We start from the raw sequence: 44,517 nt of genomic DNA on the forward strand, positions 1-44,517 counted from the left end.
CACCAAATGGCGACTTTACGGTTGGCCTCGCAGAAACCACACGCCATCTCTCAGCAGCCGGCTCATACACTTCAACGGGGGCAGGACGCCTATCACCCGCTTGCAAATCGGTCCCTCCAATGAGATAGATTTTATCCGCAACAACGACACTCGAAAATACCCATCTCAGATTTGGCATGTCAGGTTTCTGCCGCCATCGGTTCGTTTTGGGATGATACACTTCAATGGTAGTAAGCGCGGGGCCCCCTTGACCATCAGGCGGCCACCCAGACCCACCGATGGCGTAAAGGGTGTCCCGAATAACCGCTGCCTTAACGCCATCGCGTCGTGTCGGCACCATGTATCGGTCGCAGGATCATAGACTTCCACAAGATCGACGCGTCCTGGCTCCTCAGGCTTCTTGTCCCTTGGATGAACAGTCCCACCAATGGCATAGATTTTGCCAGCAACCACCCCGATGCCGAATGCCATACGGCGACGGGACATGTCCTGTTTTCTGACCCACGTGTCGGTTTCCGGGTCGTACATCTCAACAACATTCAGATTTTTTAAATTCACTCCCTTGTTGTCTTTCCCGACATATCCTGCCAAAACATAGATTTTGCCAGCAACAACAACTGTCAGCGGTTCAGATCGGGCAGTAGGGATATCAACAACTCTCTGCCACGTGTTGGTTTCTGGGTCATAGACTTCGACCAATGACATTCCAAAAGGACCCCGCCAAATACCAGGCTCATTTTCACGTTCAACACCCCGCAGATTTTCAAAGGGGGTACCACCGATGAGATAAATTTTACCCTCTACTACAGCGGTCGCGAATCCAACTCGTTGCGTTCGGAGTTCAGAGATCACCCGCCACTCGTCCGCAGCAGCATCTCCTATTGCAAAATGAGACAGCACCACAACGGTTCCCCATCCAACCATAACCGCTTGTAAAGACCGAAGTGTTTTGAACATTATTGATGCCTCCTTCTGAATGCAAACCGAATGTCAAGGATGTGCGGAAAAACTGAAGTGCTGTAGTGCCACAAGCCAGAAAACTGTTGATACCTTTGACCCTACGTTAACAGGTCTGTGTTTTTTTAACAAGGAAAAACGAAAAGTCCTCTATCCTCAAGAATCAACACCACCTAAATATTAATCTTTTGTAGCGTATCCTATTAGGTTGCACACTCTTATGCCCAAACTAACGGTTTATGCTACATAGTGGTAACTCGCGTTAAATATTATATTTTTTCAATTTCCTTTGCAACGTGCGTCTGCCGATCCCTAACACTTTCGCAGTTTCCGTCCGATTCTCATCAAGCCATGCTAACGTTTCACGGATGAACGCTTCTTCCATCTCTTCAAGCGTCGCCCCGAGCGGAACACCTACGATTTGCTCGTTTTCAGGCGTAGAAATACATTCGGAAACATCTGTATATTGCTTTCGGTAGGTCCGGATATTTTTTCGTAGATGCATTGGTAAAAGAACTTCATCTCTCGCCAGAGAAGCCCCTATCTCAATGGCGTTCTTCAATTCCCGGACATTTCCAGGCCAGGGATAGGCTTTGAGGAGAGTCAGTGTACTGGATGCTACTTGCAGAACCTTCGATTTAACGATCTCACGATGTTTTTCAAGAAAGTGGGCTACCAACATCTCAATATCCTCCCGTCGTTCTGACAACGGAGGTAGCGAGATAGAGGCAACATCTAACCGATAATAGAGGTCTTCACGAAACGTCCCATCTCTAACGGCTTGTGTGAGATCTCTGTTAGTCGCCGTTACAATCCGGACATCCATCGAAATTGACCTTTCGCCGCCAATTCGCTCAATTTTGTTATCCTCAATCGCTCTTAATAACTTCGGTTGCAGGGAAAGCGGCATCTCGCCGATTTCATCAAGGAAGAGTGTTCCCTTGTCCGCCCTTTCAAACTGACCGATACGCTGTGCCTCGGCACTCGTAAATGCCCCTTTCTCATGTCCAAACAACATACTCTCCAATAAACCCTCCGGCATCGCTGCACAGTTGACAGAAACCATCTCTCCCGATCTACCGCTGTTTTTATGAAGCGCACGGGAGACCAACTCTTTACCCGTCCCGGTTTCGCCAGAAATGAGGACTTTCATCGATGTCGCTGCGAAGTGCTCAATTTGTTTCAGGACTTCAAAAATCTGAGGACTATCGCCAATGATTTCACTGTAATCGCCACGTAATGTATTTCTTGACACTATAATTTGGGGCCTCCATATCAAGGGGTTACTGATTCAAGAAGACAGCACAATTGCTGTGTATCGAGTTGACATTCTTAAAGACCTGTTTTTTGATCGCATTTCGTGCATAAATGTCATAAAAACGAAAAAAATTGCGTTTTTATGGAGAAATGCTTGAGAGATATCCTGTTTCCTGTCTATGTGACACTGATCGTGCTTGAGCATCTACGCGATAAAAGCGATGTGGTATTGGAACGTATCTGTCCAAAGATACCCCATTGTCCAAACCTTAGTATAATAACCAATCACACTTTTTCAGGGACAAATTCAGTCCGATTTGGTATAATAATCCAAGTTGCTATCCATGTAAGTCGTGCAAGTAACTTCATTTACACTTTTGAATACTCCTCTCATAGATTAACTAAAACAACGTAAGTTTGACATAAGCGTATAGTTGGAGATCCTATACATTTTCACACGGACAGCGTTGGATTGTTGGGTTTCGCTGGGTCTGCTTCCATGAATGGTGTCGTTAAAAAGCAGTTTTTTTGGGGAAACCAAAGGGAGAGAACTCGAAAACGAAACCACCTACGTTATTAGAGGTAAAGTCTCCGACGCTACTGGCAACTCTACTGATGTCAGCGTAACCTTTGTAACCAAGGCTAAAGAATAAAAAGGACTTACGCAATTTTGAGCATCGTCCCACCCTGAAAGAGAGATCGTATAAAAAACGCAGACGGTTTCTTGACACAACCTAACAGGTTATGCTACAAAAGAGCAACGTGCGTAAGTCCTAATAAATTTAAGGTAGACTATGCAGAAATTAACGATTGATGGTGAAACGTATACAAGTTCAATAGGGATGCGGTTCGTCAGGATTGAACCGGGGACATTTATGATGGGTTCAGAGAATGCGGCCCTATCGGATGAGCTGACAGCTGGAAAAGCATACCTCCGAGACGGTGATTGGGATGAACAGCCGGTGCATCAAGTAACCCTCACCACACCGTTCTATATCGGCATTTTTCAGGTGACGAATGCACAATATGAGGCTTATGATCCCACACACCGTGCGTTGAAGAGTCTTCGGGACACGGGTTTCTCAAAAGAAGACAATGAAGCGGTTGTGTTTGTGGATTGGCACGATGCGACGCGCTTCTGTGAATGGCTCTCCGAGAAGGACGGACTTCCCTATCGACTGCCAACCGAAGCGGAGTGGGAATATGTGTGTCGTGCGGGAACAACAACCCATTTTCACACGGGTGATACACTCCCGCCTGAATTCCATAAAAACGTTGGAGAGAGTTGGTACCCGGATGCGGGGCGGGGCCGTGGCGCAGAAGAAATCGTGCCTTTGCATGTTGGGAAAACCCCACCCAACGCGTGGGGTGCATACGATATGCACGGGAACGTGGAGGAGTGGTGCCAAGATTGGTATGGGACTTACGAACCGGGTCCACAGACGGATCCAGTGGGTAGGGCAGAAGGTTTGTATCGCGTTACACGGGGTGGTAGTCACTCGACGTTACTCTGTTATCTACGCTCAGCGAACCGGATGGGAGCAGTACCAGAAGATAAGCACTGGTACATCGGATTCCGTGTCGTCTGTGGTGAGATGCCGCAAACTTCCCCGACACCGGCACCGAAAGTGGGGTTATGGGGACGCGATGTTAAACAGGAAAATAGGAGTGCTCCCGCGCCAGAATCCCCCTATTTTGCGGAACCGCTCACTTATGTTAAAATTTCTGAAGGTTCAAACGGACCGCTTTTTTCGGCGCATAATCACGTTCCGGCGATTACCGAATGTCCGAACGGCGATATGTTCGCAGCGTGGTATTCATGTGTGACAGAGCGGGGACGTGAATTGACAGTCGCCGCGAGCCGATTGCGCTTTGGCGAAGCCGAATGGGACCCCGCCGAACCTTTCTGGGGTCCGCCCGATCGGAACAATCATGCCACCTCTCTGTGGCGAAACGAGAATGGACGGATTTACCATTTCAACGGACTCTCAGCAGCCGCAACGTGGGGTCCGTTAGCGTTGGTGCTACGCCACTCCGATGATAACGGTGCGACTTGGTCGAAACCGCGCTTCATATCGCCAGAGCATCGGCTCCGACACATGCCGATCGCTTCTGTTTTCCGAAGGCAGGACGGTTCTATTCTCCTCGCTTGCGATGCGGTGAGTGGCGGAGACGGCGGCACCGCAATATGGCTCAGCGAAGACGACGGTGACACATGGTATGATCCGGGAGCAGGACAACCGATTCCCGAATTTGCCGATGGTAAACAGGGCGGATGGATCGCGGGTATCCACGCTGCTGTGGTGGAACTCACAGATGGCAAGTTGATGGCTTACGGCAGAGGTGATACAATCAACGAACGGATGCCGAAGAGTCTCTCCGCAGATGGGGGTCGGACGTGGCATTATAGTGCCAGTCCGTTCCCAGTGGTTTCAGGCGGACAACGGTGTGTGCTGCTACGACTTCAAGAGGGACCGATTTTTCTCGCGACCTTCACGGGAGATCGGAGGGAACCGACATCCATGCCGATCGTTGATGCCTCCGGCAATGAACGTCTCGTGACCGGACTCTTTGGGGCACTGTCTTATGACGATGGCGAAACATGGGAATGTATGCGACTGATTACGGATGACGGAGCAGATCGAGAGATCGACACGATGGATGGACGCCCCTTTACGATGGGACTAAACAGTGCCGAACTCGGTGGTTACCTCGCCGTTTGTCAAGGACAAAATGGGATCATCCATCTGATCAGTAGTCGTCAACATTACCGATTTAACTACACGTGGTTGAAAAAGGCACCCCCATCGAAAGTACGAGATTAATTATGAAGGGACTGGTTAAACAATCCCAATGCTTAGCTTTGGGTCCAACCGCGTTGGCTCGTGCTGGTGTCAAAAAAGATTTGACATTGGCTATAAAATGTGGTATGATTATAGTATCAGGTTGGCAGGCATTTCCAGCGTAACCACAAGGTTACGTGCCTGCCTCCCACTGGAAAGGGGATAAACACCTGATACCTGATAGACCCAATGATTGTATCACATAAAATAGCCTTAGACGCAACAGACGATCACTGCACGTGGTTTTCACAACAATGCGGTTATGCCCGTTTTGCGTTCAACCACGCTTTAGAGGACTACAACAACGAACCTCGTCACTGGAAGGAACTCAATAAGCGTTTCAATAGAGTCAAGCGTGGTATTGACTGGGCAGGTGGAATGGATCAACGTGCTGCGTTGTTTGGAATAAAGAACCTTGGAGACGCTATCAGTCGCTGGAAAAGCGGTCAAAATAGGAGACCGAAGAAAAAGAGACGGAAAGACCGTCAGTCGTATAGCACCGACCCGAACACAGTAAAAGTAGAATGGAAACGTATCAGACTCCCGAAAATCGGTTGGGTGCGTATGTATCAGAAGTTGCGACATAAGGGTGAGATTACAAAGGTAACCATATCAAGGACGGCACACCGTTGGTTCGTATCTCTAACGGTAGATACAGGAAAACCGAAGGAAACCCCACGAGACACACGTGGACTCCCTGTTATCGGCATAGACGTAGGTATCAACTCACTGGCGACCCTTGATACAGGTAAGCAGTATCCGAACCCAAGACCTTTGAAGAAGTATGAGAAAAAACTTAAGCATGAACAACGTAAATTGAGCAAAAAAGAGTTTCTATCGAATAACTGGTATAAGCAGAAACGTAAGGTGGAATGTATCCACTATAAGATCGCTTGTATCCGAAATGACGCTCACCATAAAGCGACTACAGAAATAGTCAATATGGCAAGCGTTATTGGAATAGAAACACTCAAGATTACGAACATGCTTAAGAATAAGAACCTCGCCAAAGCCTTATCAGATAGTGCATTAGGCGGGTTTCTCGCTCTGCTCAAATCAAAAGCAGAAATGCTTGGGATCCCCGTTAGAGAAGCTCCGCAATTTTATGCTTCAAGCAAGACGTGTAGCAACTGCGGGCATCAGAAAAAAGAACTCTCATTATCAGAAAGAACCTATCATTGTGACGAATGCGGTTCTTCTATAGACAGAGACGTAAACGCTGCAATAAACCTAAAAAATCTCGCCGTCGGGCAGGCGGAGAGTTAAAACGCTTGTGGAGTTTGTATAAGACCTCCACAAGGGAGGCAATAAACTGTGAAACAAGAACGGAGGAATCCCACTGCTTTAGCTGTGGGTGGTGTCAAACTCCCTTTTTTACATCAGGAAGTAGAAGTCAGTACCGATTTGCGAGATAGTAACGACATCCTTGACAATCCCGATGCCTTGCAGGAGCGAATGGCAACGGATGGGTATCTCCTCATTCGTGGATTACACGACACGGACGCGATCGGCACGGCGCGTCGACAGATTCTGGAGAAACTCGCAGCAAAAGAGATGCTCGCACCGGATACAGCATTGATGGACGGGATCTTTAACCCCGATTACCCCGAACCGACATCAACCGGCTCAATGGGAAACAAGGCATTGACGCAGATGCCAGCCTTCAAAGCGGTTGTTGAGGGTGAACCTATCATGAACTTTTTCAAGGGATTCCTCGGCGGCGATGCCCGAACGTTCGATTTCAAATGGCTGCGCACGGCGGGACCCGGATCAGGTTCCCCGATCCATTACGACATCGTTTTTATGGGCAGAGGGACACAAAACCTCTATTCTTGCTGGACTCCCTTTGGCGATGTGTCGCTGGACATGGGTCCGATTGTGTTCTGTCTCGGCTCCAACCGATTTGAAGAGGTTCGAGCGACCTACGGACAGTCAGACGTGGACAGAGATCTGATTGAGGGACATTTCAGCGATAAACCGCTTGAGATCGTCGAGAAATTTGGGGGACACTGGGCAACAACAACGTTTTCAGCGGGTGATGTTATCATTTTCAGCATGTTTCTGATGCATGCTTCACTCGTTAATACCTCTAACAAAGTTCGGATTACCGCAGACACCCGCTATCAGCTCGCTGCTGAACCTATTGATGAACGCTGGGTTGGAGAAAAACCGAAAGGGCATTACGCATGGAAGCAGGACGAGGCAAAGATTGAATCCTTGGAAAAATCACGACGGAGATGGGGTGTTTAATCGAGTGACACGTTCTCAGAAACACTTCTTCCATACAGATAGGAGTTCTTCGCTGGGACTTTATCGGTAGCCTACCTTACAAATATTTAAAACGGTAGCCTGCAACAATACGCAGAAATACTTTCTTCGCATTGGATTTTAGCGTTTGCAAAAACACGCAGGCGGATTTGAGAAACGCACTTCAAAGATGGAACGCACGTCAGTTAACCGCAAGGAAAAATTAAAATCTAAATTTCTACCTCTCCTTCTCATCCTGTTTTGTGGGGTTGCCCTCGGTGTCGGTATTCGGCATTACAAGGATAGCAGGCCTCCTGTCGTAGCGTGGGAGGTTTACTTCAATGAGGTCGATGCTGGGGACAGCCACGATTCGCTTGAGAACCGTCTCGTCGAGAAACTTATCACTGCGGCATCGCGAGTCGATGCTGCCCTCTATCATTTGGACTCCACACCAATAGCCGAGGGCTTAATCAAAGCCTACCGCCGCGGGGTCCAGGTCCGAATCGTCACTGAAACAGACAACATTGATGAGGAAGCAATTGCGCGATTGCAAGAAGTCGGCATCCCTGTCGCCGACGATGGAGATCCTGACAGTTACATGCACCACAAATTCATCGTGATTGATGAGCGATACGTCTGGACAGGCTCCTACAACACCACCTATAACGGCGCGTATAGAAACAAGAATAACGTAATATTCATCGATTCTGTCCCACTGGCGTATAACTTCACACAGGAATTCCGAGAACTGTTCCGGCAAATGCGGGCTGAGAAATCTTCTGGCGCGTCTGTTGTGCATCCGAAAGTGACACTGAGTGACGGGACGCAGATATTCACCTATTTTTCACCAGACAACGACATTATCTCGTCGCTTCTAAGAGAGATTGGATCTGCCAAGAAGTCGATTCACTTCATGGCGTTTTCGTTCACGCAAGATGACCTCGGTCGTGCGATGCGGAATCGTTTTGAATCAGGGATTGATGTACGAGGTGTGTTTGAAGAATGGCAGATCAGTCGATACTCCGAATTTAAACCGATGAAGGCGGCAGGTATGTCGGTTATTCAAGACAGGAATACGGGAACGATGCATCACAAGGTAATTGTTATTGATGAGGAGACCGTGATTACGGGTTCGTACAACTTCTCCAAAAACGCGGAAGAGCGCAATAGTGAGAATCTATTGATTATCAAAGGAAACCCCGATATTGCCCAAGCATACCTCGCCGAGTTCAATCGGGTTGCTCGTTAACGCTTTTCACCCAATATCACAGTACAATGTTCTTCGGCACCATTTCTACCGACCTTAAGGCGAACTTCAGTATCGGGTCGCTTGCTGACAACACATCTCAACAACTCGGCGTAGGAGTGCACAGGGACTTCGTTAAATTCGAGGATAAGGTCTCTGGGTAAAAGACCGCCCTTGTGCGCCGGACTGTTTTCAATTACACCCGTAACGAAGATCCCGAACTCGCCGACATCAACTTCAACACCGAGCCAGCCGCGAGCGACTTTCCCGTGTTCTATAATTTCTTTGGCAACAGCACGAACCGTCTCTATCGGCATAGCGAAGGTGATTTCCTGATTACGGATTCCCAACGGTGGCGACTGAAGCAGAAATTGTGTAATGTCTATATCGTCCTGCTTCTTGAACAGTACATCCGCAGGCGAATTCGTCCGGGTGGGTTCCGTCAAGACTGCGAGGATCATCCCAACGACCTCTCCTGATGTGTTTACGACTGCGCCACCACTATTGCCGGGTGTGACCGCGGCGTTGATTTTAATTAATTCTCCACACAATTGATTCGGCAAAGTATCCCAACCTCCGACAATACCGAAAGAGACAATGGGACTCTGTCCATAAGTGCTCCCTATTGTCACGACCCACGAACCGGTATCAATTTTTGAAGAATCACCCCACTTATGAGGCGATATGAGTTCAATCCACTCGCCAGATACCTTTGGTTCAACGACATCTGCTATTGGCGCGGATTCGTGCAGTGAATTTGCAATCCGAAGCACCGCAATATCAGAGAGTATATCCGTGCCGACCAATTTTGCCGAAGACACCTTTTTATCGTTAAAGATCACCTCAATCTTGCTTGGCGTTTCCATTTCAAAAGTGGTCGTCACAACGTGTCCAGCGGTGTCAATAACAATACCGGAACCGATATTTTGGCGCGTAAACGCCAACTTTTCTGTGTCCGATGGAAGCGGCACCGACATCACCTGTGTCGCGACAACCTTTACAACTGCCGGACGCGCATCAGTGACGACTCTCTGAAAATCCTTTTCAAGCCTCTGCAGGACGCTCTCATTCGCGAAGCCGGGAATGACGATAGAGAAAAGTAGACTCAGTAATCCAATTATCAATTGGTGTTTTAATTTTGGCATGCACATGCTTTACTTTCCTTAATTGCACATTTTGAGCAGCCTCTGGAAATCGCGAGTAAAACTCGCTCCTACAAAAAGAGGCTACGTATGCCTCGCTGAACTAAAGCCCACCCCGCGTGGAGGCGTTGGTATAACTCACCTGTTTTAAGACGTAATGTTGTTGCGTGGGTCGGACTGGCGTTGAGATAACACCACTCGGTAGACGTTGGCTCCTGTTTCCCACAACCCGTCGCGTCCCTACCGGTGAGGTTGCAACTTGGATTTCTTGAGACTCAGATGTTATCGCAGCTGAACGGGAGCCTCGATCAAATAGGAATCCGTCTTGATAGAGATAGGTACCAGTTATGGCGAGAATTATCGCCAGAATGCCACTGAATGCCCATACTGGACGGCGAAATACATCCAGCAGTTGTTTCCAATCTGTTGTCGCGATCCCCTTAACTCCACGGATCTCGCGTCGCTCTTCGTCGATCCGTTGTAGCACCGTCGGCATAAAGTAGGGTGAAGGCTCAATCTGTGGCAGTTGCTGGACGGCTTTAACAGATTCCTGGAATTTGGCATATTCCTGCTGACACGCCTCACACGCCGCAATGTGTTTCTCAAAACTCTGCAACGCCTGATAATCAAGTGTGTCCTCAAAATGATCGGAAAAATGTTCCTCAGCCTGTAGGCAGTTCATAATAAACGACTCCTATGAACATTAGATAAACGGTTTTAACTTATCCTTAAGCATGAGTCGGGCACGATTGATACGAGATTTCGTTGTCCCGCTCCGGAGCTCCAATACCTCACTGATTTCGTCGTAACTCAATCCCTGCAGGTCGCGTAAGACGAGCGGGAGTCTGTACTGTTCTGGCAATTCCGCGATCGCTTTTTGGATTGCGTTGCGTAATTCTTTACGTTCAAGTTCTACATCCGGTTGGAAAGTAGGATTCGCGGGCGCATTTGCGATCAGATCGATTTCTTCTGTGTCGTTGCCACCATCACTTCCGGTGTTCACCACGTTATCAACTCTGTATTTGTCCCGCCGCTCTCGATTTCGGATTTCATTTTTACAAAGGTTTTTAGCGATGTGATACATCCAGGTCTTAAAATGTGCTCGCCCGGGTTTATAACGATGCGCCGCTTTAAACATACGCATGAACGTCTCCTGCGCCAAATCCTCAGCGTTATCCCTATCATTGATGAACCGAGCAATAAAATTAATGAGCGGCTGCTGATGTCGGCGCACGAGAAGCGTAAACGCGCCTTCATCTCCTTTTTGGTAGCGTTGCATTAATTCATCATCTAAGTCAAGCATCAGGTTCCTCCGGAGGTGCTTATCCATAATATACACCGAACCTCAGATTTGGTTGCAATTTTTTTGGTGCATGAAAATGGAGACCGGAAATCAGATATATAGTAAAACCCGTAATTACTTATACACCAACGCAAGGGCGAGGTTACAAACCTCGCCAGCTGTGGAGGCTCTTGTTCACTGACGAACTGTAAACATATTTTTGGATTTTACTGTATTATGGTGCGTGTCTTGACCTTAAAACGGGTTTTCGTGTATGATTATTTTGATAAAGCACGACGCAATCCTACAAAAATTTAGCATATTTATACAGCGGATGTCAAATTCAGAATGGAACAATTGCTTTCAGATGGAGGTATACATGTTTGATCAGGTCTTACAAGAAGTCGAAGCACAGTGTAAAGAAGAGAGAATTCCAATGTTGGGGGAAGAAAAGGCGAAATTTCTCGCCGCTTGCGTTGAAAAGGCAAAACCGTCTCTCATTGTCGAATGTGGAACCGCTATCGGTTATTCCGGACTCTGGATGCTACGTGTGTTGAAAGCCGCTGGCACCGGACGCTTGATAACGATCGAGATAGATGCTGAGCGCGCCGCGCAAGCACGAACGAATTTCGAGCGCGCCGGAATGGCAGCCCTGGTTGACTCACGTATTGGTGATGCACAAGAAGTGCTCAAAAGCATTCAAGACCCTGTTGACTTTCTGCTCCTCGATAATAACTTCAACAATTACTTCCCGTGTTTTCAGGCAATTGAACCGCAGTTGACAAATCCCGCAACCGTTGTAGCGGACAACGTCGGTATCGGTGCCGAATCAATGGCAGATTACCTGTCGCACGTCCGAGAGCGTTATGAATCCGAAACACACTGGTTTGACATCGATCTTCCGTGGGTGAAACAGGACGCAATCGAAGTGAGCATTTATCGACGTTAGTTTTTTATTGTCTGAATCAGGATTCACAGGATTTTAGGATTTGCAGGATGGGAGATATTCCACGACTGACAACTGTTCTCTACAAAATTACCGAAATATTTTTAAACGTCATCTCACGTCTTCAATAAATACCGGTATTACCAAAGGAGTACGTTTGTATGGATTATGATTTTACGATCGTTGCACGGCTGCCTTCACCGGATGATAACGTTGCTATTGCCACACAAACCTTAGAAGGTGGCACGCGCATCCGTTATAGCGGTTCTAATGGGGAACAGCAGTTTCAACTATCGCATACCATCTTAGAAGGACATCGGTTCGCGATACAATCAATTTCGGAAAGCGAGCCGCTATTGTCATGGGGTCTACCTTTCGGTTTTGCTACACGTTCTATTTCCCCCGGCGATTACGTGTGCAATCAAAAGATGATTGATTCGTTATCAATTAGAAACCTACCCTTTGAATTGCCAGAGACCCCCAATTTCAGCGATAAAATGGCACCCTATCAATTAGATGAAGCAGAATTCCGCTCAGGAAAACAGGTGCAACGTCATGCAAATGAACGTCCCTTCTTGGGTTATCAGCGTCCCGGTAATCGTGGCGTTGGCACGCGAAACTATATCGTCGTTATGGGAACAACTGCACGAACCTCTGGCTTTGCGAGAAGACTCGCCGATATGTGTTCTGTAGGAGGGGTTTGTAACCCCGAGGCATTCCCCAACATAGACGGCATTGTCGCCGTAACGCACACGGAGGGTGGTGAAAGTCAGACTCCGAATAATATTGATATGCTGCTCCGAACGCTCGCTGGCTTCACCGTCCATCCGAATATCGGCGCGGTCCTGCTTGTTGATTACGGCACCGAGGCAGTCACAAACGAAATGCTCAAGGCGTATATGGCGCGCGAGGGATATGCTCTGGATGATGTTGTGCACCATTTCTATCGACTACAAGGCAGTTTCGACACCGATTTAGCCGGTGGTGCAGAAATTATTAACGGATGGTTGGACGGCGTAGACAGCGTCGCGCGCACCGAGCAATCCTTGGAACACCTCAAAATCGCCTTGCAGTGTGGCGGTTCTGATGCGTTTTCCGGTGTATCGGGGAACCCACTCGCTGCCTACGTTGCGAAAGAGGTTATCCGTTATGGTGGGTGTGCCAACCTTGCGGAAACGGATGAACTTATCGGTTCCGAGGCGTACGTGCTACAGAACGCCCGCGACCTACCGACAGCGCGTAAGTTTCTCAAGACAATTGAACGTTTCAAGGAACGCGTGGCGTGGCACGGACACTCCGCAGAGGGAAATCCATCTGGGGGTAACAATTTTCGTGGACTCTATAACATCGCCATTAAATCGATCGGTGCGGCGATGAAACGGCACCCTGAGGTCTGTTTGGATCATGTCATTGACTACAGCCAACTGATGGAGAAACCGGGTTACTATTTCATGGACAGTCCCGGCAACGATCTGGAGAGCATCGCTGGACAGGTTGCATCAGGTTCTAACATGATTTTCTTTGTCACTGGGAACGGCTCGATTACCAACTTCCCGTTCGTACCGACCCTTAAAATTGTCACGACGACAGGGCGATATGAAATGCTTGAAAAGGACATGGACGTAAATGCGGGTGCGTATCTCGATGGCACACCGATGGAAGAACTCGGTGAGTCTATGCTCAACTTGACGGTGGACGTGGCATCAGGTGAACGTTCTGTTGGTGAAAAAGCCGGGCACTCGCAAGTCTCGCTGTGGCGCGATTGGAAGCAGACGGGTCCGGTGGATTTAAATCCGTTGTTGACAGACTCCGAATTGAAGCCTGGCGAACCGATTCCGATCGAAACCCGCGAAGTAGCCGCGAGTTCTCAGGAATTGCAATTCAGCGCACTTCAAACAGAAGATGGATGCCGTACGGATCAAGTGGGACTGATTTTGCCGACCAGTCTCTGTTCTGGACAGATTGCACAGATGATTGCGCACCGTTGCAACGAACGGAGAATTGGAGAAAAGCAAGGCATCTCGCGTTTTGTTGCCCTCCCACATACAGAAGGGTGTGGCGTCTCCGGCGGACGGTCAGAGGAGATTTACACCCGCACGATGATTGGACACCTCACGCATCCGACGGTTGCCCTTGGTTTACTCCTCGAACACGGTTGTGAAAAGACACACAACGACCATGTCCGACATGAAATCCAAAAACTCGGCATATCGGCGGAACGCTACGGTTGGGCGAGTGTGCAATTAGATGGCGGCATTGATGCAGTTATTGAGAAGGTGCAAGACTGGTTTTCGGAGGAACTTACGGATAAACCGACTGTTCCGGTTGTCGATGCGGGATTAGAACACCTCTGTATAGCCGTAACATCAACTGGAATAGCGACTGAAGAAGTCTCGGAGTCTCTGACGCAATTGACGCATAGAGTTGTCGTTGCGGGGGGAACGGTCATCGTGCCAGCAAATGCGGAATGGCTATCAGCAGTCAGCGGTCAGCCGTCAGTGGGTCGTCTGACAAACACACGGAGAACTATTACACCGACGTTGGCGTATGGGCAGCGGGTTGAGAAGCCGGGCTTCCATATCATGGAAACACCGACCGATCAGCAGACGGAGACGCTGACAGGGTTAGGCGCGACGGGTGTGGATCTGGCACTTGCGCATATCGTCGGGGCACCTTTACAATCGCATGTAATGGTCCCACTGATTCAGGTCTCTACAGATGCCACAACACAAGCCAACTACGGTGCGGATTTGGATTTGGAGACTGCTGATGTTGACGAGTTGTTAGCGTTAGTTATAGAAGTGGCTTCGCGGCAGTATACACCGAAGTTGCATGGTAAAGGGAATACGGATTTCCAGTTGACGCGAGGATTATTGGGAATTTCAATGTAATCAGATAAGACCTCTTTTCTTGGCACGGTATCTCAGACTGTGTTATAATTTTATGGCAATTTCAAGTCGAGAAATAATTAAAAGGCTAAAAAAAGAAGGTTGGACATTGGTTCATGTTGTTGGTAGCCATCACCACTACAAGCATCCGGACAGGCCCGGCAGAGTGACCGTTCCTCATCCCAAGAAAGACCTGAGAAGACAGACATTGTTGAGTATCTGTGGACAAGCAGGTTGGAATGGATGGGACCCGAATTGGAAGAAAAACAGAAGAACACGAGGTATGCTATGCAGAGGGATTACCCAATTGTTATTCACAAAGATCCAGACAGTGACTATTGTGTAACTGTGCCAGATTTGCCCGGTTGCATAACTGCTGGGGATACACTTGATGATGCACAAAACCAAGCATTGGAAGCTATACAATGCCATATCGAAGGCATGCTGCTTGATGGCGAACCCATTCCTGAAGCGAAAGAGATTGCATTTCACCAAAACAATCCAGATTATGTTGATGGCACGTGGAAGTCTGTCGCAATAACTTTGCCTGATATTTCCGAAATTCAGGTGCGTCACTCTGGCCGGATTCAAAGATTTCTCCAATGGTTCAACCGAACGACTCAAACTATTCGATGAGAGTGGTCTACGCCGAGTTAACCGGATTAAACACGACGGGCATTAGAACGAAATCCGCAGCAATTCCACAGGAAAATTAGCCATAACAGTTGGCTTGTGGAATGTCATCAAACCGAGCGTCAACCATTTATCGATTGAGGGCAAGGAAACGGCAAACCTGTCTGATTTAGGTATGAGATCGTTTCTCGTAAAAGGCGTTTTCTCGCCCCATCCTCGCGTAGAATAGTGTGCAAACCACATTCCAGCGGCTGATCCAAGGATACCCGCGATAACATACGGTTTATGGCTCTCCGCCTCAGTCAGCAGAACTGCCCCATTGCCAAATAAGGCACCCGCATACGCGCCAATTTGTATCAAAGCTGCCCTGCCGGCTGTGTATTCACCTTTAGCAGTCAAATTATAGCCAAGATATGTTCCTACCGGTAAGCCGACCATAGTGGCAAATACGTAAGGGCGCGGTGCTTCTACATCCATTAGAGAGGTAATTCCGATTGCATAGGCACTGCCAACCAATCCGCCAAAGGAGATGAGATGTGAGCGTCCCTCATTAATCGGTTTGTTGTAAATCAACTTTGTTGTTGCCCACGTTCCGATAGGGACTCCAGCCATTATGGATGCAACATAGATTTTGGCTTGCGTCCACTCTTCAAGGTTTTCGATATTGGCGACATACGGAATCGCGAACCCATAGAATCCCCCCACAAAACCGCCATTGGTCATCAAATAGGATTCACCCTTTTTAAACCATCTGTGATCAGTCAGTCTATGAGCAATCAGCCCGCCTATTGGCGTAGCGAGCATTGCAGACGCAAAATAAGCCTTTTCATTCTCTGATTCAAACAACACTGGCACTGCGAAACCGTATAGGGTGCCGGCGAGACTGCCCGATAGGATTAAGTTAGTGCGCCCCACACCAAGCCGATGGTTTCTTGTTGCTGCAAGCGCGCCCGCAAAAGATCCGCCGCCAATGAGGAGCTCCAATCCAGCGAATTGGCTTCCTGATTCAAGGTCAAGGATGAGAGCGGTCCCCGGTCCGTAAAGCGAAAGCCCATATAGTGTTGAGGCGGCAACCATTAGCGTCCTGCCTTCCTGCTGCTCTTTTAAGGAAATGCTCTGTTCGGTTTGCGTTTGGGAATAGCCTTCATGCACAAAGCACATAAAAATAAAAGCCACAAAGCAAACAAGAGAAATGGCTTTGTGAAACGTAAAACGCGTTCGCATTATAAACCGCTCCTGATTTCCGATCACGGTGTGTGATTCTGTTGATTCATGAGGTGCTACTATCCAGATTAATCTTCACCTTTAATGGCGATGATAGAAACAGCCGTAGTAGGAAATGCCGATGGTTTGTAGTTGCCATCTGGTGCTTTGGTCGGGAATTTGTACTGAATTATAATTTTTGTCATAAAGCGACTTAGATAAATCATAACGTGAGTTTGATAAAAGTGGAATGTCGGGTTTCGCTACCGGTATTGAGGCAGAAAGTGTCTTGAAAAGTGGCATATCCGTCCCAATACTAAGACTTTTGGTGTGTATTTACTGCTCTACCTGCAGGAAACACCCAAGCAAAAACACCTACAGATTTATTTTCAAACTGGCGTAATCATACCAATTTTTTTAAAAACAATAAAATTTACCGTTGGCATCAATTACGCTTGCAGATTTGGAAGCAAATTGTGGACCCTAATGGGCGAGTACAAGAAGTTTAGTAAGGATTCAATCTATTCATGGATAGGACCGGGACCCGCCTCTAAGAAAAGAGACGGGTGTACATAACGATTAACACCTACAGTGGTAATGAAATCGGTGCGCCGATTTGGGAGGAACGGTAGGTTGCCTCTGCCAACTCGATACCGTCTCTACCCATCCGTCCGTGGGTCGTCGGTTCCGCTTCACCGGCGATGCATTGGAGCCAATGGTCGATGCTCGTTCCTTTTGCCGCTACCCCCCAATATCGCTGCTGCCGCCGTTCCTCTGGCATGTTGCGGTAGGTATCATCATCTGGCACAGGCGCAGTGAATTCTTCCACTTCCGCCATGTCGTGCGTTTTCCAACGGAGTCCGTTCTGAATCAACGTCGCGGAACCTTTGCTCGTGACGAGACCGTTCCCGCTGTTCCGAATCTCAGATGCCCAACTCTTCATCATCATACCAACCCCACCGTTCTTGAAATGCACGGTCAACACTGCATTGTTCTCCACGGCTTCTTCGGCAGATGGGTAAGTGCCACCAAGCGGCACATGGCTTGTGAACCCGTAGACCGTAGAGGCGGGACCGTAGAGCCACAACCAGATATCGAGTTCATGAATCGCTTGCTCTACGAGCATACCGCCCGACTCTGCCTTCACAAAGAGCCACGGATGCCGTTCCGGTGAAAACCAGCCGACTTGATTGGAATACGCCATTTGCAGAGTGCCGAGTGTGCCATCGTCCAATAAGGATTTCAGTTTCATGTAACCCGGACTGAACCGCATCATATAGGCGACCATCAGGAGGACCCCTGCCTCTTCAGCAGCGGCGATCATTGCTTCACCCTCCGCGACGTTACAACACATCGGTTTCTCCATCAAGATGTGTTTGCCAGCAGCGGCGGCAGCGCGGGTGATTTCGAGATGTGGACGCGGATGGGCACAGACATCGACTGCATCTATATCCTGCCTATCGAGGAGCGCGCGGTAGTCTGTGTAGGCATCAGCACCGAACTGGTCTGCTTGCTCATTTGCTGATGCTTCGTTGATGTCAGCGATTGCGACGATGTCAGCGCGTCGCGTCGGTTCTTGATAATAGGGAGCATGGAGATTTCGGAAGATACCGCCACATCCGATAATACCGACTCTGATTCTATCCATTTTTTAATTTTTCCTTGCGGGTAGATACCGTGCGTTTCGACTTTGACGTGCGTTCCTTATAACCGCCCTCCATTACATTACGGGCTATGGGTTTCGGTCTAAGGAAACCTCTTTACTGGCTGCTGATTGCTAACTGCTGGTGTCACCTACTACTTTTAAGGATAGGAGGCGGGGTCTCGTCGGCTAAAAGTTCGAGTGCCTCGGCGATGAGTGCGTGCTGCAATTCTGGGTTGTCGGGTTCACCGAGCGGATGTCCAAAGCCATACGGAACAAGCAAGGCACGAGGTGGTTTTACTTTCCTCGTAATTTCCTCAATAAGGGTAATTGAAACCGTGGAAATTCCCACATCTTCAACAGCACGTTGTATCAATCCGACGGATTGATTGCACATCGGTCAGACAGGGGTTAAGAAAGCGACGTTCACACCATCGGTTTTAAGCATCTGTGCAACCTCAGGTGCGGTTTGCGTAATAAGGGCGTGCGGTTTTGTAATGGATCCCATAAAACTGAAGTGTCTGTGATTGAGCGAACCGATTTTACCTTCGATCTCCAACTCCCTGAATCTATCAAGTGGGAACGCAAGGTTCGGATCTGTTTCGAGACCCCGTTCATCGTAAGCGGCACTTTTATGTCCATTTATGAGTGCTTGTGTCTGAACGGAATTTGGGATCTCTCGGTAGGAACAATCTCCGTTCCCAAAGGGATCCTGCCCCTCAAGCAAAAAACCGGCGGTTGTAATGAGCGCGACGCTACATTCATTCAACGGCACGCGCAGCGGCGTATGCGGCGATTCCTTATACCGCTTACCGCGATAAAGCTTCATAAAGAATCGAGATAGAGGATCAAGTTGACGCAAAGGTGCCATAGGAACCTCGTATTAGCCGTTCGCGAAAATGAGTCGCGTCCTATTTTGGCACGGGAATTGGACTGTTTGTCCAGTTATGCCGCTTTCAATGGTAGCGAAGCCGATTTCATTGACAGCAGTATAATCGTCACGCGCACAATCGGGCAAGGGTCCACCGTCTAAGTAATCGGTAATCTGTTTATATGCGACCTTGAACGGACCCACGTTTTCAGGAAGATCGAGGGTTGCGTTATCAACTAACTTCCCCGCTTTATGCACAGTGGTGTCGCTATAAAAACCTGCCTGAACGCTGCCTTCACTGCCGAGGACATCAACCGAGAATCCACCCCGTGTGCCATGGTTTCCGACATGGAAACCGATAATACCACTTTCAAATTGGATCGTTGAACCCACAATCGCCGGTTCTGGTTCATAAGGCTCTGGCACATCCCCACCACCAGAAACATATCCAGTCACTGAAACCGGGTCATAGCCAGCGAACTGGCAAATCATGTCCGTCGTGTGGATAGCGAAGGAAAGCACACCCCCACCACAATAACCGATAACGGTTTCCACCTCGCCGATGAGTCCGTCCTTGATAAGCGATTGGAGACGTATGAGGTGTGGTGCCCAATGCCTCGTGTAATCCACGACAATCGGAATTCCTTTCGCGTCGGCACCTGCGGTCATCGTATCGACCTCTTCGAGGGAACATCCAGCGGGTTTTTCGAGGAAGATGGCTTTGATGTCCGCCCTTAGGACGTTCTGCATTACCTGAAAATGATGCGGTCCGCGCACACAGACAGCAACGATGTCTAAATCTTCACTTTCAAGCATCTGCGTATCCGTTTCGTAGTAGTTTATGGAATTGGTTGGGAAGGCAGGTCCCCACACCTGTTGAAATTCTGTTTGGCGTTCCTGGGACATGTCAGCGACTGCGACCAATTCGGTTGTCTCACAAAAACGGATACCGCCTGTGTGGCAATAGGGATAAGCGTCATCTGGTGTTGAATAACGGGCGGCGATACTGCCCAATCCGATGATACCGACACGATACATTGCGATTTCTCCTTTTTCGAGGGTTGCCTAAGAAGATAGCATAGACGCGGGAAATTGGCAAGAGAATAGGAGAATTGGTGGGAATAAGCTTTTTATTTTCGTGTGTGAGAGGGTTGTTTAAGTGTCCCCCATAAGGTCGCCTGCGTATTCTTAGTTGGAGAAACAGCGAGGAATCCGGAGGGTACCCATACGGGCTGCCTCCTTAAATTGTTGTATCGGTTGAATTTACGCTACAATCATTGTAAAATAAATATACAATTTGTGGGAGTTTGGGCAATTTGTTTTTTATAGATATATGTGATTAAGGTACAACGAATAATACACTGAAACTTATGAGACCCGCGCGCTGCAGCGCGTGTATACTGAGGAATAATTACACATCCAATGCGACTTTTAATAATATCAATTATCGTTATTTCTTGTGTCATTAGTGCTCCGGTGTTCTCGGATTCTTGGTTGTGCGGGACACCTCTCCTGCATCAAGAGCATATCAGTCAACAGCCCCCTGAAGAAATTCCCGCTGCACCTGCCGCCCCGGTTCAAATCGGACACGTAGAGCGACTTTTTATTCACATTCCTGAGGCAGAGGTAATAGCGACGTGTATCGCTAAGAGTGAACACCTCTATGTCTATGTCGAAAATTCAGTGCGAGATCTGTTCACGGATGCTGAAGCTGCTGCGGTAGCAAGAGAATTTGACAACCGCATCTACCCAGACGTGCGAAAGTGGATGGGAACTGAATGGAAACCCGGACTCGACAGGGACAACCGAATTACCTTGTTGATGCACGATGTCGGTATGAACCAATCTGGAGCGGACTACGGCGGTTATTTCTCACCCACCGATCAGTTGCCCACATTGCCGAACAGTAATCGTCGCGAAATGCTCTATATGGATATTTACCAGTTCAGAGAACGGGATCGACACACTTTTTATAGCAGTCTTGCACACGAATTCGCACATCTCATCAATTGGTTCCAGAACGGCGGGACCACTGACCAGCGGTGGTTAGAGGAAGGCACTGCAAGTTTCGTTGAGTGGGCAGTTTACGGCACTGTCCACAATATTTTTGTTGACGGTTATTTGGCGAATCCCAGCGTCTCGCTTGCTTATGCAAATACGAGAGATACCTATTACGGTGGGACCTTTCTGTTCATGCTCTACCTCTATGAGCAGTATGGAGGACCGGAGATTATCCGGAATATTATAGAGACAGACGCACTCGGTGAGCAAGCGATTGACGCTGCCTTGGAAGGCAACGGAAGAAGCGACAGATTCCCTGAAGTCTTTCTGAATTGGGGACTCGCAAATTGGGTGAATACACAGGCTGAAAACAAGCAACTCGGTTACGCTTCGCTACGTGACCGAAAAGTAAGTGCTGTAGTCCCACGCGTTCGCAGTTACCCGAATGAGGTGAACAATATTCCCATCGACCAATGGGGGGCACACTATATAGTTTTTGAGAATTTACCTGAAACTCTGGATCTGTCGGTGATTGGAGATAGCTCAGGAAACCTCTACGCAACAACTCTTTATCAGCCGTCCAACGGACGCCCCGTCGTTACACCCATCCCGTTTGACACGAAAAACAGAGGACATCTTCGTCGAGAAGGACTTCTGCGCGGCGGTAGGATTGTGCTAATGGTAACAGCAGATGTTCCACAGACCTTCCGCTATATCGCTGTGGATTTACCGGTCGCCAACAACGTTGGTGCAGCAGATGTTCCACGCCAGCGTGCGTCGGACACTTTGCCTGACGCTGTAACCCACGCCCTCGGTAATCTCACCCAACGGAGTGTTTCGCTCGCGAAACTTACACCGGAAACACAACTCGAACCAAGGACGCAAATCCATCTTGCCAGCGATTATACCGATGTTGCAATCGGTGGCCCGAATGCCTCCCATCTTTACGCGGCGAGTGATTGGGGCCTTGAAATCTTCACGTTGGTAGCGCCGACACAACCCGCCCGAATTGGTGAGATTGTCACGCCTGGTAGGGCGCGATCTGTCGCTGTCGCGGGAGATACTGCTTACGTCGCTGACGGTGCTGCAGGCATACAAGTCATTGATATTGCAGTCCCAAGCAAGCCGAGTATTGTAAAGACAGTCGGCGGGTTCACGGGGGTACACAGCGTTCGAGTCGCTGATGACAAACTTTACGCCCTCGACCGTGAGCGCGGACTGCTTGTCTTCAACATACGCGATGTCCAAAATATGCAAGTACCTCGACCCCGACGTTTCTTTCGCACTGCAGGCACACCGATCAATGTTGCTATCCACAACGGCACTGTCTATTTCAGTGATGATAGACACGGATTGATTATTCTCGATCCAAGCCCATTCGGTGATTTTGTTGTGCGCGGCATTGTGCCAATTTTATCCAATGCCCACGAAGTCGCAGAAACAAGAGGGACAACTCACGCCTATGTCGCCTCAGGCAATCTCATTCTGGTGGACGTTACCGATGACGAAAATCCCGAAATAGATTTCCGTCTTAACACGCCAGGACTTGCCACAGGTATTCAATTCCGCAACAATACCATCTATCTTACAGACAGACAAACCGGACTCCACGTCATCAATGCGCGTAACACACGACAGCTTCGACGTATCGCCACACAACCTACATCTGGCAATGCGACCGATATAGTCCTCAAAGATACACTCGCATATATCGCCGACGGAAAGGGCGGGATCCAAACAATAGACATCAGCGAATCCGCATCACCGAAATGGTTACACCGGTATGCCTCCGGTGGCGCAGTTTATGGACTTGATGTCGTTGAAACAGACGCGGGGGAACGGATTGTCTACGTCGCAAACGGTGTCGGAGGATTGAAGACCCTCGAATTTACGACGCCTTATCAGGGCAGTGTGACAAAAAGGCTGCCGTTGTCTACGAGTGTCATCACCTCTAAAAACCAGTTTGAGGCTGCCACCTGCACAAAAATCCGTGTCCAAAATGGTCACGGTTTTGTTGCCGCTGAGACCGGAATGTACGTTGTCAATCTCGCCACAGATACGATTGCCGTGCATATTCCGACAGCTTCACCTGTTTCGGACATCGCGTTGCATGAAGGTTACGCCTACCTCTGCGCAGAGTCTCTAATCGTTGTTGATAGCCGGATCCCTCAACAAAGCAGAATCGTATCCCGGCGCGACATGCCGGGGAGTGCTTATCGTGTTATTGTCGATGCCAACCGACCAACACACGCCTATGTCGCTGCCCTTGAGGGCGGGCTGCACGTTTTCGACATTACAGGACCGGCAGTCCCGCGCCTGGTTGGAAGTTATGCTACGCAAGGAAATGCAATAGGCGTTGCCCTTGCGGATGAACGGGCTTACCTATTGGACAGCGGTATCGGTGTTGCAGTGCTTGATGTGTCTGAACCGAACAATCCGACGCTGCAAGACGCATACGAGAGCGATGCCCTCCCCATCGACGCGATAGTTAGTGGCACCTATCTCTATCTACTCGAGGGCAATAGTGTTCAGGTGATTGACACACGTAGATTGACAGTCACTTCGAGTTTCCGTGGACTCAGGTTCCCGTTTGAATTGAAGTTGGTAGGGAGTGCTCTCTATGTCGCGGATCTGTATCAGCTTCGTATCTTTCGTGTACACATAGAAGGCTATTCACTGGCTGTGGAAGGACGGACGGAATCTGATTGGACTCCGCACGTCGTTAAGCCTGCGTTAGTCAACGGTTTAAGTCAAAACTTTCCTAACCCATTTAACCCAGAGACATGGATTCCGTATCAACTCGCCTCAGATACGAATGTATCCCTTCACATCTACGATACTCACGGGAGGCGTATCTATTCTAAAGCACTTGGCTACCACAAGGCAGGTTCACACACCGTCTATTGGGATGGCCGTAACACCGCCGGCGAATCCGTCGCGAGCGGCATATATTTTTATGCGATTCAAACTGGTAGTTTCCATGCGACTCGGAAAATGCTCATCAAGAGATAATTTTCTACACTGAACTCCGGAAATTGTTGTGATATAGAAGCCGTCTGAATCTCTTGACATACCCCTCAAATAGCTGAACAAAAAAATTTTGTAACGCCATCGGACAAAAAACGTTAAATTGTTTAGTCCGATACCGTCCCATTAAACTCATGTTCGGTCTTATCAAATTTCGGTCTTATCACACTATTATGAGAGACTTGCAAGGAGAAATATAAGATGTCCAGGAACAGCGTAACAGGTCGTTTCCGAGATATTGAGATAGCATTTAGCGTTGAAGGTACTCGTACCTATATGAGTGTCCGGAATCTGATTAGCGACGAAAGACAAGTGCGCGTAATGTATCAGAAATTAGCCATGAGTGGACTCGCTAATTGGAGGCAGTTTCAATTAACTCATACGCCCGTCCTGCTGCGCCTCCCAACGGAGGTCCTCGAAGCATATCGACTCACCTTTTTTGTTGACAATGCGGAACCTATTTCCGCTCGTATTAAGAAAATATTGGCAGAATTGGACGAACTCAGAGTTAAATTGCCAGCAAAGGATTTAGTAGAAAACCCCGTGCCTGTGGTTGATACAGCCCCTTTACACAACCCTAATAACATGGACCCACGCACCAAGCCCGAATCTGAGCTCGCAACGATAGAATACATTGAAAAAGTCGTTGCTTCTCGTCCGCCGAAACCGGTAGGAGAACAGGTTGAAAAAGTAGTTATTCCTCGTCCGCCTAATCCAGCAGAAGAACTCATTGAACCTAATCCAGCAGAAGAACTCATTGAAGATGCAGTCGTCCCGAACGAACCTGAATCCTTAGAAGAAACTGTGATCCCGAGCGATTCCGAAGTAGGCACGGCAGAGCCGGAACAGTTGATCCTTCCTGAAAACAAACAGGAACAGATAGAAGAGCGCTCACCTATACATATCGTTCCGAAATCACAGGGAGTTAATGTAGACAACAACCTTGAGTTTAAAATCACCATCCCAACCCTGCCTTCCAGTGCGCGTGCGAAGCAACGGAAAGCACAGGCACCAGCTACAGGGACAGATGGCTCCTCTTATACGGGCAGGGTAACTTCAAAACAGAAAAGGAAAGGAATTTTCGGTCAGTTTGCTGTAGCCCTCGGATTTCCTGCTGAAGGAAGACGCGGTAAGGCTTACTATCAGGAAAAAGGCGAAGCCATTCAAGACGATTTTCAGGATAAACTCTCTAAGTTAGAGAAGGATTACAATGAAGGCTACGGTCTGAATCTCATTGATTGGGATCCAGAAACGCTCTGTGAAGAGGAAACCGCAATTCTGCTGCTTAACCTCATGGTGAACGAGGTAACTGCCTGGCAGAAAGAGACGAAGCGTGCGACTCCTGAAACCAAACAGCTTGTTGAAACGCTCACTGAAGTAGGCATGCAACTTAGACAGACACTCAAGCAGACGCGTGGTATTTCCACACCCTCACCCACCTTATTCCCTGATCTCCTTGCTGAAAACACCCGCGATTTGGAGAAAATTCAGAGCGAATGTGATGCCTATCTCCACCGCTTCACGAAGAAGTTAACCGAGCAGGAAAAGAGACACGCGTCAAAGATTGAGGTAATCGTTTTCAAGAAGTTCCTCATCGAGTTCGTCCGCGATTTTCTTTTTGTTGAGATCGCCAAAAACACGCGCGGTAACGTGTTACCGAAGCGTCTCACTTGGTTCTTAGACCTTGTTGATTCCGAAGTGATTCCGATTGAAATCGGGAAAACGAAGGTATCGTCTAACCACCACAAGGTAAAGGGCGCCTGCAGCAGCGAATTCGAGTCAGGCACCATCGTTGAGGTCGTCGCGCCAGGCTTACAGTCTAAGGACGGAAAACGGGTCAGCCAAATGGCTGTCGTTATTGAAGCGGAGTAAAAAGATGCAGACGAGTGCGGACGTAATTCAGAAAGTTTCACAGATCCCACAAGTAGAACTCGGTCACTTTCCGACACCGCTTGAGGAATGCCCACGGCTGTCTGAGGCGCTCAGAGGTCCGCGCATTTTCATCAAACGCGAAGACTGCTCGGGCTTAGCATTCGGTGGAAACAAGGTCAGGCAACTTACCTTCACAATTGGTGATGCTGTTGCCCAAGGTGCCGATACAATTGTACATGGTGCGGCATCGCAATCGAACCATTGTAGACAAGCCGCGGCGGCTTGCGGTAAACTTGGACTCAACTGCTACTTACGTCTCGCACGTGACCACAAGAGTATCCCGCAAGGGAATCTATTGTTAGGTAAATTAGCAGGTGTCGATGTTGAGATTGTTGATGTCCCATTTGGACCCGAATTAGATGTCGTAAAATACGAACTGTCGAAAAGACTGGCGTCAGAAGGGATGAAACCTTACGTTGTCGCGGGACCACGCTCAACTATGCTCGCCGCTGTTGCCTTCACATGGTGCATCGCTGAAATTGCAGAACAGCAAGAGCAATTAGGTATTGATGCCGATTGGATTTATACGGCTTCCGTAGGCGGCACACAGGCAGGTCTTGTTCTTGGCACCAAAACGCTTGGGCTGAAAATGAAGCCATTCGGCATCGCTCCGATTGTTTGGGAAAATAAACTTGAACGTATGCGCACAGCTGCGAACAGTGCCGCAGATACCCTTGGACTCAACACGCAGATTGTGGATGCAGATATTCAGAACACAGATGACTATATTGGAGAGGCTTACGGCTATCTCACGCCGGAATGTATTGATGCCCTCAAACTCGTTGTCAAAACGGAGGGTATTTTCCTTGACCCCGTCTATACCGCCAAAGCAATGGCGTGCCTTATTGACCACATCCAACAGGGCAAGCTCGGACGCGACGATACCGTCATTTTCCTTCACACAGGTGGCACCCCCGCACTCTTCGCATACCATGAGGAATTAGTCGCCGATCTGTAGCCTCAATCTCCTTTAATAACCCCGACCTTGATAGTGTTGCTGCGCTGTCGTTCTACGCACAGCAGCACCTACACACATCTCGCCTCTGTTCGACCTTTCCTTGACTCTTTTTTTATACGCTATTATTTTATTTAGGACTTACGCATTTCCTCGGTAGGTGCGGTTTGTAACCGCACCGAATGCGTCCGAATAGATGAAATTTACTGATTTTGCGTAAGTCCTGTTATTTCTCATGGTGAATTGGAAGTGAAGCAGACATCTGCGTCGGTGTAAACAAAAATTGTCTTGACAAGAACAGCATTACTTATTATACTATTAGTATAGCACAAGATAATCACACGCAAGAACGAAAACGATCTACAAGACGATACTGTTGAGAGATAGTGTAAATCCTCCTTACCCATCGTTACCTTGCAACGAGATACGTGACACGATCTCTTAGAGAAGGATCCCAAAACATGTCCTATATACACGGCTCTCACGATAACCACTATAAACCCAGTGAAAGTCTAAAGCATCTGTTTGAAGAACTCATCGTAAAACCCTTTAAACACGATCTCCCTGCACTATCGGAAGACATAAAAAATAACAGAATATACTACTGGGAAGACATAGCGCGCATCCTGAAACAAGGACAGAGCGATTTTGATGAAACATCTTATGATAAACCCTCCAATGAATATTATTTTCCAAAAGACAAAGTATCAATCTATTGTGTCCATCATATGCCGAGGCACCTTTTCGGTTCTTATCACATCTTTACGAATTGCCTCACATCGATAAGCGAAAAGGATAAAATCGTATTCATTGACTTCGGTTGTGGTCCACTCACCTCAGGTATTGCTTTTCGAGCTTTTGCAGAACAGGGCGACATTACTTATTTAGGAATTGACAGTTCACAAACGATGCTCAATAAGGCGGCAGCAATCAATACATACGGTCCCAACACTTATAGAGAGCCTTTCTTTGAGAAATTCGAGTTAATTCGCGAATCGGATCATTTGACTGGATTATTGGATAAGTATATTGAAAACGGTGATGGCACACAGATTATATTTAATTTTTGTTATTTTTTTTCGAGTCCAACATTAGACATTAATACCCTATCTGATGTACTCATCCAGATTATGACGGAATACAATCAGCATAAAATGTGCTTCATATACCAAAATCCTGATCATCGATCATTATCCGGGGGGCGCCGTTTTAATTTGTATGGCAAATGGAAAAAACTTAAAACGGACCTTTCGGTGTTTAGGGGTCAAGGAACCCAATCAAATGTTGAAACCTTTTCTTATCGTAGACTGGTAAATGGTTTACTGCACGATAGTGCCAATGTCTACTACGAGATACTGTGCTACGCGTAAGTACGCACGGCAGCGACGGGTATCGCTAACGTTTAGAAGTGTGATTACAAAAAACGGTGAAACGTCATAGAGACACAATTCCTCAATCGAGTCCTGCATCGAATAAAAAAGCGCGGTCTCTCGACCGCGCTTCATAAAACCAAACGAACATTTTTAGAACCGTTCCGCTTTAATTTCGCCCCACTGTGTCGCCAATTTTTCTTTGGCGTCAACAGGGAACGGCGTATCGCGACTCAGATCGTCTTCCGGATCGCCTTCAAAGTATCGGAAGTTATCAAGCCAGAAATCGACATCGGATTGGGCAATTGCCAAACCGACCCACATATCCCTTTCAACATCAGCAGTCGAATTGAAGGTAATGTGGTACTCCTCCCATTCCTGTCCTAATAGATTGATAGCACCCCCTTGATAAAAGGTCCAAGGATCGTGTTGCATCTGCAAACTCAAGGACACTTGTCGAGGTTTTTCGGAGCGTGCCCAAAAAATGACCGTATACGTCTCACCCGCTTTCATTGACATATCCAGTTGTCTAACCTTTGCGTGCCAATCGGTGCCAGTCGCTTTATGCCCAATAACTTTGAGCGACTGTTTTCCGTGCTGCGGATTTTTCTTATCGATTTCCATCGTATAGAGTCCGCCACGATTGCAACATGCCCCATCCTCTAAACCCCAGGCTTCTTGATCCTCCTCAAAACTGTGATTTTCGAGAAGGAGTTCACCTTTCTTCCATTTTCCCCAATCCTGTGGGGTGCCAGCGAAAGCACTCAAGCCTATCAGCAGCGTGAATATGCAAACGCTTACAGTCATAGATTTTGTCACGTTAACTTTCTCCCTTGTGCGCTAAAACACACCTATAAAATTAATCTTCGCTTCGCATCAACGATTCCACCTCAGACAGGACCTGTGTCACCTCGGTTTGATCGACCACTTCAGCAACACTGGCGTAACCTGCTGTGTGAATCATCTCCACGAGATTTTGTCCTAATTGCTCAATCGTCCATGCGACTGAATCCGGCACACTCTCTTTATCGAGAGATCGCTGATCGTTCTTCCCGGACGGATCGTAGTGATAATGCGGGTCCTTGCGGAAGCAGTCGAAGCGGAGTAGTTGAACATTTTCATCATCCACTTCGCCGTAAACACGGACAGAGGGACCGCCATCTGCTCCGATATCGCGGTTGTCGACGTGAAGTTCAACGCCACCGACGTGGAACACTTTTTCACTCATTGTCCATTCCTCCAGTTTCCAAAAGTATAAATATATTATACATCAACGCTATGGTTCTGTCAAGTCGATGCAAAACCGAAAAACTGGTCTCAGTGTGCAATCCAATTTTTCCAAGAAATCTTTTTTATAGTTTTTACTATAAAAAAACTTGCAAAAAACGGAGGGATGTGATATACTATTATTAAATTTGAATTTGCCTGTCTGAATTACTATGAAACAACAGATGCTTGACCGCTTTGGACGGATCCACACGAATCTTAGGATCTCGGTTACAGACGTATGTAACTTTCGTTGCATCTACTGTATGCCAGAAGACATGACCTTCATGCCAGACGCGGCACTGATGACGTTCGATGAGATTCTGCGCCTCACCCGCGTTTTCGTCGCCTTGGGTGTTAACAAAATCCGTATTACCGGTGGCGAGCCGCTTGTGCGTCCCGGTGTGCCTACACTCATAAGGCAATTGACGCAGATCGAAGAACTCAAAGACATCAGTTTGACAACAAACGGCATCGGTCTTATTAACCAAGCACAAGCACTTTACGATGCGGGACTCCGCCGTATCAATGTCAGTTTGGATACACTCAATGAAGAGAAGTTCGAGCAAATGACGCGCAGGAAGGTGCTCTCACGCGTGCTTGCAGGGCTTAAAACAGCACACGAATGCGGTTTCAACCCGATTAAAGTCAACGCCGTCGCAATGCGCGGCTTTACCGATGACGAGATTGTTGATTTAGCGACCTTTGCCCGGCAAAATGATTATCAACTCCGATTCATCGAATTTATGCCGCTTGATGCCGATGATGTGTGGGGACGGAACATGTATATCCCCGGAAAAGAGATTATCGGAAAAATCAACGCCGTCTATCCACTCACACAGGTAACCCAGAACGGTGAAGCGAAGAACGACACTGCCCAAAGGTATCGCTTCTCGGATAACGGAAATGAGGTAGGGGTCATATCCTCCGTGAGTGAACCGTTTTGTGAAAATTGTAACCGAGTGCGTCTCACTGCTGATGGAAAGTTTCGGACCTGTCTCTTCTCGCTAACGGAAACGGATCTGCTTACGCCGCTGCGCGAAGGGGGGTCAGATGAGGTGATTGCGGCGTTAATTCTCGATGCAGTCGCCCAAAAAGAGGCAGGGCATAAGATTAACGCAGCAGACTTCATTAAACCGGAAAGAAATATGTCGAGAATCGGCGGATAAGCACTAAAATCAATTGAGAAAGATGAGATGCGTTCGCAAATCGCAAAGTACTAAATGTTTCTAACTTGACTATAAGTAAGGAGTCCGGAGTCAAACAATGAACAATGAGATAATAATTAAAGACTTGCATATTAGCGTTCAAGAAAAACCAATTATCAAAGGATTAAATTTAACTGTTAAACAGGGTGAAATCCACGCGCTGATGGGACCCAATGGGTCGGGCAAAAGCACCCTTGCGAATGGCTTGATGGGGCATCCACTCTACGATATTGACTCTGGCGAAGTGATTTTTAACGGGGTCGATATTTTGGAATTGGAGCCGAACGAGCGAGCGAAACTTGGACTTTTTCTCGCCTTTCAGTATCCAACAGCGATTCCTGGGGTTAGTTTAGCAAATTTTCTACGGCTTGCAGTGAGTGCAGTCCGTGTCAAAGAAGGGAATGGTTCGGGCAACGATAAACTCATTCCGATGCGCGAATTTCGCCGTGAACTTCGCTCAAAAATGAAACAACTCGGTATTGACGATTCCTTTGCGAGGCGATACCTTAATGATGGATTTTCCGGTGGCGAAAAGAAACGTGCCGAGATCCTACAACTCGCAATGCTCGAACCTCAAATTGCGATCCTCGATGAGACGGATTCCGGGCTGGACATTGATGCGATCCGAGTCGTGGGTGAAAGTGTGAGCCAATTGATTGGACCTGAGTTAGGGGTGCTGATTATCACGCACTACCCGCGTTTATTGGACTACATCCGCCCGCAGTTTGTGCATATCCTGCTCGACGGTCAGATTGTTGAATCCGGTGGTTGGGAACTCACACAGATGTTAGAAGCAGAGGGCTATGATCCGATTCGTGAAAAACACGGTATTACTGAGGCTTAACTTGAAGCGGTGCGCGGCATTCCGCTAACATAATAGGAGAAGCGAAATGGCAAATTCTGAAACGAACACCATAGAAGAACTCGGGGTGAGTAAAGAGTATAAATACGGGTTCCACGATGATATTAAACCTACATTCAAGTCCCGGAAAGGATTGGATGAAGAGGTTATCAATCAAATGTCCGACATCAAAGGGGAACCTGACTGGATGCGCCAGTATCGGCTCGATGCTTATAAAATTTTCAAGCAGAAGCCGATGACGAAATGGGGCGGTGACCTTTCTCAACTCGATTTTGACGACATCTACTATTACGTCAAAGCCTCCGACCGGAGCGAGCGGAGTTGGGATGATGTGCCGGACGACATCAAAAAGACCTTTGACCGGCTTGGTATCCCAGAAGCCGAAAGAAAGTTCCTCGCAGGTGTCGGTGCGCAGTACGACTCAGAAGTCGTTTACCATAACATCGTCGAAGAATTGGACAAAATCGGTGTAGTTTTCCTCGATACCGATACCGCTATCAAAGAGTATCCGGATTTGGTGAAGAAATACTTCGGTACTATTATCCCGTCTGCGGACAATCAGTTCGCGGCGCTCAACAGTGCGGCTTGGAGCGGCGGAAGTTTCGTATATGTTCCGCCGGGTGTAAAGGTAGAATACCCACTGCAAGCCTATTTCCGCATCAATAGCGAAAACATGGGGCAGTTTGAACGCACACTCATCATCGCCGATGAAGGGTCCCAGGTTCACTACGTTGAGGGTTGCACTGCCCCGACGTATAGCAGTGAATCCCTACACAGCGCGGTCGTCGAGATTGTTTGCATGAAAGGCTCTCGAGTTCGCTACACGACGATCCAGAACTGGGCGAACAATGTATATAATCTCGTCACGAAACGTGCATTTGCCTACGAGGACGCGCAAATGGAGTGGGTCGATGGCAATCTCGGTAGCAAACTCACAATGAAGTATCCGAGTGTCTATATGATGGAGCCTGGTGCGCGCGGCGACATTCTCTCTATTGCGTTCGCAAGCAAGGGGCAGCACCAAGACGCAGGCGCAAAAGTCTATCATTGTGCACCGCATACCACTTCGCAGATAACTTCAAAGAGTATCAGCAAAGATGGCGGTAGATCCAGTTATCGCGGGTGGGTCGATGTTGCGAAAGGCGCGAAGGGGTGTAAATCCCACGTCGTCTGCGATGCCCTCATTCTTGATAAAGACTCCCGTTCAGACACCTATCCGGTTATTGAGATCGGTGAAAACGATACGAACATCGAACACGAGGCGCGCGTCAGCAAAATCGGGGAAGAGCAACTGTTCTACCTGATGAGTCGTGGGCTTTCGGAAGAAGAAGCTTCCACAATGATTGTCAATGGGTTCATTGAACCACTCGTTAAGGAACTTCCGATGGAATACGCTGTCGAAATGAACCGCCTTATCCAACTTCAGATGGAAGGTTCAGTGGGTTAAGTAGCAGTCGGCTATCGGCTATCGGCTTTCAGTAGAACGCATAACGGGTGAAAACGTTTTACCCACAACGAACTGCTGAGCGCTGATAGCTGAGGGCTATTACTAAGGAAAAAATAACATTGCAAAAGGGCAATTTTTCAAAAGAATTTCTTCAAAAAATAGCAGCAACTGAGCCAAAATGGATGCGTGAGAAACGGTTGGAGGCTTACGCACTTTACGAATCCTTGCCGATGCCGCATACTACCAAAGACGATGTATGGAGACGCACCGTTGATATGCGAACCCAAGATTATTGGCGGCGCACTCGGCGACATCTCCGTGGCTTCGCACTCGAAAAATATCATCCAAATGCCCCAATGAACGGTAAATTATCCGCCGAAAAGTCAGATTACAACGACGAGGAAACAGCAGGCGTGCTTGCGCAAGTCGATGGGCAACTCCAATACACCTCCACCACCGAAACGCTGAAAAAAAAAGGTATATACTTCGCAGATCTCCACACCGCACTACAAGAACAACCGGAATTGCTGCGTACTTACTTTATGAGCAGGGCGGTAACTCTGGAGACGGCGTTAAAAAGCGGGAACATTGCCCAGCACAACAAGTTTGATGCACTTCACGGTGCTTTCTGGCAAGGTGGTTACGTCCTGCATATCCCTAAAGGCGTAAGAGTTGAAGAACCGCTGCGGGTTTATATCAAGATGTCCGAGGCGGAACATGCCGACCTATCACATACGCTCATCATCGCTGAAGAGGATAGTAAGGTTGTAGTCTTAGAGGACAATTCATCTACCAATCCAGATGTGGGGGGGTTGCATAGTGGAGCCGTAGAAATTTTCGCGGAACAGAATGCGAACGTGACTTACGTGCAGGTTCAACAGTGGAATCGCCAGGTTTGGAACATCGCCTCACATCGTGCTATGGTCTCCAGAGACGCGCAACTCTGTTGGGTAACTGCCTCCTTTGGTAGTAGGTTGAGCAAAATAAACCAAGCTGTTGTCTTAGAAGGTGCTGGATGTACTGCCCAAATGTTGGGATTGGCTTTCACCGATGCCCGGCAACACTTGGATATCAGTACTGCCCAAGAACATATCTCACCACACACCCACAGCGATCTACTCTATCGGGCAGTCCTGAAAGATAGGTCGCAGACGGCATGGGGTGGTAACATTTACGTTTACCCGACGGCGAACCATACCGATGCGTATCAGAAGAACGACAATTTACTGCTCAGCGAGCGAGCGCATGCGGATACGCTGCCTGGATTGGAAATTCAAGCACACGAGGTGCGTTGTACACACGGCGCGACCGCTGGGAAGATCGATGCCGAACAGATTTTTTACCTAATGAGTCGTGGTGTGCCTTACGCACAAGCAGAAAAATTGATTGTTGACGGGTTTTTTGCCCCTGTCATGGAACGTATTCCGTTGGAATCCGTTCGCGAAGAATTGAGTACATCCGTTACGCGCAAACTTGAATAGTTTTCAGTTTTCAGAGGAATAGTTATCAGTTCGGATTTTCTACGAAAATCCTTTCAGTTATCAGTTGTCGGTTAGAAGATGGGTTCGTTAACCGACAACGAATAAAAAAGGAGTAACTCACAATGAGTCAACCGAAAATTATCGCTTACATGAAGCCCGTCTGCGGGTGGAGTAATGGTGTCCGTGCCATCTTCGCCAAATACGGTTTGGACTATGAAGATAGAGACATCATTAACAATGAAAACAACTATCGTGAAATGGTTCAGAAGACGCGGCAGCCCTATCAGCCGTGCGTCCAGATTGACGATATAATGCTTGCCGATGTCAGCGGCGATGAAGTGGAACACTATCTGGTTTCAGAAGGAATTGTTAAATCCAGCGAGGCTGAAACCGATGTCCCCACCGATCAGGCATGTGAGGACCATGGACCTTCCGCTGTCAATATTGGTTTCTCAAGCAGGTAGAGGCGTGAACGGAAGCAAGAATGGAAGGACGGAAGGATGGACATTCCAATCTTCCACCCTTCCACTCTTTCAATCTCTGATTTCATTCCAACAAGGTAACAACTATGCACGCCCCTCACTTTCGCCCTCTCGACGTAGAAAGCATCCGCAAAGATTTTCCGATCTTCGCGACAACCCCACCGTTGGCTTTTCTCGATAACGCAGCGTCGACGCAAACACCGCGTCCAGTCGTTGAAGCGATGGATAGCTACTATGATACGTATCGTTCTAATATCCACCGCGGTATCTACCGTATCTCAGAAGAAGCAACGGCACAGTATGAACGCGCTCGTGAGAAGGTAGCACAACTCGTTAACGCCCCGCGGACACGACAGATTATCTTTACACGGAACACGACGGAATCCATCAACCTCGTCGCTTACAGTTGGGGCAGTGCGAACATCCAAGAAGGCGACGAAATTGTTCTCACGGTTATGGAACACCATAGCAACCTTGTGCCTTGGCAGCTGCTGGCACAGCGCACTGGGGCGGTGCTCCGATACATCGAGATAACTGACGAAGGGTTGCTTGACTTCACACAACTTCAGGAACTCGTCACTGAAAAAACAAAACTTGTCGCCATAGGGCATGTTTCCAATGTGCTCGGAACGATCAATCCGATCCAGTCGGTTATTACAGCTGCACACGCTGTTGGTGCAAAGGTCGTCGTTGATGCGGCACAATCGGTGCCACATTTTCAGGTTGACGTTCAGCAGCTGGATTGTGATTTCCTGGCGTTCTCTGGACATAAAATGTGTGGTCCGACGGGTATCGGTGTCCTATACGGTAAATTGGAACTCCTTGAAGAGATGCCGCCCTTCCTCGGTGGCGGTTCAATGATTCGGAGCGTCGAACGCGACGTATCCAGTTATGCTGAGCTTCCCGCCAAGTTCGAGGCGGGCACGCCAAGTATCGCCGAAGCAATCGGGCTTGGACATGCAGTCGACTATATTACACAAGCAAACTTAGCAGCACTTCAGGTTCACGAACAAGAGCTCCTAAAATACGCACACAATCGCTTACAAGAAATTGAAGGTATTACCCTCTATGGCCCCTCTTCACCGCATCAAAAAGCGGGTGTTATCTCCTTTAATCTGGAGGGTATTCATTCGCATGACGTGGCTGGTGTTTTGGATACGCACAGTATCGCCATTCGGGCAGGACATCACTGTGCCCAACCGCTCATGAAGCGGTTAGATGTTATCGCCACCGCCCGTGCGAGTTTTTACCTTTATAATACAATAGAAGAAGTGGACCGGTTATACGAAGGGCTGTGCAGAACACAAAAGTTGATGACTCGGCGCCGGAGAAGGAGAGAAGAATGAACGTATATCAGGAAGAATTGCTTGACCATTACGAGAATCCGAGCAACTATGGAACATTGCCAAATCCTGATATTTCCCATGAAGAAGACAACCCACTTTGTGGGGATCGGATTCGCATCGACCTCATTGTTGAAGACGACATCATTACTGAAGTGCGTTTTTCCGGGCACGGTTGTACCATTAGTCAAGCGGCTGCTTCTATGTTAACTGAGGAGATTGAAGGTAAAAGTCTTACCGAAGTCAAGAAACTTTCGCGAGACGACATCTTAGATATGATCGGTATTCCTTTGGGTCCCGTCCGTCTTAAATGCGCATTATTGGCACTCAAGGTTCTCAAAGCAGGTGCTTACGGCATCAAAGGCTGGCCCGGCGAGGAAGATGAATAAGGAGAAGCAACCCAATGAGCGACAATCTAACAACACCAGAAACTCAAGTCACACTGAGTGTTCAACAGTTAGAAAGCCTTATTCGCAAAGTAGTGCGTGAAGAATTGGTGGAATTTGCGGCACAAGAACTCGGAATTTTTCACCTTGATAAGGAATCTCCGCTTTATGAGGATATGGAGGATATTCTTGAACGTAAAAAATCCGGTCAGTTAAGGTTTCATACCCACGAAGAAATTTGGAATTCATATAACACACGCCCAAATCCGCAGTTTAAAGGCTAACTGGGTGAAGAAAGAAGAAAACACAAATATGGCAGAATTCTATAAAGTTGCGAAAGTGAGTGAAGTGCCACCCGGCACGAAACAATTAGTCGAAGTTGACTTTGTTCCGGTATTACTCTTCAATGTTGACGGAGAGTTCTACGCGATGGAGGACGTTTGCACACACGACGGCGGTCCGTTGGAGGAAGGTTGGTTCAACGGTGAGGAGATAGAATGCCCTCGGCACGGTGCTCGTTTTTGTGTGAAAACCGGAAAACCCCTCTGCATGCCTGCTGTCGAAGCCGTCGATTGTTATGCCGTCAAAATTGAGGACGATGATATTCTCGTCAGCGTCGACTAATCAATTACCGAAACTTCATAGGAGGAAATCTTGATGGTATCCGAAGAAACCGTATTAGAAGCTATCAAGCAAATTATCGATCCGGAAATAGGGATTAATATCGTCGATATGGGACTTATCTACGGTGTTGACATCAACGATACGACTGTAGACATTACAATGACCCTCACAAGTCCTGGATGCCCTGCTGGCGGACAAATTGTGAACGGCACGCAGCACGTCACGCAGCAGATGGAGGGTGTTGACGAGGTCAATGTTAATGTTGTCTGGACACCGCGTTGGACAGCAGAATTGATGACTGAAGACGCAAAGGACGAACTCGGCATTTTCTAACGGTAGTAGGGTCTTCAGAAAAGCCACACGTGCTTTTCTCCCGCCGTGTGCCGCAACCTGCATCATGAACAGGTTAGCGAAACAACCGAAACTCCTCAAGAAACATCCGAACGCCTTTCAGGTAGAGTGGAAGGATGGACATGTCAGCTGGTATCCATACGTCTATCTCCGACAGATGTGCCCCTGCGCTGAATGCGCTATCATTCGACACAAAGGCAGAGATGTCCATTCCCTCTTTTCACCACAAGGCGACGGAGATATAAGCCTTATTGAGGTGTCAGACGATATTCAACCGCTTGACATTCAGTTAGTCGGTCGTTATGCGCTCCAATTCAGTTGGAACGATGGACACGATACCGGTATCTACCCATTTGAAGTCCTACGCGAGACGTGTCCGTGCCCGGAATGTGCGCCCCTTTATGAAGAGCCCCCTATCCAAACGGAGGAAGAAAACTGAGCAATGCAGACTACGCCGTCCCTTCCCGAAATTTCGCCGCGTGAACTGAAACAGAAACTCGACGAAAACGAATCCGTGTTCTTATTAGATGTCCGCGAACCGAGCGAATATGACATCGTGCATCTTGAAGGTGCGCAACTCATACCACTTAACACATTGCCACACCACGTCGATAGTCTTCCATCAGACCAAGAAATTGTTGTCTATTGCCACCATGGAACGCGGAGTCTCTATGCCACCGCGTATCTACACCAAAACGGATTTCGTGATACCAAAAATCTCGCAGGTGGTATCGACCAATGGGCAGCCGAGATTGACCCAACCTTACAAAGATATTAAGAGGAAAACAGGTATGATCGTTGAATTTGAGAACCGCTCCGGCGAAATAGAACAAGCTGAAATGGAAATTGATGAACCTTGTCCTATCTGTTGTGGCATGCTCTTCCCGCTTGTGGAATCGCAACCAGACAGCGGCTATCGCTGTAGCAGCTGCGGACTTGTTTTTGAGCCTGTAGAAGAAGAGTAAAATACCCCAAGTTGCTACTTAGCACAAAATGAACAAGATAATATTTGCAGCTAATACTTTGTCAACTTTCAAATTATGGGGTCTGCTTGCGTTTGTAGTAGGGAAACCATTCATAGTTTCCTGTTGCCGACGTGCGGATTTGTGATAATGCACGCCGCATTTGGGCGAGTACGCCGCAAAATCGCATGACTACGAATCCACCTTGCCTGAAAAGGCGATAGCAGGCAGGTGCGGATGTTACTCGTTTGCAGTGCCCCACGACCACCACCTGAGTGATCTGCTCTTTGATGTGAACAAGTCACGCTCGTCAGCCTCTACTTCACCATCAACCAGAACGGTTAAATGGACAGATAGGTCATGAGGTGTGTTGTTCGTAATTTTAACAGCCAACATCGGATCGTCAGGATCAAGGCGGAAGTCTTGGCTAAAACTCTTAGTAAGGGCAAATTCGTTTTTCGTATTGTAGATAAACTCGGGAGACCCACCGCTGAAAGTCTCGATATAATTAGTAGAGACAATGACATCCAACTTTCCAGCGTCTCCAGCGTCTCCAAGTTTTTCTATTTTCCACGAGTTATCGTTGCGGCGATGAGCAATTAGGGTAACAGGGAAGTCATTGAGGGTAGTATTTTCAAAATGTATCTGTCTTGAATTAAGGAACAGATTCAGCATATTAAGCGTCCCATCATCAAGAACAGACATCTCGATATTTGTTCCAGGGTAAAAGCAACTTTCCCCAGGCTGTAGGATATCTCCTGTTTTACAGAAGGGTCCATCAACAGATGGGGTCGGAGGATTAGGTAAGGTAAATTCTATCTTTACGGTCGCGATTTCAGGACCTGTCATTTCTTCATCTGTCATTTCTTCGCCACAACCTACAAATAACAACAATATCAACAGAAGAACTGAAAAAGAATGTGTAACGGATGGATTCAATTTCATCATAAACTCCTTTTGAGTGATTTTCCGATTGCAACGTGCAATCGGGTTCTTGGACGGAAGGGAAGAAGCATCGAAACATGTTATCTTCCACCCTTCCAACTTTCTATGTTTCTCAGATACGTCTTACTTGCGTATTAACATCTTCCGCGTAGCAGAAAAATCACCTGCGGTAAGCACATAGAAATATACACCACTCGCCACAGGTTCACCGAACGCGTTTCTGCCATCCCAATACGCCGCACGGCTCCGGTACTGATAGATACCCGCAGGTTGATGCCCAAGTGACAACTGCCGAACCATTTGACCGTCTATGGCATAGATAGTCAGCTTGACATTTGCGGGTTTTGCCAACTGATACGGTATCCACGTCTCCGGATTGAACGGGTTCGGATAGTTTGCCAAGAGAGCGGTCTCTTTCGGGATTAATGCCATGAGGAGTTGATCTAAGAAGAGAACACCTCTTTGCGCCGTTGGGTCTGTGAGGTTTAAGTGCTGCGCTTGGGAAAGCCACTGACGCACATCTGACGAAGTGAACATCTCTAAGGAATGAAGATGTAGAGAAGGTGCAGCGGCAGTGTTACCGAGTACCCCCGCAACGAGGACAAGATCCGCGATATTAATGACACCATCACCATTGACATCGGCAGCATTCTCTCCCGTCTTTCCAAGACTTGAGCCAACCAACACCAAGTCCTGAATGTTCACGGTACCATCCGCGTTCACATCGCCTCTAAGTTGGGGTGATTTCGTTATCTCCGCACCTTCAACGTGCGGACGAGAACTCTCTCCTTCTCTGTTGGAAAGGAGCGCGTCAGATAACGTTAAAGTGGATGCTTTCACCGCGACGACTTCAAAGGTGAGCGTAGCAAGAGTGCCATTACCGTTGCTTTCTCCTGCCAAGGACGTTGCAGCAAGCTTCACGTGATTTCCGTCTAGGACGGGTGGCACAAAGAACGCATCCGCAGACAGATAATCACCATTCGCACTTGAGACATAACGAAGCGCAGTTGTATCGAACTGCACGGTTGCCTCATAACCTGCCACATCTTCTCCCTTCGCAATATTTAGAGAGAGTGTTAATCGTTCTCCAACAGCAGGGGATCGCACCGGAGCAGGTAAGATACTGACTGTGGTAGTGGTGACGGGTATCTCTTGTGTCCTCGTAGGTGGCAAATTCGTAGTCGTTTTCGCTTTAGGGATCGCCGTAGTAAAATCTGCATTGAGTCTAACCGGCCCCATACCCCAATATTGACCATGCTGGCTGACCTTAACCAAGAGAAGGTTGTTACCGGCTTTAAGCGTTGCAGGAATCAAATTCACTTTAGGAGAAAAGGAATCTGGCGTACAAACTGTGGGATCAAATGCAAAAGGCACATCAACCGTCCGGCAACCAAGCGCGGTAGCAGCTTCTGTGTGAACCACTTCGCCATTAAGCCAAACTTTAACAGCGTCACTGCTTGGGACAGACAGTGTAACATCTTCTTGGTCCCGGGGAGAAATCAGCGTAATTAAAGCGTACGCGGTACGTCCTGTCATATTACCACCTGTGCCGAATCCGAGAATATTGAGAGTGTTATTGATATTATTCGACCAGCATAGGGTTTTACAACCCCCAAAGAGGCCACCCTCACAAAATCTCTCGCATGCAGTCGGATTGTTCACAATATCACCACTCGTCCATTGAAACCGATCAATAGTATCTCCTTCACTGACACCATTTTGGGCAACCTGAGCTTCGGTCATTGCCCCTCCAGTTTCTCGGGTAAGATAATCTCTATTTATGGCTGAACCGTCAGTTATCATCCATAGATAGGGACCTTGTATATGGAACGGATCACCTTCACGAACTAGGATCTCTGCTGTGAGTGCTGGCCCATTGTAGTTCGCTATTGCATCTGCCCCCACGGTAAAAGTGAGGGTGGCATCAGTGTCCATATTGCCTGAGAAGTCAAGTTTAACCCTTACCACTATGTTGTTTACGCGTGTTACATCGAAAAACGGGTTAAAACTATCAAAGACTGATTTAAGAGTTACACCTGCAATACCGGATACCTTGAAGGCATTAGCGTGCTCTTTACGTAACCACCGTTCGTAAGTACTACCACTAAGGGTGAGTGTGACGACGCTTTCATTCAGTGTCGTCTCCGTTAAAGGTTGCCGGGTTGAGGCAGTTATTGTTGGGTTTCCTACCTGCGCATAATTGGCACCTTGTATACCAAAGGTTATCAAGAGAATAACCAAAATAAACACGCCCATTTTCGATTTGCATAACATTTTCATCATAAACTCCTTTTTCGGGCTATCAGCGAGCAGGAGTCAGCCGTCAGTAGGGGTTCGGACGATTACAAATGTTTTCATCTACCATACACGCTACTGACAACTGAAAGGGTTACACAGAAACCGGTTCTGACAACTGATAACTTTTTTGCTACTTCAGAATGAGCATCTTCCGCGTAGCAGTGAAATCACCTGTGGTGAGTGTGTAGAAATACAAGCCACTCGCGACAGGTTCACCATATTCATTTCTGCCATTCCAATGGGCGGCGCGGCTCCGAGTCTGATACGTCCCAGCGGCTTGATGTCCGAGGGCTAACTGTCGGACTGCCTGCCCATCGACGGCATAGATCGTCAGCGTCACCTCTGCAGATGTCTCTAACTGATAGGGTATCCACGTCTCCGGGTTGAACGGGTTCGGGTAGTTCGCCAAGAGAGCCGTCTCTTGGGGTACCAAGGCTCCCAAGAGTTGTTCTAAAAACAGAACGCCCCTTCGCACGCTCAGATCCGTGAGACTTCGTTGACGCGCCTGAGAGAGCCATAACTTGACATCCGCAACAGTCAGTTGTGCTAAAGCATCGGAATGCAGAGAAGGTGCCGCCGCAGCATTAGCATCCAACACCGCAGTCACCAAGAGCAAATCGTCTATGTTTACAACACCATCACCGTTGACATCCCCAGTCGTGGTGCCTGTTTGACCATACTGTTGCGCGACGGACACCAAATCTTGCACATCCACTACGCCATCGTCATTGACATCCTCGGGAACAACGGGTGGCGCGGTTACCGTGACACTCACAGCCATTGAGCAATTGTTATCCGTGTCGCTTTCATCGGTGACGCTATCCACGCAGGCCCCGTAATAGTAGGTCCCGGGGGTTGTTGGCACAGTGACAGTAAGATAGCGATGGATGGTGGCATTCGCAGCGAGCGCGTCTCTGTTGGCACTACGGAGTTGTGTATCCTCTGTGGAGATGACCGCATCCGTGGAACGATAATACCGGAGTGTTGTCGGAGTGGATTCTCCGGTGCCGTTGTTTTTCAATATCGCATAGAGTCTAAACTGTTCACCCGGAGCCACGGTAGAGGGTTCTGCTTGAACCGCGTCAACCACGAGATCCGGGGTCCGTGGGACGGAAATCACGGGTGCTTCTGGTTGCGGCGGTGGTCGCGCGGTGGTGCCTCCACCGCCCGGAGTCACCGCCTCTATTTTCCAAGATCCGTCGTTCTGTTTATTCGCGACAAAGTTTCGCTGCTTGCCATTGATATTTCCACGCAGATTTATCCCCGTTCCGGCGGTAAAAAATAAGTATCGACCGGATCCGTTTGCAAGCACAGAAAAATCATCTCCAGTGCCGGGATCCGTACAACTTTCGCCAGGTCGAAGCACATCTCCAACTTGACAGATTTGGGAATAACTCACACCTTGCAATCCACATATCAATACTACCATCACGAGGGTTGACAAGACGACTTTCCAATTCAAGTCTAACATTTTCATAAGAAACCTCTTTTGCGTAATTTTCCGATTGCAACGGGCAATCGGGTTGATTCACCGGCGCGCTTCCGCAAGCAAAAAGAAAAATATCGCCCTACAAGCAAAGCACGCCTACAAAAACGACTTCATAGTTTGAATTTCGCAAGTTGTTGAAACTATTATGCTCTCAGCAAACTGAAAGTTTATGCTACTCCTTTTTAAGATATGTAGCAAAAGTTGTGCCAACTTCCGAACTCCTTTGGCCTATCCTGCGGTGTTCTGGTGTCCCACATAGGGTATAGGCTTGTAAAATCAGGGGTTTCTAAGCCCTTGTTGAATTCCACATTCAACGGGTTTTTCTCCTTTGTCAATGGATATGAGACCGCAAAAATTTTTGTCCGACTCCCAATTTTTTTCGGTTTTCGTAAAAAATTTTGGTGTGGTCAAGGTGAATAAAGCCAGAACGCTTGCCAAATCCGCTCTGCAAGCGCGACAACTTCGTTTTTACTATGCCCTCACGTTATACTACATATTGAGGGCAAAAATTTGACAACCCCACTAAAAATGTGATACACTAAAAGAGAAGTGTAAGGGCGTAAAAACGCCCCTACACACTGCAAACAAGGATTGCCCTGATTAAATTCAGAGTGATATAGGGATTACACCCTTAATCCATGTTTGTTATAGTGAATAGGCAGCCTCAAGTAGCTATTTGATCACTGCCTATCACTGACTTCAGAAAGGTGCGAAATAACCGTTTCGCACCTTTCAATTTCATAGGATTTACGCATCAGCGATTTTCATCATAATCGCTCTGGAACCTGTGCGTTGGTTTTGAGATTCAGATGAGCTTCTTCGTCTGAGTCTTCGTCTGATGGAACTATTATGCTAGTAGTTTGTCAACGTTATTTTGACTTTTTGTAGGTGTTTTTGATTGGGTATTTCCTGCAGGTAGAACGGAGTGAAA

General features: G+C 48.0%; 40 protein-coding genes. 25 read left to right on the plus strand and 15 right to left on the minus strand.

Annotated features, from left to right (window positions below):
* Nucleotides 1–165 precede the first annotated feature (165 nt).
* Both J4G07_04955 and J4G07_04960 read right to left on the minus strand, forming a co-directional pair.
* Entirely contained in the window at nucleotides 166–957 is a 792-nt protein-coding gene (locus J4G07_04955) for a hypothetical protein (protein MCE2413330.1), read from the minus strand.
* Between the two features lie 262 nt (nucleotides 958–1,219).
* A complete protein-coding gene (locus J4G07_04960; GenBank protein MCE2413331.1) occupies nucleotides 1,220–2,212 on the minus strand; it encodes a sigma-54-dependent Fis family transcriptional regulator in 993 nt (330 codons plus the stop codon).
* 796 nt (nucleotides 2,213–3,008) lie between these two features.
* Here J4G07_04960 and J4G07_04965 point away from each other — a divergent pair.
* From J4G07_04965 to J4G07_04980, 4 genes are all read left to right on the plus strand, one after another.
* Complete coding sequence (locus J4G07_04965) at nucleotides 3,009–5,039, plus strand: SUMF1/EgtB/PvdO family nonheme iron enzyme (protein MCE2413332.1); 2,031 nt, start codon at nucleotides 3,009–3,011, stop codon at nucleotides 5,037–5,039.
* A 207-nt stretch (nucleotides 5,040–5,246) separates the two neighbouring features.
* Nucleotides 5,247–6,323, plus strand: a complete 1,077-nt coding sequence (locus tag J4G07_04970; GenBank protein ID MCE2413333.1) for a transposase — start codon at nucleotides 5,247–5,249, stop codon at nucleotides 6,321–6,323.
* A gap of 189 nt (nucleotides 6,324–6,512) precedes the next feature.
* Nucleotides 6,513–7,307 carry a phytanoyl-CoA dioxygenase family protein gene (locus J4G07_04975; GenBank protein MCE2413334.1) on the plus strand — a complete coding sequence of 265 codons (795 nt, stop codon included), beginning with the start codon at nucleotides 6,513–6,515 and terminating at the stop codon, nucleotides 7,305–7,307.
* A gap of 145 nt (nucleotides 7,308–7,452) precedes the next feature.
* The gene (locus J4G07_04980) at nucleotides 7,453–8,553 is read left to right on the plus strand and encodes a DUF1669 domain-containing protein (GenBank protein ID MCE2413335.1); all 1,101 of its coding nucleotides are present in this window, start codon (nucleotides 7,453–7,455) and stop codon (nucleotides 8,551–8,553) included.
* On the opposite strand, the gene J4G07_04985 is transcribed toward J4G07_04980, so the two are convergent.
* The 3 genes from J4G07_04985 to J4G07_04995 all read right to left on the minus strand — a co-directional run bounded on the left by J4G07_04985 (nucleotide 8,550) and on the right by J4G07_04995 (nucleotide 10,995).
* Entirely contained in the window at nucleotides 8,550–9,695 is a 1,146-nt protein-coding gene (locus tag J4G07_04985; GenBank protein MCE2413336.1) for a trypsin-like peptidase domain-containing protein, read from the minus strand. The two genes, J4G07_04980 and J4G07_04985, sit on opposite strands and share 4 nt — an antisense overlap.
* Nucleotides 9,696–9,795: 100 nt before the next feature.
* Nucleotides 9,796–10,374, minus strand: a complete 579-nt coding sequence (locus J4G07_04990) for a zf-HC2 domain-containing protein (protein MCE2413337.1) — start codon at nucleotides 10,372–10,374, stop codon at nucleotides 9,796–9,798.
* A 21-nt stretch (nucleotides 10,375–10,395) separates the two neighbouring features.
* Complete coding sequence (locus J4G07_04995) at nucleotides 10,396–10,995, minus strand: sigma-70 family RNA polymerase sigma factor (GenBank protein ID MCE2413338.1); 600 nt, start codon at nucleotides 10,993–10,995, stop codon at nucleotides 10,396–10,398.
* Between the two features lie 358 nt (nucleotides 10,996–11,353).
* Here J4G07_04995 and J4G07_05000 point away from each other — a divergent pair, with 358 nt between their 5' ends.
* The 4 genes from J4G07_05000 (at nucleotide 11,354) to J4G07_05015 (ending at nucleotide 15,444) form a co-directional block, all read left to right on the plus strand.
* Complete coding sequence (locus tag J4G07_05000) at nucleotides 11,354–11,923, plus strand: class I SAM-dependent methyltransferase (GenBank protein ID MCE2413339.1); 570 nt, start codon at nucleotides 11,354–11,356, stop codon at nucleotides 11,921–11,923.
* Between the two features lie 158 nt (nucleotides 11,924–12,081).
* The gene (locus J4G07_05005; protein ID MCE2413340.1) at nucleotides 12,082–14,811 is read left to right on the plus strand and encodes a UxaA family hydrolase; all 2,730 of its coding nucleotides are present in this window, start codon (nucleotides 12,082–12,084) and stop codon (nucleotides 14,809–14,811) included.
* A 52-nt stretch (nucleotides 14,812–14,863) separates the two neighbouring features.
* Complete coding sequence (locus tag J4G07_05010; protein ID MCE2413341.1) at nucleotides 14,864–15,154, plus strand: type II toxin-antitoxin system HicA family toxin; 291 nt, start codon at nucleotides 14,864–14,866, stop codon at nucleotides 15,152–15,154.
* A complete protein-coding gene (locus J4G07_05015) occupies nucleotides 15,097–15,444 on the plus strand; it encodes a type II toxin-antitoxin system HicB family antitoxin (protein MCE2413342.1) in 348 nt (115 codons plus the stop codon). Before J4G07_05010 ends, J4G07_05015 begins: the two co-directional genes overlap by 58 nt.
* Before the next feature lie 42 nt (nucleotides 15,445–15,486).
* On the opposite strand, the gene J4G07_05020 is transcribed toward J4G07_05015, so the two are convergent.
* From J4G07_05020 to J4G07_05040, 5 genes are all read right to left on the minus strand, one after another.
* Nucleotides 15,487–16,665, minus strand: coding sequence for a hypothetical protein (locus J4G07_05020; protein MCE2413343.1), 1,179 nt, complete (start codon nucleotides 16,663–16,665; stop codon nucleotides 15,487–15,489).
* 565 nt (nucleotides 16,666–17,230) lie between these two features.
* A complete protein-coding gene (locus tag J4G07_05025; protein MCE2413344.1) occupies nucleotides 17,231–18,292 on the minus strand; it encodes a Gfo/Idh/MocA family oxidoreductase in 1,062 nt (353 codons plus the stop codon).
* Nucleotides 18,293–18,434: 142 nt separating this feature from the next.
* Nucleotides 18,435–18,683 carry a hypothetical protein gene (locus J4G07_05030; GenBank protein ID MCE2413345.1) on the minus strand — a complete coding sequence of 83 codons (249 nt, stop codon included), beginning with the start codon at nucleotides 18,681–18,683 and terminating at the stop codon, nucleotides 18,435–18,437.
* Nucleotides 18,684–18,686: 3 nt separating this feature from the next.
* Entirely contained in the window at nucleotides 18,687–19,157 is a 471-nt protein-coding gene (locus tag J4G07_05035; GenBank protein ID MCE2413346.1) for a hypothetical protein, read from the minus strand.
* 12 nt (nucleotides 19,158–19,169) lie between these two features.
* The gene (locus tag J4G07_05040) at nucleotides 19,170–20,195 is read right to left on the minus strand and encodes a Gfo/Idh/MocA family oxidoreductase (GenBank protein MCE2413347.1); all 1,026 of its coding nucleotides are present in this window, start codon (nucleotides 20,193–20,195) and stop codon (nucleotides 19,170–19,172) included.
* Between the two features lie 384 nt (nucleotides 20,196–20,579).
* Here J4G07_05040 and J4G07_05045 point away from each other — a divergent pair, with 384 nt between their 5' ends.
* The 4 genes from J4G07_05045 (at nucleotide 20,580) to J4G07_05060 (ending at nucleotide 28,442) form a co-directional block, all read left to right on the plus strand.
* Complete coding sequence (locus J4G07_05045; GenBank protein ID MCE2413348.1) at nucleotides 20,580–24,170, plus strand: T9SS type A sorting domain-containing protein; 3,591 nt, start codon at nucleotides 20,580–20,582, stop codon at nucleotides 24,168–24,170.
* Nucleotides 24,171–24,386: 216 nt separating this feature from the next.
* Nucleotides 24,387–26,057 (plus strand): hypothetical protein, encoded by a 1,671-nt coding sequence (locus J4G07_05050; protein MCE2413349.1) that lies wholly within the window; start codon nucleotides 24,387–24,389, stop codon nucleotides 26,055–26,057.
* A gap of 4 nt (nucleotides 26,058–26,061) precedes the next feature.
* On the plus strand, nucleotides 26,062–27,075 hold the full coding sequence (locus J4G07_05055; protein MCE2413350.1) for a D-cysteine desulfhydrase family protein: 1,014 nt from the start codon (nucleotides 26,062–26,064) through the stop codon (nucleotides 27,073–27,075).
* A gap of 458 nt (nucleotides 27,076–27,533) precedes the next feature.
* Nucleotides 27,534–28,442, plus strand: a complete 909-nt coding sequence (locus J4G07_05060) for a class I SAM-dependent methyltransferase (protein ID MCE2413351.1) — start codon at nucleotides 27,534–27,536, stop codon at nucleotides 28,440–28,442.
* 153 nt (nucleotides 28,443–28,595) lie between these two features.
* Here the strand turns inward: J4G07_05060 and J4G07_05065 are convergent, their stop codons facing one another.
* Together J4G07_05065 and J4G07_05070 are read right to left on the minus strand one after the other, a co-directional pair.
* Nucleotides 28,596–29,249: a carbohydrate binding domain-containing protein gene (locus tag J4G07_05065; GenBank protein MCE2413352.1), complete on the minus strand. Its 654-nt coding sequence runs from the start codon at nucleotides 29,247–29,249 to the stop codon at nucleotides 28,596–28,598.
* A 52-nt stretch (nucleotides 29,250–29,301) separates the two neighbouring features.
* Nucleotides 29,302–29,670 carry a hypothetical protein gene (locus J4G07_05070; protein ID MCE2413353.1) on the minus strand — a complete coding sequence of 123 codons (369 nt, stop codon included), beginning with the start codon at nucleotides 29,668–29,670 and terminating at the stop codon, nucleotides 29,302–29,304.
* Between the two features lie 211 nt (nucleotides 29,671–29,881).
* Here J4G07_05070 and moaA point away from each other — a divergent pair, with 211 nt between their 5' ends.
* The 13 genes from moaA to J4G07_05135 all read left to right on the plus strand — a co-directional run bounded on the left by moaA (nucleotide 29,882) and on the right by J4G07_05135 (nucleotide 38,857).
* A complete protein-coding gene (gene moaA / locus J4G07_05075; protein ID MCE2413354.1) occupies nucleotides 29,882–30,877 on the plus strand; it encodes a GTP 3',8-cyclase MoaA in 996 nt (331 codons plus the stop codon).
* Between the two features lie 97 nt (nucleotides 30,878–30,974).
* Nucleotides 30,975–31,760: a Fe-S cluster assembly ATPase SufC gene (gene sufC / locus J4G07_05080; protein MCE2413355.1), complete on the plus strand. Its 786-nt coding sequence runs from the start codon at nucleotides 30,975–30,977 to the stop codon at nucleotides 31,758–31,760.
* Between the two features lie 46 nt (nucleotides 31,761–31,806).
* Nucleotides 31,807–33,225, plus strand: a complete 1,419-nt coding sequence (sufB, locus tag J4G07_05085; protein MCE2413356.1) for a Fe-S cluster assembly protein SufB — start codon at nucleotides 31,807–31,809, stop codon at nucleotides 33,223–33,225.
* A gap of 119 nt (nucleotides 33,226–33,344) precedes the next feature.
* A complete protein-coding gene (gene sufD, locus J4G07_05090) occupies nucleotides 33,345–34,706 on the plus strand; it encodes a Fe-S cluster assembly protein SufD (GenBank protein ID MCE2413357.1) in 1,362 nt (453 codons plus the stop codon).
* Nucleotides 34,707–34,828: 122 nt separating this feature from the next.
* The gene (locus J4G07_05095; GenBank protein ID MCE2413358.1) at nucleotides 34,829–35,170 is read left to right on the plus strand and encodes a glutaredoxin; all 342 of its coding nucleotides are present in this window, start codon (nucleotides 34,829–34,831) and stop codon (nucleotides 35,168–35,170) included.
* Between the two features lie 104 nt (nucleotides 35,171–35,274).
* On the plus strand, nucleotides 35,275–36,534 hold the full coding sequence (locus J4G07_05100) for a cysteine desulfurase (protein ID MCE2413359.1): 1,260 nt from the start codon (nucleotides 35,275–35,277) through the stop codon (nucleotides 36,532–36,534).
* Entirely contained in the window at nucleotides 36,531–36,920 is a 390-nt protein-coding gene (locus J4G07_05105) for an SUF system NifU family Fe-S cluster assembly protein (protein ID MCE2413360.1), read from the plus strand. Before J4G07_05100 ends, J4G07_05105 begins: the two co-directional genes overlap by 4 nt.
* Nucleotides 36,921–36,934: 14 nt before the next feature.
* Nucleotides 36,935–37,201: a hypothetical protein gene (locus tag J4G07_05110; GenBank protein ID MCE2413361.1), complete on the plus strand. Its 267-nt coding sequence runs from the start codon at nucleotides 36,935–36,937 to the stop codon at nucleotides 37,199–37,201.
* A 28-nt stretch (nucleotides 37,202–37,229) separates the two neighbouring features.
* Nucleotides 37,230–37,541 (plus strand): non-heme iron oxygenase ferredoxin subunit, encoded by a 312-nt coding sequence (locus J4G07_05115; protein ID MCE2413362.1) that lies wholly within the window; start codon nucleotides 37,230–37,232, stop codon nucleotides 37,539–37,541.
* 33 nt (nucleotides 37,542–37,574) lie between these two features.
* Nucleotides 37,575–37,874 carry a metal-sulfur cluster assembly factor gene (locus J4G07_05120; protein MCE2413363.1) on the plus strand — a complete coding sequence of 100 codons (300 nt, stop codon included), beginning with the start codon at nucleotides 37,575–37,577 and terminating at the stop codon, nucleotides 37,872–37,874.
* A gap of 64 nt (nucleotides 37,875–37,938) precedes the next feature.
* Nucleotides 37,939–38,331 carry a DUF971 domain-containing protein gene (locus J4G07_05125; GenBank protein ID MCE2413364.1) on the plus strand — a complete coding sequence of 131 codons (393 nt, stop codon included), beginning with the start codon at nucleotides 37,939–37,941 and terminating at the stop codon, nucleotides 38,329–38,331.
* 3 nt (nucleotides 38,332–38,334) lie between these two features.
* Entirely contained in the window at nucleotides 38,335–38,670 is a 336-nt protein-coding gene (locus tag J4G07_05130) for a hypothetical protein (GenBank protein MCE2413365.1), read from the plus strand.
* A gap of 13 nt (nucleotides 38,671–38,683) precedes the next feature.
* Nucleotides 38,684–38,857 (plus strand): hypothetical protein, encoded by a 174-nt coding sequence (locus J4G07_05135; protein MCE2413366.1) that lies wholly within the window; start codon nucleotides 38,684–38,686, stop codon nucleotides 38,855–38,857.
* A gap of 237 nt (nucleotides 38,858–39,094) precedes the next feature.
* Here J4G07_05135 and J4G07_05140 read toward each other — a convergent pair whose 3' ends face one another.
* The 3 genes from J4G07_05140 to J4G07_05150 form a co-directional block, all read right to left on the minus strand.
* Nucleotides 39,095–39,802 carry a hypothetical protein gene (locus J4G07_05140; protein ID MCE2413367.1) on the minus strand — a complete coding sequence of 236 codons (708 nt, stop codon included), beginning with the start codon at nucleotides 39,800–39,802 and terminating at the stop codon, nucleotides 39,095–39,097.
* Nucleotides 39,803–39,922: 120 nt separating this feature from the next.
* Nucleotides 39,923–40,699, minus strand: coding sequence for a T9SS type A sorting domain-containing protein (locus tag J4G07_05145; protein MCE2413368.1), 777 nt, complete (start codon nucleotides 40,697–40,699; stop codon nucleotides 39,923–39,925).
* Between the two features lie 1,528 nt (nucleotides 40,700–42,227).
* Nucleotides 42,228–43,574 carry a T9SS type A sorting domain-containing protein gene (locus J4G07_05150; GenBank protein ID MCE2413369.1) on the minus strand — a complete coding sequence of 449 codons (1,347 nt, stop codon included), beginning with the start codon at nucleotides 43,572–43,574 and terminating at the stop codon, nucleotides 42,228–42,230.
* Between the last annotated feature and the right edge of the window lie 943 nt (nucleotides 43,575–44,517).

The sequence above is a fragment of the Candidatus Poribacteria bacterium genome (assembly GCA_021295715.1).
Taxonomy (GTDB): Bacteria; Poribacteria; WGA-4E; order WGA-4E; family WGA-3G; genus WGA-3G.

What these genes read in the sequence shown, in the direction of transcription:
- J4G07_04995 (MCE2413338.1), bottom strand. Translation starts at nt 10,995, where the DNA reads ATGCTTGACTTAGATGATGAATTAATGCAACGCTACCAAAAAGGAGAT.
- J4G07_05055 (MCE2413350.1), top strand. Translation starts at nt 26,062, where the DNA reads ATGCAGACGAGTGCGGACGTAATTCAGAAAGTTTCACAGATCCCACAA.
- J4G07_04990 (MCE2413337.1), bottom strand. Translation starts at nt 10,374, where the DNA reads ATGAACTGCCTACAGGCTGAGGAACATTTTTCCGATCATTTTGAGGAC.
- J4G07_05140 (MCE2413367.1), bottom strand. Translation starts at nt 39,802, where the DNA reads ATGATGAAATTGAATCCATCCGTTACACATTCTTTTTCAGTTCTTCTG.
- J4G07_05010 (MCE2413341.1), top strand. Translation starts at nt 14,864, where the DNA reads ATGGCAATTTCAAGTCGAGAAATAATTAAAAGGCTAAAAAAAGAAGGT.
- J4G07_05070 (MCE2413353.1), bottom strand. Translation starts at nt 29,670, where the DNA reads ATGAGTGAAAAAGTGTTCCACGTCGGTGGCGTTGAACTTCACGTCGAC.
- J4G07_04970 (MCE2413333.1), top strand. Translation starts at nt 5,247, where the DNA reads ATGATTGTATCACATAAAATAGCCTTAGACGCAACAGACGATCACTGC.
- J4G07_04955 (MCE2413330.1), bottom strand. Translation starts at nt 957, where the DNA reads ATGTTCAAAACACTTCGGTCTTTACAAGCGGTTATGGTTGGATGGGGA.
- J4G07_05105 (MCE2413360.1), top strand. Translation starts at nt 36,531, where the DNA reads ATGAACGTATATCAGGAAGAATTGCTTGACCATTACGAGAATCCGAGC.
- J4G07_05040 (MCE2413347.1), bottom strand. Translation starts at nt 20,195, where the DNA reads ATGTATCGTGTCGGTATCATCGGATTGGGCAGTATCGCCGCCCGTTAT.
- J4G07_04985 (MCE2413336.1), bottom strand. Translation starts at nt 9,695, where the DNA reads ATGCCAAAATTAAAACACCAATTGATAATTGGATTACTGAGTCTACTT.
- J4G07_05015 (MCE2413342.1), top strand. Translation starts at nt 15,097, where the DNA reads ATGCAGAGGGATTACCCAATTGTTATTCACAAAGATCCAGACAGTGAC.
- J4G07_05045 (MCE2413348.1), top strand. Translation starts at nt 20,580, where the DNA reads ATGCGACTTTTAATAATATCAATTATCGTTATTTCTTGTGTCATTAGT.
- J4G07_05020 (MCE2413343.1), bottom strand. Translation starts at nt 16,665, where the DNA reads ATGCGAACGCGTTTTACGTTTCACAAAGCCATTTCTCTTGTTTGCTTT.
- J4G07_05060 (MCE2413351.1), top strand. Translation starts at nt 27,534, where the DNA reads ATGTCCTATATACACGGCTCTCACGATAACCACTATAAACCCAGTGAA.
- J4G07_04965 (MCE2413332.1), top strand. Translation starts at nt 3,009, where the DNA reads ATGCAGAAATTAACGATTGATGGTGAAACGTATACAAGTTCAATAGGG.
- sufB (MCE2413356.1), top strand. Translation starts at nt 31,807, where the DNA reads ATGGCAAATTCTGAAACGAACACCATAGAAGAACTCGGGGTGAGTAAA.
- J4G07_05065 (MCE2413352.1), bottom strand. Translation starts at nt 29,249, where the DNA reads ATGACTGTAAGCGTTTGCATATTCACGCTGCTGATAGGCTTGAGTGCT.
- J4G07_05100 (MCE2413359.1), top strand. Translation starts at nt 35,275, where the DNA reads ATGCACGCCCCTCACTTTCGCCCTCTCGACGTAGAAAGCATCCGCAAA.
- J4G07_05025 (MCE2413344.1), bottom strand. Translation starts at nt 18,292, where the DNA reads ATGGATAGAATCAGAGTCGGTATTATCGGATGTGGCGGTATCTTCCGA.
- J4G07_05030 (MCE2413345.1), bottom strand. Translation starts at nt 18,683, where the DNA reads ATGTGCAATCAATCCGTCGGATTGATACAACGTGCTGTTGAAGATGTG.
- J4G07_05000 (MCE2413339.1), top strand. Translation starts at nt 11,354, where the DNA reads ATGTTTGATCAGGTCTTACAAGAAGTCGAAGCACAGTGTAAAGAAGAG.
- J4G07_05125 (MCE2413364.1), top strand. Translation starts at nt 37,939, where the DNA reads ATGAACAGGTTAGCGAAACAACCGAAACTCCTCAAGAAACATCCGAAC.
- J4G07_05110 (MCE2413361.1), top strand. Translation starts at nt 36,935, where the DNA reads ATGAGCGACAATCTAACAACACCAGAAACTCAAGTCACACTGAGTGTT.
- J4G07_05130 (MCE2413365.1), top strand. Translation starts at nt 38,335, where the DNA reads ATGCAGACTACGCCGTCCCTTCCCGAAATTTCGCCGCGTGAACTGAAA.
- J4G07_05005 (MCE2413340.1), top strand. Translation starts at nt 12,082, where the DNA reads ATGGATTATGATTTTACGATCGTTGCACGGCTGCCTTCACCGGATGAT.
- J4G07_05150 (MCE2413369.1), bottom strand. Translation starts at nt 43,574, where the DNA reads ATGAAAATGTTAGACTTGAATTGGAAAGTCGTCTTGTCAACCCTCGTG.
- sufC (MCE2413355.1), top strand. Translation starts at nt 30,975, where the DNA reads ATGAACAATGAGATAATAATTAAAGACTTGCATATTAGCGTTCAAGAA.
- J4G07_05095 (MCE2413358.1), top strand. Translation starts at nt 34,829, where the DNA reads ATGAGTCAACCGAAAATTATCGCTTACATGAAGCCCGTCTGCGGGTGG.
- J4G07_05115 (MCE2413362.1), top strand. Translation starts at nt 37,230, where the DNA reads ATGGCAGAATTCTATAAAGTTGCGAAAGTGAGTGAAGTGCCACCCGGC.
- J4G07_05120 (MCE2413363.1), top strand. Translation starts at nt 37,575, where the DNA reads ATGGTATCCGAAGAAACCGTATTAGAAGCTATCAAGCAAATTATCGAT.
- moaA (MCE2413354.1), top strand. Translation starts at nt 29,882, where the DNA reads ATGAAACAACAGATGCTTGACCGCTTTGGACGGATCCACACGAATCTT.
- J4G07_05135 (MCE2413366.1), top strand. Translation starts at nt 38,684, where the DNA reads ATGATCGTTGAATTTGAGAACCGCTCCGGCGAAATAGAACAAGCTGAA.
- J4G07_05035 (MCE2413346.1), bottom strand. Translation starts at nt 19,157, where the DNA reads ATGGCACCTTTGCGTCAACTTGATCCTCTATCTCGATTCTTTATGAAG.
- J4G07_05050 (MCE2413349.1), top strand. Translation starts at nt 24,387, where the DNA reads ATGTCCAGGAACAGCGTAACAGGTCGTTTCCGAGATATTGAGATAGCA.
- J4G07_04975 (MCE2413334.1), top strand. Translation starts at nt 6,513, where the DNA reads ATGGCAACGGATGGGTATCTCCTCATTCGTGGATTACACGACACGGAC.